We start from the raw sequence: 56,429 nt of genomic DNA, 5'->3' as shown, positions 1-56,429 counted from the left end.
ACTTCCGCTCGCCACAACTCACTTCAATGCAGCAAACCGGCAGCAGCTCTCAACCCCCCATGGTCGCCCGACGGGGCAGTGCCATGACGGCACGCCAGGTGCGCCGGTCAGCCCGGGATGTCCGCGATGCCCGCCACACGCAGGGCATGCACCAGATCCCACTGCCGCTCCGGTGACACCGCGCGGGCGGCGGCCAGCAGTTGCGGTACGAGCCGGTGCGGATCGCCCGCCGCGATCAGGGCGGCGTCCTGCGGGGTGTGTACGCGGACGAAGGCACCCATCAGCGCCTGGACCTCCGGCCCGAGGCCTGCGCGGTCGAGGGCGAGCACGGCGTCGGCGATCTCCGCCGCGGGCCGGGCCACCCCCTGGCGCAGCAGCTGCCCGCAGTCGTCGGCGCGGCCCGCCGCGGCCAGCGCACCGGCGGCTGCGGCCAGTTCGACGGGCGGCAGCGAGGACACCTCCCACAACAGGGTCGCCCAGTCGGCAGCCAGTCCCGAACCGTGCAGCTCCACAGCGAGCAGCGGGAGCCGGGCGGCAGGCCAGCCGGCCGCCTCGCACAGCACGACGTGGGCCTCGCCGCTGCGGCCTTCCGCACGGAGCCGGACGAGCGTCTCCACGGCCTCGGCGGCGGCACGCCGGGCGGCCGGGTCGGGGGCGGGCACAGCTGACGTACGGCCCCGGGGGCCGGCGTCCGCCTCGGTCGGCGCACCCCCGAAGCGGGCACCGCGCGGGACGGCGGCGTTCACCGGCGGGGCGGGGAGCACAGGGGCGGCCAGGGGGGCGGCGACGGCGTTGTCGTCGTCATCCACGTCGAGCCCGGCGAAGCGTGCGCCGCGCGGCTTCCTGCGCTTGGGACCGGGGGGCCGGGAGCGCTCGGGGGCGGAGGGGTGCTGCAGGGCCGCGGGGGCTTGCGGGGCGTCGGAGGCGGGCACTTCGCCGGGTGGGCCGCCGGCAGCGGAGCCGGATGCGCTGCGGGGGCCGGGCACCCGGGGCCTCGCGGGTTCGGCGCCGGGCGACTTCTCCGACCGGAACCACCCCTGCGGCACCGTCACGGCCGCCAGCCGCTTGCGCAGTTCCGTGCAGCGGGCCGCGGCGCGCGCGTGGTCGTCCTGGGCCCACGCCAGCGTCTCCGGGCCGGGCGACCGTGTTCCCTCGTCCACCCCGGCCGCGCGCACCCGCCGGGCGGCATACGTCTCCTCGCGCAGCATCAGCTCCAGCCGCTCGAGCAGTGCCTGGCGTCCGCCGGGCCGCCGGTCGTGGGCGGCGGCCGATGCGGCGTACAGCGCGGCGGCACGGACCGACTCGCGTTCGGCGAACTCCGTGCCGCGCTCGCCGGCCAGATCCTGCAACAGCGACTCCACCACGTCCCACGGCGGGATCTCCGCACCGTCGAGACAGGCCCGCATGCCCGCGGGATCCCGTTGGACGAACACCCCGTACCAGCCACGCCCCGGGTCGAGGAGGGCCGTGAGATTCCGCAGGTACTGCGCGAACTCGGCTACTTCATCAGCAAGTTGATGCACCGTCACCGTCGCCCTCACTCACCGTCGACTGGAACACCCCAGTCCGCAGGCATTCGACCGCAGGCGTGTTACGGGAGGGCTACGCGGAGTTTTCGGCTGGGATGCCGTCGGCGCGCCGCCAGGACCGCACGCCCCCCGGCGCCGGGCCTCAGAAGGTGATCGCGATCCCGGTGTGCGGGCGCTTGCCGAGCCGCACGACCATGGCCGGCCAGTCGACCAGCCAGAACTTCCAGGTGTACTTGCGGGAGAGGATCCGGCGCACCGCCCGCGTCCCCGCCTCGTCGAGCAGCCGGGCGGTCCCCTCGGCGCTCGGCGCCCCGTCGGCGACCCGCCCGCGTACATCGCAGACGGTGACCACGACGCGGCCGTGGTTGCGCAGCCGTTTCACCTTCCACGAGTCGGTACGGGTCCAGACGAACAGCTCGTCGCCGTCGGCCGCCGCCCAGACGGGCGTGGCAACGGGAGTGCCGTTCTTCCGGTACGTGGTCAGGCTGACGTACTCGCTGCGGTCGAAGTCCTGCGGAGTCCGGGAAGTCACGGGCGTGACCCTACGCGCCTCGTCAAGGGGGGCGCGCAGGGAGCGGTCAACGACCGGCGGCTCTACCCGGCGAGCCGGGCGGCCATGTCCGGTTCCGGGGCGCAGCGGATCAGCAGTTCGTCCATGGAGAGGCCGAGGGCCCCGGCCAGCGCCGCGACGGTGAAGAACGCCGGCGTCGGGGCGCGGCCCGTCTCGATCTTGCGCAGCGTCTCGGCCGAGATTCCGGCGCTCGCGGCGATCTCGACCATGCTGCGCGCGCCTCGCGCCTCGCGCAGCAGTCGGCCGAGCCGTTCGCCGCGCAGGCGTTCTTCCGGGGTCAGAGGCGTTCGCACCATGCGCACAGTCTAGTACTGCCGTTATTCTCATACCGCCGTTATTCATATACCGCTTCCACCGGTATAGTAATTGGCATGGTTCAACTCAAGACGGATAGAGACATCGAGGCGATGCGCGAGACGGGCCGGGTCGTGGCCCGGCTGCTGACGGCCGCACGGGAGAAGGCGGCGGCAGGCGTGTCGCTGCGGGAGCTCGACGAGGTCGCACGCGGTGTGCTGCGCGAGGCAGGGGCCGGGTCCCCGTTCCTGAACTACCGGCCTCATTTCGCGCCCACCCCGTTCCCCGCCGTGATCTGCGCGTCCGTGAACGACGCGATCGTGCACGGCATCCCGACCGACCAGCGGTTGCGCGACGGCGATCTGGTGAGCATCGACGCGGGCGCGACGCTCGGCGGCTGGGCCGGCGACTCGGCGATCAGCTTCACCGTCGGCCGCGCCCGGCCCGCCGACACGCGGCTGATCGACACGGCGTACGAGGCATTGGAGGCGGGGGTCGCGGCGGCGGTCGTCGGCAATCGGATCGGGGACATCGCCCATGCGATCGGCACCGTCTGCCGCAAGGCTGGATACGGCATCCCGGAGGGGTTCGGCGGCCATGGTGTGGGCCGGTCCATGCATGAGGATCCGGCCGTCCCCAACGAGGGACGGCCGGGTCGTGGCATGCCGCTGCGTCACGGGATGGTGCTGGCGATCGAGCCGATGCTGATCGCCGGCGGGCGGGACGCGTTCCACCCGGACCGGGACGGCTGGACCCTGCGTACGTCGGACGGCAGCCGGGCGGCGCACACCGAGCACACGGTGGCGATCACGGATGCGGGCCCCCGTATCCTCACCGCGCTGTGAACGGCGTCAGTTGTTCTGGAGGAACCGCCTCGCGAGCGCGTCGCCGGCGGTGACGGCGGCGCTGTGGCTCTCGATCGGCGACACCGTGGAGTTCTTGAACAGGATGTACGTCACGCCGGACTCGGCGCCGCCGGTCTCGGGGTCGGGGTCGATGCCGAGCGCCGCGGCCGTGGCGTACGACGCCTCTCCGATGATCTGGGTGGGGCCGGTGTCGCCGACGACGGCGTACTCGACCTGGTTGTCGTACAGGACGGCGACGACGCCACCGCCGTTGATCCCGGAACTGCTGTAGTTCCAGAGGGAACTGCTGCTCGGCATGACGACGTACGGCAGCGTCTCGGCGTTCAGCGGCTCGCCGCCGGAGGTGTGGAACGCGGTGTCGTCCTGGAACCACGGGTCGGTGTTCTCGTTGCAGGCCGTGGTGACCTCGCCGTCGCAGTCGATGTCCATGTCGGCCTTCCAGAACACGGCGCCGTTCTTGTCGCAGACCGGCACCGTGGCCGAAGCCTCCTCGTCCGTACGGTACGTGCCGTGGGAAATCTGCGAACAGGACGACAGCTTGGCCAGCAGTTCGGCCGCGGTGACGGAGCCCTCCTGCGCGCCGGCCTCCTCGGCGGCGGGCCGGGCGGCGGAGCCCGGGCCGGGCTGGGCGATCGCGGGAAGTGCGGCGGCCGCGAGCAGTACGGCGCCGGATGCCGCGGCGAGGGCGAGCGTTCGAGTACGCACGTGGGGGGTGCCCTTCTATTAGGAAACTTTCCTTACCGACGCGGTCAAGATGGACCCACGGCCATGAACCCGTCAAGCCCACGGGGCCGGTCCATGACCACATTCGCGCCATGAACCAGCCCCGTGGAGTCGTCTACTGACGCCTCGTCACGGCTGTCCGCTCGGCTTCACGACCATCGCCGAACCGCCGCCCCGCCGGACCCTCTCCGCCGCGGCCAGCCACCGGCCGTCCGGCAGCCGCTGGACCCCCGTGGCCGCCCCGATCTCCGGGTTCAGCTTGAAGACATGCCCCAGCGACTCCAGTTCGGCCCGTACCGGGCTGTTCCACAGCCCCGGTTCGAGCTCCGTCGTCGGCGAGTTGCGCTGGCTGGCGCGTGGGGCCGCTATCGCGTCGACCAGCGGAAGGCCCCGATCGACGGTGCCGATGAGCGACTGGAGCACGGTGGTGATGATCGTGGCGCCGCCCGGCGACCCGAGGGCCAGCACCGGCTGTCCATGCCTGAGCACGATGGTCGGTGAGATCGACGACCGCGGCCGCTTGCCCGGACCCGGCAGATTCGGATCGTGCACCGCCGCATTGGCGGGCGCGAAGGAGAAGTCCGTCAGCTCGTTGTTGAGCAGATAGCCACGCCCCGGCACCGTGAGCGCGCTGCCGCCGGTCTGCTCGATGGTCAGGGTGTACGCGACGACGTTGCCCCATTTGTCCGCGGTCGTCAGATGCGTCGTGTTCTCCCCCTCGTACGTCGTCGGGGCGGCCGCTCCACGGTTCGCGCAGCCGGCCGGATGGCGCGGGTCGCCGGGGGCGAGCGGGCTCGTCAGCACCGCGTCGTCCTTGATCAGGCACTCCCGCGCGTCGGCGAACCGCTGACTGAGCAAGTCGCGCGTCGGCACGTCCTCGTACGCAGGGTCGCCGACCCAGCGCCCGCGGTCCGCGAACGCGATCCGGCTCGCCTCGATGTAGCGGTGCAGGTACTGCGCCTCGGTCGCCCGCGAAAGGTCCGTGGACTCGAGGATGTTGAGGGCCTCGCCCACGCTCGTGCCGCCGGACGAGGACGGCGCCATGCCGTACACGTCGAGGCCTCGGTAGCCCACCTTGGTCGGTGCCTGCCGCAATGCCCGATAGGACCGCAGATCCTGGGCCGTGAGCCGGCCGGGACGCACCACCCGGGTCGATTCCGGATCGACGGGCGGATTGCGCACGGTCCGTACGACGTCGTCGGCCAGCCGGCCGCGGTACAGCGTGTCGACGCCCTCGCGGCCCACCTTCTCGTAGGTGCGCGCAAGATCGGGGTTCTTGAAGACGGAACCGACCACCGGCAGTTGCCCGCCGGGGAGGAAGAGCTCGGCGGTGTCCGGGAAGTCCGCGAACCGGGCCTGGTTGCCCTCCGTCTGCGAACGGAACGTGGAGTCGACGACGAAGCCGTCCCGGGCGAGGCGTTCGGCCGGCTTCAGGAGCCGTCCCAGCGACTTGCTGCCCCAGGCGTCGAGCGCGGTGGACCAGGTGGCCGGAGTGCCGGGCGTGCCGACCCCCAGACCGCTGGTGACGGCGTCCTCGAAGGCGAGCGGCTTGCCGTTCTCCAGGAAGAGCGAGGAGTCCGCGCTGCGCGGGGCGGTCTCCCGGCCGTCGACGGTCTCCACGGTGCGCTTCCTGGCGTCGTAGTAGACGAAGTAGCCGCCTCCGCCGAGGCCCGAGGAGTACGGCTCGGTCACACCGAGCGCGGCCGCGGTCGCCACGGCCGCGTCGACGGCGTTGCCGCCCTCGCGCAGCACCTCGATCCCGGCGGCCGACGCATCCGCATCGACGCTGGCGACCGCGCCGCCGTAGCCCACCGCGACAGGCGACTTGGGCGGGGGAGCGCCCGGTGGCGCCGGGGAGGCCGGTGCGGCCGCCCCCACCGTGACGACAGCGGCCAGCACACTCAGTAACGACATATTCCGCGCGACCGAACGTCGCATACGCACCTCCGGTGAAGGATCGTCCGCGCAGGCTAACTCCGTCTCGCCGGTCTCGTCAGGACCGCGGGTGAACATGGGTGCGAGGTACCGCTAACATGCGCGCCCATGACCGACGACGTACGCAACCTCGTACTGGGCGTGATAGCAGTGGGTGCCGGCGCCGCCCTCGGCTGGATCGCCCGCACCTATCTCTGGCGCCGCAGGCTCCGTCGAAAGCAGGCGTTCTTCGGGCTGCCCGGAAACTCCGAATGCCTGCTCGTCGTCAACCGCGACGCGGGCGGCGACGGCGCCGTCCACCGCCACGACGTCTTCGCCCTGCTCGAACTCTCCGCGCTGATCAAGGACTGCTCGGCGCACGCCCAGATCCTCTCCCACGACATTGCCCAGCAGGGTTTCGGTGACCGCACCGAGTTCTGTGTCGGCGGCCCGGTCTCCAACCGCCGGATGGCGGCCCATCTGCATTCGCTGCTGCCCGGAGTGAAGGTGAACACCGACCCCGAGCCGGGACCGGACCGTGCCGCCTTCCAGATCGGTTCGGAACGCTACCGGGCGGAGAAGGGCGTCGCCGAGCATGTGCTGCTGGCCCGACTGACGGTCGGTCAGGAGGCCCGCCCGGTCTTCCTGTTCTGCGGGCAGCAGGCGATCACCAACCAGGCAGCGGCCCGCTACCTGGCCCGCCATCACGAAAAGCTGTCCCGCAAGCACGGCAACAACTCGTTCTGCCTGCTGCTGAAAGTGGCCAACTCGCAGGCGTACGGCTCCGATGTGGTGGAGCTCGTCGCCGATGTGACGAAGGCGGCGCAGACACCCGTACCCGCGCAGCGCACCTCGCACCGCGCGTCGAGCTGATCCGCCCACGGGCCCGGGCCGCGCCCGTCCAGCCACCCCCGCTCCCCACCCCTGCGCAGGGGTGGCCCGGCGATCAGACGGAGCAGCGGGCCGGCCCGATGGTTCCATCGGTTCCGAGCACCGTCACCGTCGTGCCCTGCTGCGCGCCACGCTCGTATGCGACGGTGCAGATCAGCTGCTGCCGGGCGAGTTCGGAAAGCTGGTTGACGGCGGAAGCGAGCCGGACCCGTACCCCCTCCTTGCCCGTCGTCACGCTCACCCGGTCACTGATCATGGGGAGTTCGGTTCGCAGGCCGGCTCTCCTCTCCGCCGGCGAAGGACCGTTGAACAGCATGGAGAGCTGCTTGCCGCGGCTCGGCCCGTTATCCCCTGTTCCCGAGGACGCGTTGGCCGACGGCGTGTCGACCCGTCGTATGACGGGGAGCAGTCCGCCCGGGGACGACGGCGAGATGAAGTACAGCACCGTGCTCTGCCGGGCGGGCGGGGCGGCCACCTCCACGGTTGCCGCGTCGCCGACCTCGACCACGTCCGTGGACCTGATGCCGCACCCGGTTACCAGCAGCACAAACGGCAGCAGGGCGCCGAGGACCCGCCCTCGCCTCATGCCCCCTCCAGCGGAAGCTCGACCGTGAACACAGCACCGCCGCCTGGCCTGTTGGCGCCGTCGACGGTGCCGCCGTGCAACCTTACGTTCTCCTGCGTGATAGCCAGTCCGAGCCCGCTGCCCGCCGACCGGGTCCGCGCCTCGTCGGCCTTGAAGAACCGGTCGAAGATGTGCGGCAGAACGGCCGGGTCGATCCCCGGACCGCTGTCCTCGACCTCCGTCACCAGCCAGTCCTTCCCGTCCCGCCGCTCGGTCCGCAGCCGTACCCGGACGGGCTCTGCGCCGTGCCGCAGGGCGTTGCCGACCAGGTTGGCGACGATCACATCGAAGCGGGGTGGGTCGAGCACCCCCCTCACCCCGTCCGGGAGTTCGGTGGCGACCTGCCCCTCCCAGCGTCTGGCCTGCAGCGTCTTGCGGATCGTCTCGCCGACGTCGACCTCGTCGAGATGCAGGCCCGCCGCCTTCGCGTCGAAGCGGGAGATCTCCATCAGGTCCTCGACGAGCGTGGCCAGCTTCCCCGTCTCCGCACTGATCAGCCGGACGGCCGCCGCGGTGTCGGCGTTCAGATGGGCGGCGTCCTCGTCGAGGACTTCGGTGACGGCAAGCATCCCCGCGAGCGGGGTGCGCAGCTCGTGCGAGACGTCGGAGGCGAAGCGCCGGGCCCGTGCCTCCGCCCGTTGGAGATCCTCCACGGACTGCTGGAGCTTGGTGGACGACTCGTTGAACGTCCATGCCAGTTCGGCGAGTTCGTCGGAACCCTTCACCTCGATACGGGTGTCGAGCTCGCCCCGTCCGATCCCGGCGGCGGCCCGGCGCAGGTCACGGACCGGGCGCAGCACACTGCGGGCGGCCAGCAGGGCCGGCACCAGCGCGATGAGAAGGGCGGGCAGGGCCCCGTCGCGGGCCGCGGTGACCATGGCGTTGACATTGGCCTCCTCGGGGTGGAGCGGCATCACCGCGAAGAGGACGAGCCCGGTGCGCTGCGGGCCGTAGCCCCGGTCGAACATGGCGGGCATCCCGATCGTCAGCCAGGGCTCGCCGTTCTTGACGACCCGCTGGAACGAGGCGTGCTCATCGGTGCGCGCAGCGGCACGGAGTTCGGGTGTGATCACGTTCGAGGTGGACCGGTCCGACGACGAGACCCGCAGGTCCGCATATTCGGCGAAGACGAACCAGGTGTGCGGCTTGCCTTCCCGGGCGAGGGTCTGGCACACCTGCTGCAGCTGGGCCGCGTCCAGCGGGAGGGTCACCGGCTGCGCGGTGACCCGGTCGCGGAACTGGGCGACCGCGGTGTCCTGTGTCTGCTGAAGGATCGCCGACCGGGCCTCGCGGTAGGTCAGTGTCGCAGTGGTGATCGCGCTGATCGCCGCGACCAGAAGAAACGCCGATATGAGACGGGTCCGCAGACCGAACCGGGCGCCGAGAAGCTTCATACGAGCGGTCCGAACCGGTAGCCGAAACCGCGGACGGTCTGGATGTACCGGGGGCTGCCCGCCACATCCTCGATCTTCTGCCGCAATCGCCGTACACATGCGTCGACCAGGCGCGCGTCGCCGTGGTAGCTGTGCTCCCAGACGTACTCGAGCAGCTGCTGCCTGCTGAAGACCTGCTCGGGAGAGGCCGAAAGATGCAGCAGCAGCTTCAGTTCGGACGGGGCGAGCAGGATCCGCTCCCCTGCCTTGGCGACGGACAGCCCGGCACGGTCCACGGCCAGTTCGCCGTGGAACTCGATACCGCTGCGCCCGGCGGGTTCGGCGAGCCGTCGCAGCACCGCCCGGATCCTGGCCTCGATCACTTCGGTTCGGGCCGGCTTGACGATGTAGTCGTCCGCGCCGGCCTCCAGCCCGACGACCACATCGAAGTCGTCTCCGCGGGCGGTCAGCATGATGATCGGCAGCTGGCTGGACTCCCGTATCCGACGGCAGACCTGGACGCCGTTCATGCCGGGCAGCATCAGGTCGAGGAGGACGAGATCGGGCCGGAAATCCGCCAGCGCGCCGAGTCCCGCCTCCCCTGTCTCCACGGCCCGGAGCTCATGCCCGCGCCTTCGCAGCCCGAGCTCGACCCCTTCGCGTACGGAGGGGTCGTCTTCGATCAAGAGCACACGCGGCATGGCACCAGTATCCCAACAATCACTTTCGAGCCGACCGGCGCAGCCGAGCCGTCCGGCACCATCAAGGGCAGAACGGCCACCGGCCGGCCCAGGCTCCCGCTAACGCCACAGCCGGCCCCGTCCCGCAGCCAGCACGGCACTGACCTCGGCGAGCCGCAGCGGCCGGGCCAGCGCCCCGACCACCCCCAGAAGCACCATCACCCCCGCCGCCGCTGCCACCACGTCCCCAAACCCGTCGCATGCGCGGGCCACCCCGTAGCCGAGCACCCCCGCGGGCGCGCACCCCACCACCAGCCGCACGTGCGCCCACAGCCCGGAGGACCGCCACAGCGCAGGCCGCGGCTCGCCGGATCCGCCCGACACCCTGCGATGCAGCACATACGCGGTCACCGCGAACCCCGCGAACAGCGCCACCGAGTATGCCGCGGCCATCCCCGTCACCGCCCACCGCGCGGGCAACATCAGATACGCGACACCGGACAGCCCCGCGTTGAACCCCGCGATCACCAGGTTCAGCAGGAACGGCGTACGGGTGTCGCCCATCGCGTAGAACCCCCGGGACAGCACGTACTGCCCGGAGAACGCGATCAGCCCCGGCGCGAACGCCATCATCAGCCCCGCCATCACCGTGATGTCCGCGGCGCCGGTACGTCCGTAGCCGAACACAGCTCCCATCACCCACGGCGCGAGCGCGAACAGCGCACCCGCTGCGGGCACCACCACCGCGGCCGTCGTCCGCAGCGCGTACGAGACATCGCGACGTACCCCGGCGAGATCGCCCTCGGCCGCCGCCCGGCTCATCCGCGGCATCAGTGCGGTGACCAGCGAGACGGTCATGATGCCCTGCGGCACCACCCACAGTTGGTAGGCGTAGCTGTACGCGGTGTAACCCACGCCGCCTGCCACACCCTGCTCCACGGCATGCTGCCCGGTGAGGGTGGAGAGCCGGGTCACCACCCAGTAGGCGACCTGGTTCGTCAGTACCAGCATCACGAGCCAGCCGGCCGATCGCAGCGGCCGGGTGAGTCCGCTCCCCCGCCAGTCGAACCGGGGCCTCCAGCGGAACTTCGCGGCCCGCAGCGCGGGCACCAGGGCCAGCGTCTGCACGGCGATCCCGGCCGTCGTCCCCCACCCCAGCAACTGGGCATGCGCGGAGGTCAGCGTGGTGTCGGAGCCTGCCGCGACGCCCAGATACAGACCGAAAACGGCAATGATCACGAGGTTGTTGAGGACCGGGGTCCACATCATCGCGCCGAACCGGTTACGGGAATTCAGCACTTGCCCGAGGAGCGTGAACAGCCCGTAGAAGAGGATCTGCGGCAGGCAGTAGCGGGCCAGCGCGATCGTGAGCTGCGCCCGCTCACCCGAGTAGGGGGTGTAGACAGCGACGATCAGCGGCGCGCCGGCGACAGCGAGCCCGGTGAGGGCGACGAGGCCGACCGCACAGGCGGTGAGCAGCCGGTCGGTGTAGGCGGCGCCGCCGTCGGCTTGTTCTCTGGCGGCCCGGATCAGCTCGGGGACGAACACCGCGTTGAGGGCGCCGCCGATGAGGAGCATGTAGAGGATGTTGGGGACGGTGTTGGCGACCGCGTACCCGTCGGCCTGGAGTCCGGTGCCGAGCGCGGCGACGACGACCGCCGAGCGTATGAAGCCGGTGACCCGTGAGACGACGGAGCCGGCCGCCATGACGGCGCCACTGCGCAACACCGAGCCCGGCCTCTCGGACGCCTTGTCGTGCGCGTCGTGTGCGGCCCCGCCGGCCGCCTCGGTGGCGGTCACCGGCGCGCCAGATAGACCTGGAACGCGCGGTGCAGCGCGTTGTTGGCGGCTCCGCCCACCGATGTCTCCCACTCTCCGAGGGTCTCGACGACCTCCCCGCCGGTGCCGAGCTTCCAGCGCAGCAGTCCGAAGGGGCGGTCGTCGGGGTCGAGGGTGGAGGGTACCCCCCGCATGTCGTGCACCGCGGCGCCGAGCTCCAGCGCATCGCGCATCATCCGCCACTGGAGGGCGTTGCTGGGGCGGACCTCGCGGCGGTGGTCGGCGGACGCCCCGGTCTGGTACCAGACCCGGTGTCCGGTGGAGATCATGGTGTGCGCGGCGAGGATCTCGCCCTCGTGAACGGCGAGATAGAGCTGCATCCGGCCGGGGTCCTCGGCGTTGAGTACCGCGTACTGCTTCTGGTAGTACGCGAGGGAGCGGCCGAGCCGGAATCCGTCGCGCTCCTCGGTGATCCGCAGCAGCCGGTGGAAGGCCGGCAGTTCGGCCGCCCCGCCGACGACGATCCGGACGCCGCACTTGTCCGCCTTGCGGATGTTGCGGCGCCACTCCTGGTTGAGCCCCGCCCACAGGTCGTCGGGGGTGCGTCCGGCGAGCGGCACCTGGAAGACATAGCGCGGCTGGGCGTCCGCGTCATCGCCCGCGTCGCCGTCCCCGCCGCAACGCTGCCAGCCACGCGCCCGGAGCCGTTCGGCGACGGCCGTGCCGAGCGGGTCCACCTCGGTGGCCAGCACATCGCGAACCCTTCGGCTGGGCCCGGTGGCGGCCTTGAGCCGGGCGGTGTCCCAGCGGCGGTACGCCGGCGAGGGGCCGATCCGTACGGCGAAGGCGCCCGCCCTGCGCAGATGAGCCATCAAGGGTTGCAGCCAGCGGTCGATCTCGGGATCGGCCCAGTCGGCCACCGGGCCTTCCGGCAGATAGGCAAAGTATTTGCGGGTGCCGGGGAATTGCCGGTAGAGCACCAGAGCACTGCCGCGCAATTCACCGCTGTCGCCGTGCCATCCGACCATTTCCGACGTCCATTGGTCCTTCACTCCGGCCCAGGACGGGTACTGCAGAAAGCTCGCCCCGGCACACCCGGTCACACGGGCCCGGTGCTCCGCAGCGGTGAGACTGCGTATCCGTAGGCCCCGTTCGCCTCTTCGGTCACCGGTCGCGAGCAGCGCTGACATGTCCGTGGCCCTCCCCTGTTTCCGCACGGCCGATCGGCTCGGCGGGCTTTACAGGATGCTCACAGCGGACCATGACGGATCCGCGCGGCGTATGTGACCGGACGATGACCGTTGCGCTGCGGTCCTTGTCATAGAAGGGAATTCACGGTTTTCCGGGGAATTACCGAACCTAAGGTCTGATGCATGCCTCTCCGCCGATGAGAAGCGCGTACCTGGAGGTTTTTCCGTTGATCTCTGCACACCGGCACGTACACCGCACCACGCCACTCGCCCGCCCGGCCCGGCTGACCCTGATCGCCGGCACGGCGGTGCTCGGTGTCGCCCTGACCGCCTGCTCCGGAGGCGCCGCCGCATCGGATCCGAAGCCCGGCCGGGGAGCCGGGAGCGCCAAGGCCCCGGACACCAGGATCACGGTGAACCTCCAGGGCACGAAGGCCGCCGCGGGCAAGCCCGTGACGGTGGCGCTGGCCGACGGGAAGCTGAAGACGGTGAAGGTGACCGCCGCCGAGGGTGACGGGCTCACCGGCCGGATATCCGGCGACGGCCGGACCTGGACGTCGGACCGGGTCGCCGCTCCCGGTACCGAGTACAGCGTCGAGGCCACGGACACCGGGGGTGGCACCGACCGCGCGGGGTTCTCGACCGCCGCGGCCGACAAGGTGAACAAGCTGACGCTCGCCCCCGGCAAGAACACCACGGTCGGCATCGCCCAGCCGCTGTCGATCGTCTTCGACAACCCGGTGAAGGACAAGGCCGCGGTCGAGAGGGGGCTGAAGGTCACCACCTCGAACAACACCGAGGGCTCCTGGGGCTGGCTGCAGGACTACTCCGGCAAGGACAGGATCGACTGGCGGCCCAAGGAGTACTGGAAGTCCGGGACGCGTGTCACGCTCGACGCGGATCTCAACGGCATCGACTCGGGGCCGTCCGGCGGCTGGTTCGTACGCGACTACGCGACGACGTTCACGATCGGCCGCAACCAGGTGGTCGAGGTCGATCTCGACCGGCACCGGCTGGCGCTGCGCCGGGACGGACAGACGATCATGGACGTGCCCATGTCGGCCGGCACCCCGGGAGGCGAGAAGGCGTCCTGGCGGGGCACGGCCGTCCTGATGGCGAAGGAGGGCACGATCAACATGCGCTCCGAGACGGTCGGTCTGGGCGACGCGTACGACAAGATGGTCGACTCGTCGATGCGGCTGACCTGGTCCGGGATGTACGCCCATGCCGCGCCGTGGAACGCCGCGTACTTCGGGGTCGCCAACCACAGTTCCGGCTGCGTGGGGATGAGCGATGCCAACGCCGCGGAGCTGTACCGGAAGGCACAGGTCGGCGACCCGTTCGAGATCAGTGGCGCGGACGCCAAGGGCACGGTCGCGGAGGGCAACGGTTACGGGGCGTGGAATGTGGCCTGGTCCGACTGGCAGGCGAAGAGCGCGCTCAGCTGATCCGCGCGGCCCGCTCCGGATCCCGGCCACTACTGACATCGCGTCCAACAATCGTTATCTTCACGCAACCCACCGAGGAGTTACCAACGGTAATCGGCCAGGGTTACCGTCGGGTCACTTTGCACCGCCACGCGTGAGGAGTGACCCGTGGGACGTCCCAACCCGGCTCTGCGCACCACCGCGGCCACCGCGGCTGCCGCCGCCCTGATCGCCGGAACCACCCTCGGCGCGGCCCCGGCGGCCGCCGCCAGGCCCGCGGCCTCCGCCGTGGCGGCGTCGGCCCCGAGCCTGACGTTCCACGACATCCCCGGCTCAGGTGGGATCACGCTCAAGGGCAATGTCTTCACACCCGCCGGTACGAAGCCGGGCGACAGGCACCCGCTGATCGTGCTGCCCACCAGCTGGGGGCTGCCTCAGATCGAATACCTCGCGCAGGCACAGCAACTGGCCGACTCCGGTTACGTGGTGGTGAGTTACACCTCCCGCGGCTTCTGGCTCTCCGGCGGGAAGATCGAGGTCGCCGGCCCGCCGGACATCGCCGATGTCTCCGCCGTGATCGACTGGGCCCTCGCCCACACCGCGGCCGACCCCGAGCACATCGGCATGGGCGGTGTGTCGTACGGCGCGGGCATCAGCCTGCTCGCGGCCGGCCACGACCCGCGGATCAAGGCCGTGGTCGCACTGAGCGGCTGGGCCGACCTCATCGACTCCATCTACAGCGGCCGTACCCAGCACCTCCAGGCCGCCGCACTGCTCGGTGGCGCCGGCCTGCTCACCGGCCGCCCGAGCGACGAACTGAACCGGACCCTCACCGACTTCCTCGGCTCCAACCTGGCGAGGGAACCGGAGATGATCGCCTGGGGGAAGAAGCGCTCCCCCGTCACCTATCTGGACGAGATCAACGCCAATGGCGCCGCCGTCATGATGGGCAACGCGTGGGGCGACACGATCTTCCCGCCCAACCAGTACGCCTCGTTCTACGAGAAGCTGCGCGGCCCCAAGCGCCTGGAGTTCCGCCCGGGCGACCACGCCACCGCCGAGGCCACCGGCCTGCTCGGCCTGCCCAACGACACCTGGACCGACGCCCGTCGCTGGTTCGACCGCTATCTCAAGGGCGAGCGCAACGGCATCGACCAGGAGCAGCCGGTGCAGCTCGCATCCCGTACCGGCAGCGGCTACGAGGGCTACCCGGACTGGGAGTCCGTCGGCGCCGTCAAGGAGCGGATCGCGCTCGGCGGTACGAAGAAGGTCTACGCGAACGTCGACTCGGGCGCCGATGGCGGCATCGTCATGCTGTCGAACGCCCTCGACCAGTTCGTGAAGCTGCCGCCGGTCGCCTCGATCCCGCTGCTGCCGCGCACCTTCGCAGCCGTCTGGCAGTCCGGGCGGTACACCTCCGCGCAGCACATCCGCGGTACCGCGACACTCCACACCACGGTCACAGCCGACAAGGAGAGCGGCACCCTCGTCGCGTATCTCTACGACGAGGGGCCGCTCGGCCTCGGCAAGCTGATCAGCAACGCCCCCTATACCTTCCACGGACGGACGCCGGGACGGCCGTTCGCCGTCGACCTGGAGCTGTTCTCCACGGCCTACGACCTTCCGGCCGGTCACCGGCTCGCCCTGGTGATCGACACCGTCGACCCGCTGTACATCGAGCACAACCCGGCCGGCTCACAGCTGACCTTCTCCTCGCCGGACACGGACCCCTCGTACCTCTCCGTCCCGTCGCGCGAGAAGTGATCACCGGCTGCTGCCGGGCGGGCACCGCTCCTCCGGACCGCTGTACGGCCGGTCCGGGCTACTGCACTCCCGGCAGCAGCGTTCCTGGTTCGGCCGGTGCGACCTCCACGGCCTCCGTCTTCGGGTTGCGCCGCTCCCGCTTGGCCACCCAGGTGGCGAACCAGGAGAGCAGCATGCACATCCCGATGTAGATCGGTGAGATCACCATCACCACGGGGATGAAGGGCAGATCGTAATCGAGGTTGGACGCGATCAGCTTCCCGGCGTGGAGGAATTCCTCGTACGTGATCAGGTAGCCGAGCGAGGTGTCCTTCAGCGCCACCACCAACTGGCTGATGATGGCCGGGAGCATGGCGCGCACCGCCTGCGGGGCCAGCACGAACGACATGACCTGCGCCTTGCGCATGCCGAGTGCGTAGGCGGCCTCGCGCTGGCCGCGCTCCACCGCGTTGACCCCGGTGCGGAACACCTCGGCGAGCACCGAGCCGTTGTAGAGGGTCAGTCCGGCGACCAGCGCGGGCAGCGGTTGCACCTTCAGCGCCACGAAGATGAAGAAGATCATCACCAGGACGGGCATGGCCCGGAAGAACTCGACGAGAAGCGTGGAGACCCAGCGCACGACCCGGTGTTCGGACAGCCGCCCGACGGCCAGGACCGCGCCGAGGAGCAGCGAGAGCACCGCGGCGTACGCGAACGCCTTGAGGGTGTTGCCGAGTCCTCGCAGCAGGAGTTCCTGGATGCCCTTGTACACGAAGGGGGTCCACTTGGTGCTGGTGAACTGCCCCGTGTGGAAGAGCAGATAGATGATCCAGCCGACCAGGGCGACGATCAGGACCATCGAGACGATCCCGTACACCCGGTGGCGTTTGCGGGTGACCGGGCCCGGGAGGTCGTAGAGCGCGGTGGCCCGGGGGGCGTGGGTGGTCATCGGGCGACTCCCCAGTGCTTCTCCATCAGATTGAAGAGCGCGCTGATGGACAGGGTGATGATCAGGTAGCCGACGGCGATCCAGACGAAGGTCCAGATGATGTTGTAGCCCAGCTCGTTGAGTGTCTTGTAGGTACCGAGCAGCTCGGTGACGCTGAACGCGCCGGCGATGGCCGAGTTCTTGGCGAGGGCGATGAGTGTCGAGCCGACCGGCGGGATCACCGTGCGGAACGCCTGCGGCAGCACGACGGATCCGAGTGTCTGGCTGAAGGTCATGCCGAGGCTGCGGGCGGCCTCGCCCTGGCCCTGCGGCACGGTGTTGATGCCGGAGCGCAGTGCCTCGCAGATGAACGCGGAGGTGTAGCAGCCGAGCGCGAGGACGGCGAAGACCTTGAACGGCAGGACCAGGCCGAAGCGCGGCAGGCCGAGCAGCACGGCGAAGAAGAGCAGGGTCAGCGGCGTGTTGCGCAGCACCGCCACCCAGACCGTGCCGAACACCCGGAGCGAGCCGACGGGCGCGACCCGGAACGAGGCCATGACGAAGCCGAGTACCAGTGCCAGGATCGAGGCGAAGACGGTGAGTTCGAGAGTGCCGAGGAAGCCTTCGCCGTAGGTCGAGAAGTTCTGTGTGAGTACGTCCATGGTGTGGCCCGTCCCCTCAGTTCGCCGGGTAGCGGTCGATGGGCGGCGGAGTCGGTGCGGGCACGCCGGACAGGCCGAGGGTGGCCTCGAACGCCTTCTTCCAGTTGCCGTTCTTCTCGTTCGCCTCGAGTGCGTCGTTGAGTGCGAACCGGAGCGCGTTGTCGCTGCGCGGTACGCCGATGCCGTACGGCTCCTCGGAGAAGGGCTTGCCGACCAGCTTCAGCTCCGTCGGTGCCTTGGCTGCGAAGCCCAGCAGGATGGCGTCGTCGGTGGTGACGGCGTCGACCTGGTAGGTCAGCAGGTTGTCGACGCAGATCGAGTACGTGTCGTAGGCGACCAGGATCGCCTTCGGATAGTCGGCCGCGATCCGCTGGTACGGGGTCGAGCCGGCTGCCGAGCAGACGGTCCGGCCGGCCAGGTCCTGCGGGCCGTTGATGTCGTGCTCGTCCGTGCGGACGAGCAGCGACTGCCCGGCCATGAAGTAGGGCCCGGCGAAGCCGACGAGCTTCTTGCGCATCGCGTTGATGGTGTAGGTGCCGACGTAGTAGTCGATCTGGCCGTTCTGCAGCGCGGTCTCGCGGTTGGCCGAGGCGATCGTCCTGAAGTGGATCGTCTTCGGGTCGAAGCCCAGCGAGGCGGACATCATTCTGGCGATCTCGATGTCGAAGCCGGAGTAGACACCGGTGGCCGGGTCCTTCTCGCCCAGGAACGGCTGGTCCTCCTTGGCCCCGACCCGGAAGTAGCCGCGCTTCTTCGCCTTCGTCCAGGTCGTCGACCCGGGCAACCGGAAGCCCGTGTCGACCTTGTACACGGGCAGCTGTCCGGCCCGCGGCCCCTTCACCGGAGGGCTGCCCTCCTTGCCGCAGCCGACGGCGAGGACGGCCAGCAGGAGCCCCGCACAGGCGGCCAGTACTTTTCTCGTACGCAACTGGAAGCCGCCCGTCAGTGCTTGAGGATCTTGGACAGGAAGTCCTTGGCGCGCTCGCTCTCCGGGGCGGTGAAGAACGCCTCGGGGGTGCGGTCCTCGACGATGCGTCCGTCGGCCATGAAGACCACGCGGTTGGCTGCGGACCTGGCGAATCCCATCTCGTGCGTGACGACGACCATGGTCATGCCGTCCCGGGCGAGCTGCTGCATGACTTCCAGCACCTCGTTGATCATCTCCGGGTCGAGCGCGGAGGTCGGCTCGTCGAAGAGGAGCGCCTTGGGATCCATCGCGAGAGCGCGGGCGATGGCCACCCGCTGCTGCTGGCCGCCGGAGAGCTGGGCGGGGAACTTGTCGGCCTGGGAGGCGAGGCCGACCCGCTCCAGGAGCTCCCGGGACCGTGCGTCGCACTCGTCCTTCTTGCGCTTGCGGACCTTGAGCGGGGCGAGCGAGACATTGGCCAGCACGGTCTTGTGCGCGAACAGATTGAACGACTGGAAGACCATGCCGACTTCGGCGCGCAGCTGCGCGAGTCCCTTCCCCTCCTCGGGGAGAGGTCTGCCGTCGATGATGATGTGGCCCGACTCGATCGTCTCGAGTCTGTTGATGGTCCGGCAGAGCGTTGATTTGCCGGAGCCGGAGGGGCCGATGACCACCACCACCTCCCCGCGGCCGACGGTGAGATTGATGTTCTGCAGTACGTGCAACTTTCCGTAGTACTTGTTGACGTCCCGCAGCTCGATCAACGGATCGACGGCCATACGCTGCCCTACCCACTTATCGCTGTGTCGAGTCAGCGCAAACTATCCATCCCGATAAGGGACTTCGTACCCGACACGCATAAAGGGGGCATAAGGCGTTTTATGTGGTTCTGGCGGTATTTCTATCCTTCTGCCGACTCCGCGTACACCTGCGAGAGTTCCGGGCTGCCGGTCATGGCCCAGTCGAGCCCGGCCGTGACGACATCGATCTCCCGCCCGGAGGCGAGCCGCACCACGGGCTGACCGCTCGGCCAGATGTGCCAGGCCGCCGCCGGGGTATTGCGCACCAGGACGGTGCCGAGGTACAGCCCGGCGTCGTTGCCCAGCCAGGGCAGCTCCTCGGGGTCGTCCCGCCAGAGGGGCGGCAGCTGGTCGAGCGCAGCCAACGAGGCCGGTGTGTCATCGAGTTCGAGTCCCCGCTGCCCCACTCGGACACGCAGCAGCGCGCACTCGGCGAGCAGCTCGGCAACGCCCTCCGGGTCGACCTCGACAGCCGCCGCGAGGCCCGCCCCGCGCGTACCGTCGTGACGCTTGCGCCAGTTGTCCAAGAAAGGGATGTTCATACCACTCAGGGTCGCATCCCGGCCGGGATACGCACCACAGGGCGCGCGGCCTGTCGTTCGAGGAATGAATCCGGTGCGCGCTCCTGCCCGCGCGCCGTCTCGCGCGCCTCCCACTACCGCCGAACGGGCGACCGGGTGCGCCTCGGGGCTCTTCATGACGCCCCGCCCGGCGCTGAACGGGCGGGGCGGTCCGAGTCATCGCAAGCAGCCAGCAAGCGGGACAATGACAGGAACCACGCTATCGGCGGCCACTGACAACGCCGCCCGGCCGGGCGGGTTAGGCTCTTCTCCACGCTTGCGCGAACGGGGGACCCCAATGGCCGAGAACCGCGACGGCATGGTCGTCTACTGGCGGCCCGGCTGCCCGTACTGCATGAAGCTGCGGCTGCGGTTGCGGTTCAGCCGTCTCACCTACACCGAGGTGAACATCTGGCGGGATCCCGAGGCGGCGGCGTTCGTCCGCTCGGTCGCCGACGGGAACGAGACCGTCCCCACGGTGTCCGTGGCCGGCCACTCGATGGTCAACCCGTCCAAGCGGCAGGTGCTGGACGCGGTCCGGACCCACGCGCCGCACCTGGAGACGCCGTAGGGCCCGTCCTCCGGTTCAGGCCGGACGGCGCGCTCAGGGGCGGTGCGAGGGCCGGTCGTACGTCACCGGCCGCCGGTCACAGCTTCAGGTCGACGACGACCGGCGCATGGTCGGACGCGCCCTTGCCCTTGCGCTCCTCGCGATCCACATAGCTGTCCTCGACCGCCGCGGTGAACAGGGCGTTGCCGTAGACCAGGTCGATCCGCATGCCCTTGTTCTTCGGGAAGCGCAGCTCGCGGTAGTCCCAGAAGGTGTACGGACGGTCGTACTTGAGCGGGCGCGGCATGACGTCCGACAGGCCCTCCTCGCGCAGCGCGGCGAGGGCGGCGCGCTCGGCGGGGGTGACATGGGTGGCGCCCTCGAACAGCGCCGGGTCCCAGACGTCCTCGTCGGTCGGGGCCACGTTGAAATCGCCCAGCACCGCGAACGGCTGCGAGCCCGCCGCGTCCGCAGCCACCGCCTTCTGCAAGGCCTCGAACCAGCGCAGCTTGTACGCGTAGTGCGGGTGCTCGATCTCGCGGCCGTTCGGCACGTAGACCGACCAGAGGCGGACCGGTCCGCAGGTCGCGGAGATGGCCCGGGGCTCCTGCACGCCCTCGTAGTCGGGGCCGTCGGGCAGCCCCATGACGACGTCGGCCAGGCCGACCCGGGAGAGCAGCGCCACGCCGTTCCACCGGCCTGTGGCGTTGACCGCGGACTCGTAGCCGAGCTCGCGCAGCTCGTCCGCCGGGAACTGCTCGGCCGTGCACTTGGTCTCCTGGATGCACAGCACGTCCGTGCCGGTGCTCTCCAGCCAGGCCAGCAGCCGCGGGAGGCGGGCGGTGATCGAATTGACGTTCCACGTGGCGATGCGCATGTACGTAAACCTAGCGGCTCCCACTGACAGTCGCCGGACCGGCGCCGGTCACAGACCGGTCGAGTCCCCGGGGGTCAGCCGGCCGTGGTCGGCACCGCCGAGGCTGCCGATCTGGTGGTCGTAGACCGGGCGCGCGAGATCGGTGAGCAGCGCGTCGTGGATGTCGATCGCGCGGCGCGGCTTGACCTCGCGCACGTAGTCGATGACCTCGGAGATCTTGTTCCAGGGGGCCATCACCGGAAGCATCAGCGTGTCGACGGGGTGGTCGGGCACCGTGAGCGCGTCCCCGGGGTGGAAGAGCGAACCGTCCACCAGAAAGCCGATGTTGGTGATCCGCGGGATGTCGGGGTGGATCACCGCGTGCAGCTCACCGTGCACCTGTACGTCGAAGCCGGCGGCGGTGAACGTGTCGCCGTGGCCGACCGTGTGGACCCGGCCGGGGAAGGCGGCGGAGAGCTGTTCGGCGACGCTGCGCAGGGTCCAGATCTCCGCCGCCGGGTTGGCCTCCAGGCCGGCCCGCAGCCGGCCTTCGTCGAAGTGGTCGGCGTGCTCGTGCGTCACGAGCATCGCGTCGGCGCCGAGGGCCGCGTCCTGCTCCGAGAAGCCGCCCGGGTCGATGACGAGCGTCCGCCCGTCCTTCTCCAGCCGGATGCAGGAGTGCGTCTTCTTGGTCAGGGTCAGGTGCACGGGGTTCGCAGCATTCATGGCGCCCATCCTGCTACGGCCGGGGCGTTGTTTCTTCCTGAATCACGGACTGGGCGATGGCGAAGGCGGCGCCCGCGGCCGGGATGCCGCAGTACACGGCGGTCTGCAGCAGCACTTCCTTGATCTCCGCGGGGGTCAGCCCGTTGCGCAGGGCGGCCCTGACGTGCGGGGCGAACCCCTCCAGGTGGCCGGAGGTGACCAGTGCGGTGAGCGTGACGCAGCTGCGGGCCCGGCGGTCGAGGCCCTCCCGGGTCCAGGTCTCACCCCAGGCGTAGCGCGTGACGAGCTCCTGGAACTCGCCGGTGAAATCGTCGGACCCGGCCATCACCTGGTCGACATGGGCGTCGCCGAGCACCTCGCGGCGGACCCTCATGCCCGGGTCGTACGGGTCGCGGCGGCCGGCTGCCGCGGCCTCGGGCGCGGCCGTGGCGGGGGCGATCTCCGCAAGGGGCAGTACGGGGGCCGAGAGCGCGGGGCCGGAGCCCGGGACGGGGATGGCGGCGAGAGTGTCCTGCCAGCTCGTGGAGAAGTGGGTGAGGAGCAGGTCGGTGACCGCGGCGGGCTGCTCGACGGGCGCGAGGTGCGAGGCGCCGGGGACGAGGGCGAGCCGGGCGTCCGGAATGCCCGCGACCAGGGTGCGGGCCTCGGCGGGCCCGGTGATCCGGTCCTCGGCACCGACGAGGACGAGGGTCGGGACGCCGATGCGGCCGAGTTCGCTGCGGATGTCGAACGCGGCGAGGGCCTCGCAGGCGGCGATGTAGCAGCCGGGGTCGGTGGTCCGCACCATCTGGACGGCCCACTCGACGATGGCGGCCTGGGCGGCGGCGAAGCCGGGGGTGAACCAGTGCTCCGGTGCGCTGCGCGCCATCGGCTCCAGGCCGTTGGTACGGACGATCACGCCGCGTTGGCGGAACTCGTCGGCGCTGCCGAACCGGGGCGAGGCCGCGACCAGGGCGAGCGCGGCGACCCGGTGCGGATGCCGCAGTGCGAGGTCGGCGCCGATGGCGCCGCCGATGGAGCAGCCCGCGTACCCGAAGCGCTGGACGCCGAGGCTGTCGAGGGTGGCCAGCAGCCGGTCGGACAGTTCGCCGACGGCGGTGGCGGGGTGGGCGGGGGCGCCGCCGTGCCCCGGCAGGTCGAAACGGAAGACCCGCCAGTGCTGCGAGAGCTCGGGTATCTGGCGGTCCCACATGTGCCAGGTGGTGCCCAGCGAGGGGCCGATGACGAGGACGGGGGCGTCCTGCGGCCCGTCGAACCGGTACTGCAGCGTCTGGGGTCCCGGCGGGGTATGCGCAGACGCTACGGGCTGCGCGGGCCCCATGGGCTGGGCGGGCTGGAGCGGCTGTGCGTACGACGGCTGCATCGGCACCCGCCCGGGCTGCGGGACCGGGAACAGCGGCACCGGCTGCAGGGCGGGGTGGACCGGCTGTGCGGCCTGCGCCCCCAGGAACGGCTCGACCGTCTGCGGGCCCTGGAACTGCTGCGCCACAGGTGCGGACTGCGCGCCCGGGAAGGGCTGCGGGGACTGCGGGGTGTTCGTCTCACTCACATCGCTCACTTGCTCCAGGTTAGTGAGCGGTAGGTCGGCCTCCGGTCAGGGGGTCGGCGCAGACACGATATAAGCGACAGAAGGGTGCGTATCGGTCATGTCGACGGTGATGTCCTGCGTGGAGCGCAGCCGCTCTGTCGGTGTGCGTGGTGCCCGTCCGGCCGACGCCGGAACCGACGTACCGGCCCGCGATCCCGGTACCACGCGCGCCGACGTGACCTTGCCGTCCCGCGGGGCCGCTCGGCCGGAGCCGAGACGCGACAAGCAAGCGGTCGAGCCCGGAGGACGACGTACGGAACCGCACGTCGGCTCGGCGGGCTACCCCCGGCGCTCGGCGCAGACGGAGGTGGCCACCTCTTTGAGCGTGGGATAGCTGAGCGTCCTGACCAGTTCGACCTGGTAGCAGGCAGTCGTCTCCTCGGGGGCGCCGGGGCGGCCGTAGGTCCCACGGGCGGAGAAGGTCACCACGGTGGTGTCGCCCCGCCGGGACAGAGCCGCCGTTGTGATCGTCACTCCGCTCGGCTTCGGAACGGCGGAGAGTCCCGCCTCGGTGAGCGGGCCGCTCCGGGTGACGGCGAAGAGCGCGTCGGCGTACTGCCCGGCTGCGTGTTCCAGGCCGTAACGCACCTGCTTCTCGTTCGTCGTGCCGGCCGGCGGCGGGCTGGGCCAGGTCGCCAGCACCCGGATCAAGCCGATGACGGCGATGGCCAGGACGATCCCGCCGAAGGTGGCGATGGCCCGGTACGCGGTGGACTGACGCGCCGGAAGGGAATCGGCGGTGCCGGGAGGTCCGGAATCCATGGGGCTCTCTCTCCGTGCCGAGGGGTGGTGATCTCCGCGCTGCGGAGATCACCACCCCGGGTCGGGTCGGGACGCTACGTCCCTCGGGTCAGTACTTGGCTATGGCCAGAGCGTTCTGGAAGGCCAGGGCGTAGCGCGAGGTGCCGGTATTCGTAGGGTGGTAGCTCTCCATGCTCGGGCAGATCAGGCTGCCGGGACAGGAGAAGTCACCCGGTATCCCGTCCGCGGGGCCGGCGACCAGGTCGTTGATGCCCGACGGGGAGTCGCACATCCGGTAGCCGTCGAACTCGGGGTCGGGCGAGTAGAAGGTCACCGGAACACCGCTGGACTTCGCAGTGGTCGCGGCGTTCTGCTCCTTGTTCGTCATGTCGTCGCCCCACCCGTTGAGCGTGACCTGCGCCCCCGTCGTCATCACGCTGGTGCAGGTGAGACTGTTCGGGTTGAACAGCTTCGGATACCCGAGCAGAATGATCTTCGCGTTGCGCGCCTTCTCGTGGATGTGCTGCAGCACGGTGGGAAGCCGGTCCGTGGCGTACGTGAGGTTCTGCTGCACGGTGGAGTCCGAAGGGCAGCCCACCGTGATGTCCCCGCAACCACCCACGGTTCCACCGAAGTTGGCGTCATTTCCGCCCAGCGTGAGCGCCACGAGGGTGGTGTCGCTGTTGAGGAAGCCCGAGTCCAGCTGGGTCACCTCGCCGTATCGTCCGAGCGAACCGGGCTGCCCTTCGCCGCTGCCGGCGTAGTACGGGTCCACGTCGTACGAATAGGCGCCGCTGCACGCCACCGAGTGGAAGTCCAGCGTCTTGTCCAGGGCGTCCGCGCGACCTCCGACGGAAGTCGACGAGCTCGGAAGATTCGCCTTGCGGACCCAGGAGTTGGAGCTGCGCAGGCAGGCGTTCCAGTTGTGCCCCGGGGAGGTCTGGCTGCTGATCGAGGCGTACGGGCCCGAGGTCGTGCCGTAGTCGTACGAGCCCGCACCGGTGCCCGAGGAGTAGGAGTCGCCGAGTTGCACGACGATGTCCTTGGGCTTGGCCGGCAGCGGCTGGAAGGCGACTGCGTCCCAGGCGACGTCCTCGTCCGCCGTACCGTCGGGCGCGTAGTTGCTGAGCGAGACGCTCTGGGTGCCCGACGCGGAGGAGAAGTTGAACACGCCCAGGCTGACCCAGGTGTTGTCCTTCACATGGACATTGAGGATGCGGTTCTGCGAAGCGCCGGCGCCCGGGTCGACGGTGTAGACCGCGTCCTGCGTCTGGGAGCCCGTGTCGGGCAGATGGACCATGACCCGGGTCCAGCCGTCGATCGGCTGGCTCAGCTTCCAGGTGCCCGTTATCGCCATGGTGCCGTGCACATCGGGGGTGGTGGAAAGGTCGTACTCGTTGATGTTGCCGGCGCCTGTGGCGTTGTTGCGCGTATGGGCGTACCAGAAGTGGTCGCCGAAGCCGCCGCCTATCTGGTGGAGGTCCCCCTTGGCCTCGTAGTGGTTCTGCGTATCGGCGTCGAACGCGCTGAAGCTGAAGGAACCCTTGTTGGACCAGGCCGCCTTGGAGCATCCGTCGGTCATCGTCGGGACGTCGTTGGCCACGTTGTCCACGACCAGGGCGCCGGATGGCACCGAGTTGTTGCACATGTGTCCGGAGCCGTTGTTGCCGTTGCCCAGTTCGGACCTGAGGGTCTTGTATGTCAGGTACTCGTGCCCGCAGCTGGTGGGGCAGTTGACCTTCCAGGTGGTCTGGGTCGCGTGGTACCAGTGCGGCGGGTCGCAGGTCGGGCCGAGGTGGTCGACCTCGCAGCGCGGCGGATCGGCCGGGTCGCAGTCATTGACCAGCGGGGCACAGAAGGTGTCGAGGTCCGGCTTGACGGTGGAGCGGTCGGCGTCGGTGCTCCACCAGGCGGGCGAGTAGCCCGCGGTGTTGCTGTTGTTCGAGGTGCCGTCGTCGGCGTAGGCGCGCCCGGTGTCCATCGGCCAGGCTCCCCAGCCGAGCACCTTCTCCTCGTACGGCCAGTCCTGCGGGTGCGCGGCGTCGGCGTAGGTGTTCTGGTCCAGGAAGGCGTGCCGGTCCGGCGGGTAGAGCGGGTTGGACGGGTTGTTCAGCCAGCCGAGGCCCCACGGTGCGGACGGGGTGGGCGGAACGTAGAAATTGAACCCCGAGTTGTAGTTCCACAGAGCGGCGAGCCAGTTCTCCGGCGCCGCGGGGTCATCGGTGTTCAGCTTGATGGTGGTGGAAGCATCGGTGGTGTGCAGCTCGTTCCACTTCTCCGAGAGCGTCTGCGCCGCCACCGCGATGTTGGAGGTGTAATCGAGGGCGATGGCCTTCTGCTGATCGGCCGGGAGCTCGTCGACGGCACCGGACTTCATGCCGTCGGTCTGCTGGCCGATGCCGTAGCCGCAGTCGGTCTTGGTCCAGTCGATCAGCCAGTGGTCCGCGGGGGTCGCCGGGCTGTTCGGGTGCCCGTAGAAACCGTTGGTGCTGGCAAGCGTGGAGCTGGTCTGTCCGGGCAGCGCGCCGCCTTCGGCCTGCCACATGTTGGATTCCTGGGCCACCACCCCCAGCAGGACCTGCGCGGGGATTCGGCCACCGCTCGTCCCGTTGAGTGCCGGCAGGGGGAACATGCCCTGCGGGTTGACCGTTCCGAGCCCGTCGGCGCTGCGCCACCCGCCCTGCCGGACATAGGCGCTGGTGAGGCTTCCGCGGATGGCCATGTCGACGGCCCACTCGACCTGATTGGGCGTCGGCTGGTACGCCTGCTGCTTGGGGTCGTTGCGGGGCTGCGAGCAGGTGCGGTCGTTGTCGACGGTGGAGTTGGGGTCGCCGGCTGCCGTCGCCGCCATGGTGGCGGCCTTCGTCGTCGCCCCGGCCGTCGTACCGGCGGCCGTACCCGTCAGGGCCGGCGAGGCAGCCTTGCCCGTGGCGGCCGGAGCGGCGCCCGAGCCGACGGTGAAGGCGACCGTCTTCCCGGTCGCCGGGACCTCGGTCTTGATCTGCAGAGGTGACGGCGCATTCCACGCGGTCGCCGCCAGCGGGCTGGAGACATGGCTGCGCAGGCTCGTGGCGACCGCCTGGTCGATGGCGAGTGCACCGGTGGAGGACACCTTCGCCTTCGCCGACACCTTCAACTGCCTCACCGGGGAGGGCATCGCCGAGGTGGAGGTGGGTGCACCCGTGAGGAAGACGCGTCCGGAGGTTCCGGCTTCCAGACCCAGTGATCCCGCGCGTCCCTGCGCGAGGGTGGTGGTCCTGCCGCCCGCGGTACGGCGAGCACGCGCCGTACCGCCCTTCTGGTCAAGGAAGTTGATGCCGCCTTCGCGGTCGACCCGCAGGTCGAAGGCGGGGCCGGTGGTGGTGGCGAGCTCGGTGGCGCGGCTCTTCCGGTCGAAGTGGATCAGCCGGCCCGCCGCCGCGCCGACGATGGCGTCGCCCGCCGGAACCGCGGAGGTGACTTGGACGTTCTCGGTCTGCTTCCGCGTGACGGTGCCGGTGACCGTGTCCACTGTCAGCAGTCGGGTCTGGTTCTTCCGGTCGTCGCCGATCTGAGTCAGTACGGCGGTCTCGCCGGTGCCGCAGCCTGGATTGAAATACGCCAGCGTGACCGTATCGGCGAGCTTGGTGACCTTGCCACTGGTCAGGTCGACGACTGCCGCGAAACCGCCTCGCTCCATCAACGCAGGCTCGTTGGTGAACTCCCGTGGCGCGTAGACCACTACAGCGCGCTTCCCGGACCCCGTCACGCACGAGTTCCCGATCCACACGTCAGTACCGAACCCCGGTTCCGAGAGGGTCGCCACTGTTCGCCACTGGTAGGCCTGCTTGCTCTCGGCGGCGAGCACATGGAGGCCGGATCCGTCGCCGGCAGTCGTCACGGCGCGGTCCGCGGACTTCTTCCACGTTTTCGGTAGGTCTTTGTCGGGCGACAGCACCTTGGACGACTGGTCCTGGCGCGGGGCCCGCGGATTGACGTCCCGGCTCGATTCCTTGCCTGCGACGGTGGTACGTCCCGGGGTGGGTTGTCCGGCCCAGGCCGGTCCCCCCTGGGTCAGGCCTGCGACTGCCACGACCGTGGTGACCACGGCGAGTGGGATGCGCGCTCTACTTCTCAGCCTCAAGGATTCTCCAAAGGTCCGAAGAATTGTGTTACGCGTTCTGTTGCAGTTCTTCTGATTTCTGCATGCGGGCACACAGAAATATCCCGACCCGTGAACACCGTTCCACGAATGGGATGCGATGACGTGATCAGGTAACGGTCTATCCATACACAGGAATCACTCGGGATTCGCCAGCCATTCAAACTAAATGTGGGCCTGGGCTGCAAGCGGAAAGTACCCTCGCCGACGCGATTTGGTCCATACCTGAGCCAGCAAAGATCACGCAAAAGTGGATGGCTCCGCATTCCGGGGGTTCCGGGCGGTCGAGTTCAATGCATTACATGCGATAGCATCTGCTATGCCCGTTTGGCGGGTTCGATATCCCTGCGTCGATATCATCAGGAATCAGCAACTCCCGGCAATAGAGGGCACCCGGACCCGCGTCATCGCTCAGGACGACAGCACGAACCGCAGGGCCTCCCGCCAGGGGATTTCCGATTCAACGACGCGTCCGAGGGCCGTGGTCGGCCGAAACCATCGACCTCGATCTGGCCGATATCACGCTCGACATCACATTCAACTGCATGAAAACCTGCTCGCGCGGGCGGCGGGATCCCTCTTCGACCCGGCTTCCAGGTTGCATTCACATCGTCGCCGCGATGTGTGAGCACTCCTGGAATAACCATCTCCCTGACAGGGGACATTGCAGGTACATACGCCGGACCCGATATCGCAGTGGAGCGATTTCGTCATCGAAAGCACCGAGGGCTGAAGAGCACGGTGCTCACCGGCCGACCCACCATGTCAACACCATGAAATATCCGGCCGCCGCGGCGCACGCGTGGCTCAGGCAGAACCCGATCACGCCGGATCGGAGAAGTGCAATGCGCCGGCAGCGCCGCCTCGGCGCCGAGAAAACCACAGCCCGACACCAGGAAGCGCCCGGCTTTCCACGCCTAAGGGCTGTCCCGTAATCCCTGGTGGATCAGCGCACGGCGTCGGATGTGGTGCATCGCAAGGCGGAGGAGCGTCCTCATTACCGGTCACATTCGGGCGTTCCGACAACGCGGCGAGGTGCCGCAGCTGTCGTCGTGCGCCCGCCAGGGATGACGGGACAGCCCTTAAGGGCTGTCGCATCGCGCAGGGAGCTGCGTCACGTCCGTTAACGGAACGCCGCTCGACTCCTCCCGATGCTCCTCGCCGAAGGCAAGGGAGCGCGGGGTGTTCGTCCCACTCACATCGCGCAGTCGCTTCAGGTCAGTGAGCGGTATGACGGCCTCCGGTCAGGGGGTCGACGCAGACACGACATAGACGACAGGGGAGGTCGGATCGGTCATGTCGACGGTGATGTCCTGCGTGGGGCGCGGCCGCTCGTTGGTGTGCGTGGTGCCCGCCCAGTCGACGCCGGAACCGAAGTGCCAGCCCGCGATCCCGCTGTCGCGCGCGCTGACGGTGACCTTGCCGTCCTGCAGGGCCGCGCGGCCGGAGCCGAGACGGGACAGGAAGCGGTCGAGCCCGAAGGACGACGTGCGGAACTGCACGTACATCCGGCTGGCCTTCCAGTTGTTCGTCTCGTAGTACTTGACGTCCACCGCGTCACCGGGGACCGGCACCTCGAAGATCCGGCGCTGCATCCGCGACGGCCAGTCCTCGCGGAGCCCCTGCGCCGCGGCCTCGGCCTCCTTGTCCTCCCCGGAACGCCTGCTCTGGCCCGCGGAGATCAGCAGATAGCCGGCCGGGACCCCGATCAGCAGGACGATGATGGTCGCCGTGATCAGGCGTCGGCGGATCGTCCGGCGCCGGTCCTGCGGAGGCCGACGTCCGCCGTCCTCGTCGGGCGGCGAGGACTGGCGCGGCAGGACGGGATGATCGACTGCGGTCATGATCGGCGATTCCTAAGAGGTACGGGTGTTGCGGGTGGACCTGATGGTGTTCGCCGCCTGGTCGTAGATCTGCGCGTACCGCTCGTACCGCTCGACGCGACGGCGGTTGGTACGGCGGAACCGGCGGGCGACCAGCCGGGCCAGGTCGGCGGCGCCGACCATACCTGCCTCCGGGCCGAGCTGTGCCTTCGCGATCCGGGCCTCCGGACGGTAGCCGCGACCGGTGAGGTGGCGCTTGAAGGCGTCCCTCGCAGGACCGATCAGCAGGTCGTCGGCGGCGCTGACGCCGCCTCCGATGACGAAGCACGACGGGTCGAGCGCGGCGGCCAGATTGGCGATGCCGACGCCGAGCCACTGGCCGATGTCCTGCAGGAGCTCGATGCACATCGCATCGCCCTCCCGGGCCAGTTCGGTGATGAGCGGCCCGGTGATGTCGGGGATGTTCCCCTTGACCCGCTCGATGATGCCGTGGGCGACCGGAGAGTCCGCGGCAGCCAGTTCCCGCGCCTCGCGGACGAGGGCGTTGCCGGAGCTGTACTGCTCCCAGCAGCCGCGGTTCCCGCACGGGCAGCGGTGCCCGCCGGGCACCACCTGCATGTGGCCGAACTCACCGGCGACCCCGTACTTGCCCCGCTTGACCTGACCGTCCTCCAGAATCGCGCCGCCGATGCCGGTGCCGAGCGTGATCATGACGAGATGGTCCTCGCCCCGGCCGGCACCGAACCGCCATTCCGCCCACGCGGCGGTGTTCGCGTCGTTGTCGACCATGACGGGGACGACGAGGCGGGAGGCAAGGGCGTCGCGCAGCGGTTCGTCGCGCCAGGCGAGGTGCGGGGCGAACAGCACCTTGGAGCGGTCGGCGTCGACCCAGCCGGCCGCACCGATGCCGACGGCGTGCACGTCGTGCCGGTCGGAGAGGTCGAGGACCAGCTCGACGATGGTGTCCTCGACGACCTTGGGGCTCTTGGACTTGTCCGGCGTCTCGGTGCGCAGCTGTTCCAGGATGTTGCCGTCGGCGTCGACGACGCCGGCCATCACCTTCGTACCCCCGATGTCGATGCCGACGGTGGGGACCCGCGGCGCTGTGAGGTGCGAGCGCCGCTCACGGGTGCCGACGGTCCGCAGGACGGTGGCGCGGGCGGAGCCGCGGTGTGCGAAGTCGCGGTACGTGCTCATCGTCCCTGCGGGGTCTGGACGGGCCGGGTGGTGACGTCTCCCGGCGGCGGGCGGCGCCCTCCGGGCTCGATTCTGCCACTGCCGGAGCGCCGGGGCGGGCGGACGGGGCGCACCCGACCCGCCCGCACTCCGTGCTACGGGGTGTCGCCGGTGACCGGATGGCCGCCCAGGTGGGTCGGCGAGGGCGCCCGCCGGAGCTCGTGGCTGAGCTCCTCCAGCTCGCTGCCGCCCGCCATCTGGCGGGTCAGCTCGTCCAGGGTGATGGAGTCCTTGGTGTGGCTGCCGGACATGGCGCCGCGCTTGAGCAGCACGAACCGGTCGCCGACCAGATACGCGTGGTGCGGGTTGTGCGTGATGAGAACCACGCCGAGCCCGGCGTCCCGGGCAGCCGCCACGTACTTCAGCACGACCCCGGACTGCTTGACGCCGAGCGCCGCGGTCGGCTCGTCCAGGACGAGTACCTTGGCCCCGAAGTAGACGGCGCGCGCGATGGCGACGCACTGGCGCTCGCCGCCGGACAGGGTGCCGATCGGCTGGTCCACGTCGCGCAGGTCGATGCCCATGCGCAGCAGCTCGGAGCGGGTCGTCTCGCGCATCGTCCGCACGTCGAGCCGCTTGAACGGGCCGGCGCCGGTCGTCGGCTCGGAGCCGAGGAAGAAGTTCCGCCAGACGGGCATCAGCGGGACGACGGCGAGGTCCTGGTAGACCGTGGCGATGCCCCGGTCCAGGGCCTCGCGCGGGTTGGCGAGCGCGGCCTCCTCGCCCTCGATGAGGAACTGTCCGGCGTCGTGCCGGTGCAGCCCGGAGATGATCTTGATGAGAGTGGACTTGCCGGCGCCGTTGTCGCCGAGTACGCAGGAGATCTCGCCCGCGTGGACCTCCAGCGAGACGTCCTCCAGGGCCTTGATGTTCCCGTAGAACTTGCTGACGTGGTCCAGCCGGATCAGCGCCCGGGGGGCCGGGGTCGTCATTTCGTCGCCTCCGCGCGCTTGCGTACCCATGCGTTGAGCAGGGTGGCCAGGAGCAGCATGGCTCCGAGGAAGAACTTGAACCAGTCCGGGTTCCACTCCGCGTACACGATGCCCTTGCTGGTCATGCCGAAGATGAAGGCGCCGACCGCCGAGCCGATCGCCGATCCGTAGCCGCCGGTGATCAGGCAGCCGCCGATGACGGCCGCGATGATGTACGTCAGCTCGTTGCCGACGCCCTCACCGGACTGCACCACGTCGAACGAGAACAGCAGATGCTGCCCGGAGACCCAGGCGGCGAAGGCGACCCCGAGGTAGAGCCCGACCTTGGTGCGGATCACCGGGACGCCGACCGCGCGGGCCGCGTCGGCCCCGCCGCCGACCGCGAAGATCCAGTTGCCGAAGCGGGTACGGAGCAGGATCCAGGTGGCGATCGCCACGAGCACCACCCACCACAGGATGGTGACCTTGAACTCGACGCCGCCGACGGTCCACTGCGAGGCGAAGACCCTGCGGGCCGAGTCGAAGCCCTCCATGTTCGCGATGGACTTCGTGGACACCGTGCCGCTGATCAGCTTGGTGAAGCCGAGATTGAGACCGGTCAGCATCAGGAACGTACCGAGCGTGATGATGAAGCTCGGCAGTTTGGTGCGGGTCAGCATGAACCCGTTGAACGCGCCGACGGCCAGCGTCACCAGCAGCGACACGAAGACGCCTACCCAGACATTGGCCGTCATCTGGTAGCTGAACATCGACGAGACCAGCGCGGAACTGGTCACCAGGACGCCTGCGGAGAGGTCGAACTCGCCGCCGATCATCAGCAGCGCCACCGGCGCCGCCATGATCCCGATGGTGGACGCCGCGTACAGCACCGTGCCGAAGCTGGAGGCGCGCAGGAAGCTGTCGGCGACGATCGAGAAGAAGATGAAGACGGCCGCGGCGCCGACGACCGAACCGAGCTCGGGGCGGCCGAGCAGCCTGCGCAGCGCCGAGGTGTGCAGCAGCCGCTCGTCCGCCCCGGCCGCCGGGGCGGGGGGTTGCTCGGTCGTGGTCATCGGGTCCCCCGCTCGGTGTACTCGGACAGCTGGGCGGCGTCCTTCGCCGTGATGATCTGCGGACCGGTGAGCACGGGACGCCCGCCGCCGAGCACATTGCGGTTGTAGCGGTAGAGCCAGAGCAGGTCGATGGCCTCGTAGCCCTGGAGGTACGGCTGCTGGTCGACGGCGAAGCCCAGGGTCTTGTCCTGCAGCGCGGTGGCGACCTTGGCATTCAGGTCGAACGTGTCGATCTCGGCATCGGAGCCGGCGGTGCGCTTCGCCTTCACGGCGGCGTCCGCGAACGGCGCGCCGAGGGTGACGACCGCGTCGATGCTCTTGTCGGCCTGGAGCTTCGCCTCGATGGACGCCTGGACGTCGGGCATGTTGGTGCCCTCGACGTACAGGTTCTGCATCTGCCCGCCGAACGTCTTCTTCGCCCCGGCGCAGCGCTGCTCGTGGCCGACGTTGCCCTGCTCGTGCAGGATGCACAGGGCCTTCTTGCGGCCGCGCGCGTTGAGCTCGTCACCGACGGCTTCACCGGCGATGGACTCGTCCTGGCCGATGTGGGTGAGCGCGCCGAACGCCTTGGACTCCGCTGAGCCCGAGTTCACCGTGATCACCGGGATCCCGGCCCGGGTGGCCTTGGCGACGACGTCCTTCATCGCGTCGGGCTTGGCGAGCGTGACGACCAGCCCGTCGACCTTCTGGTCGATGGCGGCCTGCACGAGCTGGGCCTGCTGCTGCGCCTCGTCGTTGTGCGAGTACAGGAACTTGATGTTGTCCTTGACGGCCGCCTGCTCGGCGCCGCGCTGGACGATGTCCCAGAAGGTGTCGCCGTCGCCCGAGTGCGTCACCATGGCGAAGGTCCAGCGGGGTGTGTCCACCGCGGACCGCCCTTCGGCGGCGGCCCGGGCCGCGCGCTCCTCCGCCCGCTTGCCGCCGGTGCTGCTGCATCCCACGAGGGATGCCCCCAGCACCGCCGCAAGCACGGCGCCCATCGCACGTACCCCTGTCCGAACCCTTGCCACGACGCCGTGCCCTTCTTGTGCTGCTCGCTGTGTTGCTTGGTGCCGCCCGGGGGCTTGGCCTCCCGGTCCGGCTGGCCAAGTATCCCCGAGCCCGACTCGGCGCCGCCCGGCAGGGGCGGGACGCGTGTGTCGGGGCAGGGCGCGGGCGCAGCGGTGCGTGGTGAGGTGCGCTGGGGTCATCGGGTGCCGCGCGCGGTGTATTTCTCCAGCTGCGGAACATCGTCGGCGGTGACGATCGCCGGGCCGGTGAGCACGGGCTTTCCGCCGCCGATGACATTGCCGTTGGTCTTGTTGAGCCACAGTTCGTCGACGGCGAGATACCCCTGGAGATACGGCTGCTGGTCGACGGCGAAGCCGACCTCCGAAGCCTTGAGGCGCTTGACGACCTCGGCGTTCAGATCGAAGGTGTCGATCTCCGCCTCGGAGCCTGCGTCCGCCTTGGCCTTGACGGAGGCGGCGGCGAACGGTGCGCCGAGGGTGACGATCGCGTCGATGCCGTGGTCGGCCTGGAGCTTCGCTTCGATGGAGGAGGTGGAGGCGGGCATGTTGGTGCCCTCGACGTTGAGGTTCTCGACCGTGCCCTTGAAGGTCTTCTTCACCCCGGCGCACCGCTCCTCGAGCGACACATTGCCCTGCTCGTGGATGACACAGACGGCCTTCTTGCGCCCGCGCTCGTTGAGTTCCTGGCCGACCGCCTCGCCCGCGACCTTCTCGTCCTGCCCGATGTGACCGAGTGCGCCGAGTTCTCCGGAGAACTGCGCCCCCGAGTTGATGGTGACGACGGGTATGCCGGCCTTCACCGCCTTGGCGACGACGTCCGCGACGGCCTCCGGTTTGGCGAGGGTGACGACGATGCCGTCGACCTTCTGGTCGATGGCGGCCTGGACGAGCTGGGCCTGCCCCTTGCCTTCCTTGTCGGCGGAGTACAGGAACTCGACGTTGTCCTTGGCCGCGGCCTGCTTCGCGCCGCTGCGGACGATGTCCCAGAAGGTGTCGCCCTCGCCCGCGTGCGTGACCATGGCGATCTTCATACGGGGTGTGGAGACGCCCTTGGCGCCCTGCCCGCTGCCGCTCCCGGACGAGTCCTCCGCACTCTTGCCCCCGGAGCTGCTGCATCCGGTGACGGCGGCGAGGCCGAGGGCGCATATGGCTAAGAGGGTCGCTGCCCTGCGAGGTGTACGCATGGTGGGTCCGCCTTCTCTCCTGGCCGCCCGAGTGCGGCTTGAGGAGTTCTAGCGGGGCGCGACGGCCTCGTCAACGGCGCCACCGGGGCTGGGGGCGCCTCTGGGGCAGGGGCCGTCGCGGTGGTCGTCAGCGCACCAGGAGCTGGAAGTCGAAGGCGTAACGCGAGGCCCGGTAGACGTGCGAGGCGAATTCGACCGTGCGCCCGGTGTCGTCGTACGTGGTGCGTTCCATCGTGAGCAGCGGTGCGCCTTCGGGCTCGTCGAGCAGGGCGGCCTCCTCGGCCGTGGCGAGACGGGCGCCGACGCTCTGGCGCGCGCTGTGCAGGGTGATGCCGGCGGCTCGCATGATCCGGTAGAGACCGGTCGCCTCCAGCCGTTCGGTTCCCAGGTCGACGAGGCCGGCGGGCAGGTGGTTGCGCAGCAGGGCCATCGGCTCGTCGTGCGCGGACCGCAGCCGCTCGACGAGGTGGACCTCGGTGCCTTCCGGGATACCGAGGGCCGCTGCGGTGCCGGCGGTGGCCGGCTCGACCGTGTTGCGCAGGACGCGGGTGGCGGGGCGCTGGCCGGCCGCCTCCAGATCGTCGTACAGGCTGCTCAGTTCGAGGGGCCGCTTGACCTGGCTGTGGACGACCTGGGTGCCCACTCCGCGGCGTCGGACCATCAGCCCCTTGTCGACGAGCGTCTGGATGGCCTGGCGGACGGTGGGGCGGGACAGACCTAGGCGGGCCGCGAGCTCGATCTCGTTGCCGAGGAGACTGCCCGGGGCGAGTCGGCCCTGCTCGACGGCCGCCTCCAGCTGCTGGGACAGCTGGTAGTAGAGGGGGACCGGGCTGTTGCGGTCCACGCCGAGTTCGAGGGCGGCGGGGTCGGCGATGGGTTTGGCCACGGCAGGAGCGTAGCCCTCGGGTCAGGACCCTCGGTAGTCAGGTCGTCCCGTTGTCCGGTTGCCCTGTTGTCCGGACAACTCCTGGCTGTGTCCGGACAGCTCATGGCCCCGCAGGTGCGGTGCGGCCGGGGCTGCCGGTCGCGGGCGGGTCGCCGGGCGCCCGTGGCGGGGTGATCGTAGTCTGCGGGTGGGGCGCTCGAGCGGCGCGCCACCCGGACCGTACGACGGGTCGATGCGAGGGAGAGCAGATGTCCAAGCCGCCATTGCCGGACGAAGCCGTGGCCATGCTGAAGAAGGCGAACCCGGCCGTCATCACCACGCTCCGACCGGACGGCCAGCCGGTGTCGACCCCGACCTGGTACCTCTGGGACGACGGCCGGATCCTGGTCAACATGGACGAGGGCCGCAAGCGGCTGGAGCACATCCGCCGCGACCCGCGCGTCACTCTCACCGTGCTGGACGAGGCCGGCTGGTACACGCACATCAGCATCATCGGTCGCGTCGCCGAGACACGCCCGGACGAGGGCCTCGCGGACATCGACCGGCTGGCGCGCCAGTACATGGGCAACGACTACCCCATGCGGGACCGCGACCGGGTGAGCGCCTGGATCGAGATCGACCGCTGGCACGGCTGGGGCACGCTGAAGGACAACAGCCAACCGGGCTGACCACCCGCCCGGGCACCGACGCCGCAACGTACGTCCGGGAAGCGAAGGCCCGCCAGGTGGCGGGCCTTCGCGCACGTGCCGGTCGGCCGCCGCGTACCGGTCAGGCCCGGAACGCCTGCCGCACCGAGCCGCCGACGACGGCGCACCACGTGCTCGTCCCGACCTTGCCGTTGGGGGTGAGGCCGTGGAGTCGCTGCACGTCCTGGACGGCCTTCATGGTCGCGTGGTCGTACGTGCCTGTCGGCGCGGCATCCGCGAATCCCTTGCGGACCAGCATCTCCTGGAGCGCCACGACGGGCAGCCCGCTCGCGTGCTTGTCGAGGGTGGGGACGAGCGCCTCCCAGGTGGCCAGGTCGAAGGTGCAGTCCGGGTCGACCGGCATGCCGTTGCTCGCCTGGAAGTCGTTCACGGCCGACATCGTGTCCGGGCCGAAGACGCCGTCGGCGGCCAGTTCGTATCCGAGGTCGGCGAGCAGGTACTGCGCCGACTTGACGACGGGGCCGCCGACGAACCGCCAGATGTCCGGCCAGCGGCGCTCCGGTATCGCGCCGGCCGGCGTGCCCAGCGCCTTCAGGACGCGTGTGCGGACCATCGGGAACTGTGCGTAGAACGCGATGCCCGGGCAGTCGGTCTCGCGGAAGTCCCAGTGGCCGAAGATGTCCCAGGCGTTCAGGCCGAACTTGCGGCACACGGCCGTGCACAGCTCGACCAGCGAGTCGAGGAGGGCCTCGGGAGGAGCCTCCGTGATGTAGGTGCCCTCGTTCTCGATGCCGATCGCGTTGCCGTTCTCGCCGGGGCAGTGGGCGGAGGTCACCTGGTGCTCCCCGGCTTCCAGGGTCTCCAGACTGCGGTGCCGGCCCTCCAGGACGTAGCCGCCGCGGCTCACCGTGAAGTGCTGGCCGGTGTCCGCCCAGCCGTTGGTGTCCATGTGCAGGTCCTGGCAGTCCTTGGCCAGTTGGACGGCGTGCTCGCGCGAGTAGTCCGTGACGTTCGGGAACGCCATGTGGTGCAGGATGATCTTGTTGGTGGTGTTGCCGGTGATCTGCACGGGGCTGGCCGGCGGCCTGGCTCCCCAGCTGTCGCAGTCGATGATCCAGGGGAATTCCGCCGAGGGCGCCGCCTGGGCCGTGGCGGGGAGCGCCAGTTCGGTGCCGACGACCGCGACGACCGCTCCCCCCAGGCCGAATTTGAACAACGTACGGCGATCGATTTCGTGCTCGCGCATGGCCATGCAGTCCCCCCCGGGGGTCATGGAATTCTCCGTCGGCCGCCGACGGCAACGGGAGATTATGTGGCTCGTGCACGCAGAACCAGCCCTTTTTGAAGATCGTTACGAGCATCGGTGGTCAGGGCGGGGCGAATGGGAGCAAGTTGCCGGTCGCCGCGCCCGCCCCCTCCCGAAGTCACCGTCGACCGCGACGAGGTGGCGGAACGAAACGCCTCACGCGGACACGCCCACATCACCGGAGGAGCCGGGCGCGGAACGACGAACCGAAGGGAGACCGCGGCGCGGGAGCCCCGCCCCTGGACGCACGGAACACACTCTCGTTTGTCAGGACATATAGTTGACAGCGCAGTTGGTGGGCGGCACGTTGGGTCCATGCGTATCGGACTCATCGGCACCGGCCGGATCGGTTCCTTCCATGCGGGTGTGCTGGCGCGCCACCCCGCGGTGGGCTCGCTGGTGGTGACGGACACCGACGGGGCGAGGGCAGCCGAGGTGGCAGCCCGGACGGGCGCCACGACCGCCGGGTCCGTGGCCGACGTGCTCGCGGGGGCGGACGCCGTGGTGATCGCCTCGGCCACGTCGGCACACGCGGAGCTGATCGCGATGGCCGCGCGCGCAGGGCTGCCCGCGTTCTGCGAGAAACCGATCGCGCTGGACATCGCGGGAACACTGAGTGCGCTCCGCGAGGTCGAGCGGGCCGGCAGCGTGCTCCAGTTGGGCTTCATGCGCCGGTTCGACGCCGGGTACGGTGCGGCGCGCACCGCCGTGCGCGCCGGGGCGCTGGGCAGGCTGCACACCGTGCGGGCCGTGACCTCCGATCCGGCACCGCCGCCCGCCGCCTATCTTCCGCACTCCGGCGGCCTCTTCCGGGACTGCCTGGTCCATGACTTCGACATTCTGAGGTGGGTGACGGGCCGTGAGGTGGTGGAGGTGTACGCCACCGGATCGGATGCCGGTCCCGCGATGTTCCGCGCGGCGGGCGACGTCGACACGGCGGCGGCCCTGCTGACGTTCGACGACGCCACGCTGGCCACGGCGACGGCGACCCGGTGCAACGGCGCCGGGTACGACGTACGGATGGAGCTGGCCGGCGAGCTCGGGCAGATCGCGGTCGGTCTCGACGAGCGCACGCCGTTGACGTCGGTGGAACCGCAGGGCCCCGCCGCGCCGGCCAAGCCGTGGCCGGGGTTCCTGGAACGGTTCGCTCCGGCGTACGAAGCGGAACTGGACGCGTTCGTGCGGGTGGTGCGGGGCGAGGCGGCCAATCCGTGCGACGGCCGGGAAGCGCTGCACGCACTGCGGATCGCGGAGGCGTGCGAGCTGTCCCGGCGCGAGCACCGGCCGGTGGCGGTGGCGGAGATCCCGGCCGGCTGAGGTGGACTCGCCCCGTCAGGTCCGGGCGGAGAGAACGGTCCCCTGGGCGACCGCGCACAGGATGTCCTCCCCGTCGTCCATCGCGGCGAACAGCTCGCAGCGGACGACGGCCTGACGGCGGCCGGTGTGGACGACGGTGGCCCGGGCGACCAGGATGCGGCCGGTGGCCGGTCGGATGTACTGGATCGAGAAGCCGCCGGTCAGTACGGCCGGACCGAGCGTCGTCCCGGCGGCGAACGTGATCGAGTTGTCGGCCGCGTACGCCAGCACCCCGCCGTGCACAAAGCCGTTCTGCTGCTGAAGCTGTGGGCGGATGTCCACCTCGAGTGTGGCCGCACCGTCCCCGAACTCGGTGATCCGCGCCCCGACGAGCCCGCTGAACGGCTGGCTGTCGAGGATCTTCTGAGCCATCTGCACATCACGTCCGGTCATGACGCGTCCTCTCGCCTCACCCAGCGCACCGGCAGCCGCCGCACCCCTCGGATCAGCATCCCCGGCAGCCATTCCGGCTCCCCTCCGTCCGGGTCGAGTTCGAGATCCGGGCACCGCTCCAGCAGTGCGCGGACGGCGATCCGGCCCTCCATCCGGGCCAGCGGCGCCCCCATGCAGAAGTGGATGCCGTGTCCGAACGCCAGGTGCCCCTGGGTGTCGCGGCGGATGTCGAAGCGGTCCGGTTCGGGATAGCGGGCAGGGTCGCGGTCAGCGCCGGCCAGGGCGACCAGGACCGCTTCGCCCGCCGGAATGACCCGGGAGCCGATCTCGACCGGCTCGCGGGTGAAGCGGAAGGTGGCGGTCTCCACCGGCCCGTCGTACCGGAGCATCTCCTCGACCGCTCCGTCGATCAGCCCGAAATCCGCCCGCAGAGCGGCCAGTTGATCGGGGTGGGTGAGCAGCGCACGCACGCCGTTGGAGATCAGGTTGACTGTGGTCTCATGGCCGGCGACGAGCAGCAGGAAGGCCATCCCCACGAGTTCGTCGGGTGAGAGGCCGTCGCCTTCCTCGTAGCGTGCCCGGATCAGGGCGCTCAGCAGATCGTCGCCCGGCGAGCACCGTTTGTCCTCGATGAGCTCGACCAGATAGGCGCCCATCGCGCGGACGGCCTCGCCCTCCTCCTCCGCCGTCCGGGGGGCGACGATGCCGTTCGACATCCGGCGGAACTCGGTCCGGTCCAGGTCCGGCACACCGATCAGCTCGCAGATGACCGTCATGGGCAGCGGAAAGGCGAGCGCGTCGACGAGGTCGCCGTGTCCGGCGGGCACCATGGCGTCGAGAAGTTCGTCCGTGATCCGCTGGACGCGTGGCCGCAGCGACTCGATCCTGCGTGCGGTGAACTCGCGGGCGACGAGCTTGCGCAGCCGGGTGTGGTGCGGCGGGTCCATCTCCAGCATGTTGGCGTTGATCGGATCGCCCGCGCCCGTCGCGTACGGTGTCGTCCGCCAGTCCTTGCCGAGCCGCTGGTCGGCGAGGGCCGCCCGGCCCTCCTCATGGCCGACGATCAGCCAGACCCGCTCGAAGTCGTCGGTGCGGATGGTGTGCACCGGTCCGTCGGCGCGCATCTTCGCGTAGTACGGATACGGATTCGCGGTGAAGTCCTGCACCCCGCGAAGATCGACGTCCACTGTGGACACGGTCCGCCCCTCCCGGCCGATTCGGTTCGATCTGCTCGGATCGAACCGTGTCAGCGTACGTCGGCGCGGCGACGCGGGGGCGGACGCGCACGGAGGCAGCCGGCTCAGGCAGCGGCGGGGGCTACCGCGCGGCGCCCCCAGCCGGTGCCGGCGAGGACGAGCACCGCGCCCAGCACGCCGAGGGCGGAGAGCCGTTCGCCGCCGATCGCGATGCCCGCGGCGGCCGCCCACAGCGGTTCCGTACCGAGCAGCAGGCTGACCCGCGACGGCGAGGTGCGGCGCACCGACCACATCTGCACGAAGAAGGCGAACAGCGTGCAGAAGACGGAGAGGAACAGCAGGCCGCCCCACTCCCGGACGCCGAACCCCGCGGCCACCGTCCAGGGCGACGTCCCGGTGCCGGGAACGGCGGCGAGCACGGCGAAGACGGCGACCGCGCTGCCGAGCTGCACGGTGGTCAGCGACAGCGAGTCCGCCGCCTGGACGGACGTGATGCGGGCCATCAGCAGCACATGCAGCGTACGGGCGAGAGCGGCCACCAGCATCAGCAGATCGCCCAGTGACGGGCTGGTGAAACCGCCGCCCTGGGTCAGCAGCACCACGCCGGCGACGGACAGCGCCGCGGCGGAGAGAAACGCCCTGGGCGGCCGGACCCGCGTCACCGCGGCCTCGGCCAGCGGCGTGAAGATCATCGTCAGACTGATGATGAGTCCGGCGTTGGTCGCCGAGGTGTGCACGACGCCGTAGGTCTCCACCAGGAAGATCCCGCTGAGGACCAGTCCCAGCAGACCCGCGCCGCGCCACTGCGCCGCGCTGAGCGCCCGCAGCCTGGGCCACCCGGCGGCGGCCAGCACGGGCAGCACGATGACGAAGCGCAGCACGAGGACCGCGACGACGGTGGACGTCGTGGTGATGCCCTTGGCGGCGAGATAGCTGGCGCCCCAGACGACCGCGACGAGCAGTACCGGCAGATCGGTGAGCCAGGCCCGGCGCGGCGGTGCGAGGGCGGGCAGGGCGACAGCGGACACCTTTGGTTCTCCTGATTCTCCACAGCGGGAACGATGTGGAGACCTCACCGGCTCACACGCGGAGCGATCACGGTACCCGGCGGCTCCCACTGCGGGAACACCCGTCCCATCGGCCGGGCGGCACCGCCCTTCCGCACGGACCGGCTCACATGCCGGGGGCGGCGAACCCGGAACCGGGCACAGCCGGTGGAACCCCGAATGCCAAGGGCGGCCCGTCGGCCGTCCTAACCTGGTCGGGATGTTTCCGACCGTAAAGGGAGATCATGACCGAGACCCCGGCTCACCCCCTCAACGACGGCCACGCCCTTCCCGCCGTCGGGCTCGGCACCTGGCCGATGGACGACGACGCGGCCGAGCAGGCCGTCGCCGGGGCGCTGGGCCTCGGGTACCGGCTCGTCGACACCGCCCTCAACTACCGCAACGAGACCGGCACCGGCCGCGGAATCGCCCGCAGCGGTGTGCCGCGCGAGGATGTCTTCGTCACCACCAAGGTGCCGGGCCGGCACCACGGATACGAGCAGACCCTGGCGTCGTTCGAGGAGTCCCGGCGCAATCTCGGGCTCGACCACGTGGACCTGTATCTCATTCACTGGCCGCTGCCCCGGGTCGATCTGTACGTCGACACCTGGAAGGCCATGATCCAGCTCCGCAAGGACGGTCTGGTGCGGTCGATCGGCGTCTCCAACTTCACCGCGGCCCACGTCGACCGGCTGGAGCAGGAGACCGGGGTGCTGCCCGCCGTCAACCAGATCGAGATGCATCCGCGCTTCCCGCAGGAGGAGTTGCGGGCCGTGCACGCGGCGAAGGGCATCGTCACCGAGAGCTGGAGCCCGCTGGGCCGTGGACACCGGCTCCTGGAGGACCCGGAGATCGTCGCCGTCGCCGAGGCGCACGGTGTGACTCCCGGTCAGGCCGTGCTGCGCTGGCACATCCAGCTCGGCGCGGTACCGATTCCGAAGTCCGCCGATCCGGGCCGGCAGCGCGAGAACCTGGATCTGTTCGGCTTCGAGCTGACGGCGGAGGAACTGGCCCGGATCTCCGCGGGCCCGCGGCGGCGGTTCGGCGGAGACCCGGAGTCCCACGAGGAGTTCTGACGGAGAGCGGCACGCCGCTTTGAGTCCGCCCCTCTCAGCCCATCGGTCGGGGCGTGCCGTGCCCCGGTTCACTCACCGCGGGGCGTGAGCTCCACCATCCGGGACCAACCGTCGCCCGGGACCTCGACGTTGATGATCTCCGGGGTCCGGGCGACGAGGCCCGCAATCTGGTCCATGGCCGCCGCGAAGTGCTCGGACTTCACGTGCGCCTCGCCCGCTTCGGGGGACGCGAAGGCCTCCAGCAGCACGAACTGGTCAGGATTCTCGACGCTGTACGACCACTCGAAGAAGAGGTTGCCCGGTTCCTGACGGGTGGCGAGAGTGAAGGGCTCGACGGCCGGAAGCCAGTTGTCGCGCTCGGCGCTGCGGACGGTGAACTTGACGGCGATGAAGATCATGGCGACTCGACTCCTGCTCGGGGCATACGACGCCCCAGGGTCCCATAAGCCCTGGATGCGGACGCATCGGACCGCCCCGGCGGGATCCGGGATCACCCGTTCCCGTCAACCGCCCAGCTCGCGGTCGCGGGCGGCCAGTCGCGCGGCGCCCTCCGCCGTCAGCGAGCCGAACAGCCGCAGCCGCGAGATGCCGCCGTCCGGGAAGATGTCGATACGGACGTGGGTGGCCCGTACGGCCTCCGGCAGGACGAAGCGGTGGTTCGTGTCGGGCTGCAGCCGGGTCCGCGGCAGGATCCCGGTCCACTCGCCGCCGTCCCCGTCGCCGCTCCCCCCGTCCCGTACCGAGAGGCTCGCCCAGCCCGCCGAGTTGCCCTTCAGGTACGCGGTGTCGATCTCGACGGCCCGGATCTCCGACTGCCCGGGAAGCCGGTAGCGGATCCAGTCGTTGCCCTTGTCGCGCCGGCGGCGGGTCTCCCAGCCGTCGTCCATCTGGCGCGAACGGCCGGGCAGGATCGTGTTCGAGGCCGGGGAGTAGAAGCGGTCGGAGGCGTCCTCGACCTGACCGCCGTTCTCCAGCGCGGCGAGGTCGAAGGTGGACAGGGCTGCCAGCCAGGCAGGGTCGGGGGCGACCTCGCCGTGGACCCGGAGGCGGGCGATCCCGCCGTCGGGGTGCTGGTTGACCCGCAGGTGGGTGAACCGCTGCTCGACGTCGATCTCGAATCCGTTGGCCGCGTGGCCGCCAACGGCCGTACGGGGTACGAGTGTCGTCCACTTCACGTCCGGCGCGAGGAGTTCCTCCGGCGACGGCGATCCGGGGACGGAGACCGCCTCGACGGAGACGGCCTGCGGGTGGTTGCCGCGGAAGTGGGCGGTGTCGACGACGATGCCGCGTACGAGGCCGGGGGCGCCGAGCCGTACCAGCGCCCAGTCGTGGTCCTCGTCCGTGGGATGCGGCTGCGCGGCACCGACGCCGCGGCGGCGGCGGGTCTCCCAGCCGTCCATGATCTTGCCCTTGTGCCCGAAGTGCTCCGGGTCGAACTCTGCGGGCCCGGGCTTCAGCAGGTTCTCGCGTTCTGCGAAGAATTCGTCGTTGGCGGCGATCACTCCCGCGCCGAGCCGCCGGTCGGCGAGGTCGACGAGGTGGGTGAAGGGGAAGTCGGCGGTGCGGTAGTCGGCGTACGGGTCTCCGCCTGCGTACGGGTGGGCGTCGCCGGTGAAGCGCGCTGTTGCCGTCATGGTCAGTGGTCCCTTTCGAGGAGGCGGCCGGTGGGCTCGGTGAAGACGCCGTCCGCCGCGATGCGCCGGCCGCGCAGCCAGGTCGACTTCACGACGCCGTGCAGGGTCTTCCCGGCGTAGGCGGTGACCTGGTTGCGGTGGAACAGCTCGGCCGGGTCGACGGTGAAGGTCTCGTCGGGGGCGAGGACGGCGAAGTCGGCGTCGCGGCCGGCCTCGATGGCGCCCTTGCGGGCCAGCCCGGCCAGCGCGGCGGGGGCGGCGGACATCCAGCGGACCACGTCGTCGAGCGCGTGGCCGCGCCGGCGTGCCTCGGTCCAGACGGCGGGCAGACCGAGCTGGAGGGAGGAGATGCCGCCCCAGGCGGAGGCGAAGTCCGGCGTCTTCAGGTCGGTGGTGCAGGGCGAGTGGTCGGAGACGATGCAGTCGATCGTGCCGTCGGCGAGCCCGCCCCAGAGCGCGTCCTGGTTGGCGGCCTCGCGGATCGGCGGGCAGCACTTGAACTCCGTCGCTCCGTCCGGGACTTCCTCGGCGGTGAGGGTGAGGAAGTGCGGGCACGACTCGACGGTGACGCGCACGCCGTCGCGCTTGGCGGCGGCGATCAGCGGCAGGGCGTCGCTGGACGACAGATGCAGGACGTGGATGCGCGCGTTCAGTCGCGCGGCGTGGGCGATGAGGCCTTCGATGGCGGTGTTCTCGGCGTCGCGCGGCCGGGAGGCGAGGAAGTCGGCGTACGCGGGGCCGCTGCGCTGCGGCGCCGCTGCCAGGTGGTGCGGGTCTTCGGCGTGCACGATGAGCAGCCCGCCGAACCCGGCGATCTCGGCCATGGAGCGGGCCAGTTGCTCCTGGTCGAGCTCGGGGAACTCTTCGACGCCGGAGGGCGAAAGGAAGCACTTGAAGCCGAAGACCCCGGCCTCGTACAGCGGTCGCAGGTCCTTGACGTTGGCCGGGATCGCGCCGCCCCAGAAGCCGGTGTCGATGTGCGCCCTGGTGGCCGCCACCTGTTGCTTGGTACGCAGATGACCGACGGTGGTGGTCGGCGGGAGGGAGTTGAGCGGCATGTCGAGCAGGGTGGTGATCCCGCCTGCCGCCGCGGCGCGGGTGGCGGTCCAGAAGCCCTCCCACTCGGTGCGGCCGGGGTCGTTCACATGGACATGGGTGTCGACGAGACCGGGCAGCAGGACGTCGTCGCCGAAGTCCTCCATCCGGACGCCGGCCGGCACCTCGGTCTCGTACGGCAGGACGGCGTCGATCGTGCCGCCTGCGACGGCCACCGCCGCAGGACGCGTTCCCTCGGGGGTGACGACGCGCGTCGAGCGCAGTAGCAGGTTCACGTCCGCACCGGACACCCGTGCTCCTCACTTCCGGACTCTTCGGCGGACCACGGCCGCCGAAGAAATTCAACGAACTGTTGAAGGAGTCTTCACGCGGGATTCCCGCCCGTCAAGACCCCACCTTCCCCACCGGAGGTCGAGCGGACCACTCACGCGCACCCTTTGAAGATTTCCACGAAGCAAAAGGACAATTTCGCACTACGGAACGTAACATGGGTCGGGTACGGCGTCTCGGCACCGCTCCGGAGGCCGAGGACGCCCGGACAAACAGGTCCTGACCGGCCAGGACGCCGTACCGCAGCAGTGGGCCGATCGGGAACCGCCCGGTAGGCTGCTGCCTTGCCCTTCCGCGTCGAAAGGACCGTTGACGTGCCGCCGTCCCACGCCAGCACATCCGACTCCAAGCCCGCCGGCTCCAGCGGCGGCGTGCAGTCCCTCGAGCGCGCCTTCGATCTGCTGGAACGGATGGCAGACGCCGGCGGCGAGGTCGGGCTGAGCGAACTCTCCGCGAGCAGTGGGCTTCCGCTGCCCACCATTCACCGGCTGATGCGCACGCTGGTCGTCTGCGGCTACGTGCGCCAGCAGCCCAACCGGCGCTACGCGCTCGGACCGCGCCTGATCCGGCTCGGCGAGTCCGCGTCACGACTGCTCGGGACCTGGGCCCGCCCGTATCTGGCACGGCTGGTCGAGGAGACCGGCGAAACGGCGAACATGGCACTGCTCGACGGCGACGAGATCGTCTACGTCGCGCAGGTGCCGTCGAAGCACTCGATGCGGATGTTCACCGAGGTGGGCCGGCGGGTGCTCCCCCACTCCACGGGGGTGGGCAAGGCGCTTCTCGCGCACACCCCGCCAGAGGAGGTACGGGCGCTGCTGGCCCGCACCGGAATGCCGGCCGCCACCGAGAAGACGATCACCACGCCGGACGGGTTCCTGGAGGCACTCGACCAGGTCCGCCGGGTGGGCTACGCGGTGGACGACAACGAGCAGGAGATAGGGGTCCGCTGCCTGGCGGTCTCCGTACCGAACTCCCCCACCTCGGCGGCGATCTCCATCTCGGGCCCTGCGGGACGCGTCACGGAGTCGGCGACGGAGCGGATCGCGCCGATCCTGCAGCAGGTCGCGAAGGAACTGTCGGACGCGCTGGCCAGCAGCGGACCGACCGGCTGAGACCCTACGGACGCAGCGGTGCCCGCCGGACAGGGACCCGGCGGGCACCGTCATGTTCGGGTCAGCTGAGCACCGCTTCCGTCAGCCGCCCGTCCCGCATCACCACCGTCCGGTCCGTCCGTTCCAGATGCGTCCGGTCGTGGGTGACCAGCACGGTCGCCGTCGACCGTTCCCGGGTCAGCGCGATCAGCAGGTCCAGCACCGCCGCGCCGCGCTCATGGTCGAGAGCGCTCGTCGGCTCGTCGACCAGGAGTACCGCCGGATCGTTCATCAGCGCCCGCGCGATATTGATCCGCTGGCGCTGACCGCCCGACAACTGGTGCGGCCTGCGGCCCGCCCGGTCGGCCAGACCGACCGCGTCGAGGAGCTCCAGCGCCCGCCCGCGGGCGCCGCGTGTGGTGCCGCCCGACAGATGGGTCATCACCTGAAGCTGTTCGACGGCGGTCAGCGACGGCAGCAGGTTCGGCTGCTGGAAGACGATGCCGATGCGTTCGCGGCGCAGCGCCGCCTTCTGGGCGCGTCCGAGTCCCGCCGTCTCCCGGCCTGCGACCACGACCCGCCCCTCGTCCGGCGTGACCAGCGTCGCGGCCACCGCGAGGAGGCTGGACTTGCCGGAGCCGGACGGTCCGACGACCGCGGTGAGCGAGCCCTCGGGAACGTCGAGCGAGACCCGGTCGAGTGCGGTGAGCCGGCCGTCGCCGTCGGGGTAGGTGAGGGTGACATCGGCGAGGGTGAGGGTCATCGGGCACTCCCGAGTGCGGTGAGCGGGTCGACGGCGGTGATCCGTCGGATGGACAGCGCCGCCCCGAGGGCACCGAGGGCGATCATGACGGCCGACGGAACGAGGACGGTCGCCGCGTCGAGGACGAACGGCACGGCCCCGCCGCTGACCACCGCGCCGATGCCCGAGGCGAGCGCGGTGCCCAGTCCCGTACCGATCGCCAGCAGCACGACCGCCTGCCCGAGCGCGTCGCGCAGGAGGTACGGGGTGGAGGCGCCGAGCGCCTTGAGGACGGCGACGTCGCCGCTGCGCTGGATGGTCCAGACGGTGAAGAAGGCCCCGATCACCAGGGCCGAGATGGCGAAGAGGAAGCCGCGCATCAGCTGGAGCGAGCCGTTCTCGGCCTGGTAGGAGCCGATGGCGGTGAGCGAGTCGTCGAGGGAGAGCGTGCTGGTGCCGGCCGCCGTGTCACCGGCGGCCAGGTCGGCGCCGCCGGTGGTGGTCAGGGCGATCACCGTGGCGTGCGGCGCGCCGCCCGTCCCGCTGTCCGCGAAGCGCCGCCAGTCGTCGAGGGAGGTCCACACGACCGGCGTATGGCTGTACGAGGCATCTCCCGCGACCGCCGCCACACGCACCTCGACGCGGCCGAGTCGCACCCGGTCACCGGATTCCACGCCGAGCTCGTCGGCCGCCCGCTCCGAGAGCACGACGCTCCCCGGGGCGACGCGCGCTGCGCCGGCCGCCGGGGCCAGGCCCGAGTCCTGCTCGACACCGAACGCCGACACGGCAGCCGTCCGCTTCCCCCGCACGGCGGCGGCGTCGAGCGTACGGATGCCGAGGGGCTGCGCGGCGCCGACACCGGGCTGCTCGGCCCAGCTCCGCCACGCGCTCTCCCCGACGGTCGAGTTGGTGAAGGACACCGACTGGCCATCGGGCGGGGCGGCGAACGCGAGGTGATCGGCGTTCAGCCCCGTGACGGCCGAGGTGTTCTCCCTGGCCAGACCTGCCGTAAGACCGGACAACAAGCCCACGAGCAGCGTGATCAGCACCACGACCGTGCCCATGAGCGCGAACCGGCCCCTGGCGAACCGGAGATCTCTCCATGCGACGAACATGGCTCCAGCCTCGGTCGGCCGGTCCGCGAAAACATCGCACGCCGGTGGGGCCTGACATCAACCTTTCGATTGACCGGCCGCGGACGCCGCGCATCTACGCTGGAACGCATCATGGATTCGCGTTCGCACACCCCGGTCGCCGCCGCGCTGCGGCTGTGTCTGCACGCTCTGCTGCTGGGACTGCTGGCGCTCGCCGCGGTGCCGGCCGTGAGCGACGGCGTATCGAGCGCGCCCGCCGTGGTCGCACTCGCCTGCATCATGGCCGCTGTCTACGCGGCGGGCGCGCTCGCCCCCGCCGTGCAGCCGCAGAACAGGGCGGCCGCCCTGTGGCTGTCGCTGCTGGGGACGCTCTGGCTCGCTCTTCTCGTCCTCTCGCCGGACGCCCTGTGGCTGGCCTTCCCGCTGTATTTCCTGCAGCTGCATCTGCTGCCGATGCGCTGGGGTCTGCCCGCCGTCGTCGTCACCGCGGCGGCTGCCATCACCGGCTTTGTGCTGCACGGCGGGCAGATCACGCCCGGCGCGTTCATCGGGCCGCTGCTCGGTGCGGCGGTCGCGATCGCCACGGTCCTCGGGTACGACGCGTTGTTCCGGGAGAGCGAGCGGCGCCGCGAGCTGATCGAGGAGCTGGTCTCGACCCGGGCGGAGCTGGCCGTCGCCGAGCGCACGGCGGGAACGCTCGCCGAACGCGAGCGGCTGGCCCGCGAGATCCACGACACGCTCGCGCAGGGCCTGTCCAGCATTCAGCTGCTGCTGCGCGCCGCCGAACGCACCCTTCCGCCGGACGCCCCCGCCACCGCGCATGTGCGCCGGGCCCGCGAAGCCGCGCAGGACAATCTCGCCGAGGCCCGCCGCTTCGTACGCGCCCTCTCCCCGCCCGATCTGGAGAACGGCTCGCTCGCGGGCGCCCTCGAACGCCTCTGCGCTCGCACCTCCGGACCGGATCTGGCGGTGCAGTTCGCGGTCAGCGGGACGCCGGTGGAGCTGCCGACGCCGTACGAGGTGGCGCTGCTCCGTACCGCCCAGTCGGCGCTGGCCAACACGGTGCAGCACGCCGAAGCCCGGCGTGCGGAGATCACGCTCAGCTTCATGGACACCTCGGTGTCGCTGGACGTCGTGGACGACGGCCGGGGCTTCTCGCCCGGCGCACCCACGGTCACGGGGGACACGGAGACCGGCGGTTTCGGTCTCCCCGCCATGCGGTCCCGGGCCGGTTCGCTCGGCGGCACGCTCAGTGTCGAATCGTCCCCCGGCCAGGGCACCGCCCTGGCGCTCACCCTCCCCCTCCCGCTGCCCGGGCACGAAGAGAGGTCCGCCGCATGAGCGCCACCCCCATCCGGCTGCTGCTCGCCGACGACCATCCGGTGGTGCGTGCGGGGCTGCGGGCCGTCCTCGACACCGAACCGGACTTCCGCGTGGTCGCCGAGGCCGACACCGCCGAGCGAGCCGTGGCGCTCGCGGCGACGGGCGAGTTCGACGTCGTGCTGATGGATCTCCAGTTCGGGGCGGGCCTGCACGGCTCGGAGGCCACCGCGGCGATCACCGCGGTGCCCGACGCACCCCGGGTCCTGATCCTCACCACCTACGACACGGACGCCGACATCCTGGCGGCCGTGGAGGCGGGCGCGAGCGGCTACCTCCTCAAGGACGCCCCGCCCGAGGAGCTGGCCGCAGCGGTACGCACGGCGGCGGCCGGCCGCTCGGCGCTCGCCCCGGCCGTCGCGCACCGGCTGATGGACCGCATGCGGACGCCCGCGGAGGCCCTGACCAAGCGCGAGCTGGAGGTGCTGCAACTGGTCGGTGAGGGACTGTCGAACCTGCAGATCAGCAAGGCGCTGTTCCTCAGCCAGGCGACGGTGAAGTCCCACCTGGTACACATCTACGCCAAATTGGGCGTCGACTCCCGCACGTCGGCGGTGGCTGCGGCAACGGCGCGCCGCCTCATCCGCCGCTGACCCCCTGCCCGCGCTCCCCCTCCCGTACGTCAGCGGCTCGGCGGCTCGCCGAAGAGATCCACGGCGATGCGTACGTCCCTGAGCGCGGAAGCCAGCGCGCTGACCGAGCCGACCGCCCCCGCGATCAGCAGCAGCGAGCGGCGCAGCCGCGGAATCTCGGGCGCACCGGTGACCGCCATGGCGTCCAGCGCGGCCAGCTCGTCCTCGGCGATCACGCGGTCCGGGAACTCCGCGCGATGCCCTGCCAGCTCACGGCGGAGCCGGGAGACGGCCGTCCGCAGCTCCGTCACCCTCGGGTCCTCGCCGCTGCTGGTCACCCGCGTCTGCCCCACGCTTCGCAACAAAGCACTCCCCCTCGCACATCCTTGTGCCGGTGTTTCGACCACATCCCGAGCCGTGGTCAAGTGCCCAGGGGTGCGCGCAAGTTAACGCCATCAAAGGTGCCGTGCGCCACTCCACGGACTGAAATCAGGGTGACCACCGGTGGGACGCAGCGTACTGGCCGGTCCGGCGGGAAATCACCGGGGTGGTGAGGTATTCAGGACCTCATGGCTTATTCACCTCACACCCTGTCCACTTCCGGCACTCCGCAACCGTCCGGTCCCTCCGACGGGGGACGGCGTCCGGTGATCGCCGGTCTGCTGCTCGCCGCGGGCGGCGGGCGGCGACTGGGTGGCCGGCCGAAAGCCCTGCTGGAGCACCGTGGCCGGCCGCTCGTCGAGCACGCCTTGCGCATGCTGCGCAACGGCGGCTGCGACCCGCTCCATGTGGTACTCGGCGCCGCGGCGGAGGAGGTACGGGCGCGGGCCGACCTCTCCGGCTGCGTGGTGACCGTCAATGCACAGTGGCCGGAAGGCATGGGTTCGTCGCTGCGCTCGGGACTCCGCTCGCTCGCCGGCACGGGGGCGGATGCGGCGCTCGTCCTGCTCGTCGACCAGCCGGGCATCGGTGCACAGGCGGTGGCACGGGTGCGGGCGGCGTACCTGTCCCGTACGAGCCTGGCGGCAGCCTCGTACGACGGGGAGCGCGGCCATCCCGTGCTGTTCGGAGCCGATCGGTGGACGGACGTCTCTGCGGGCGCGGTGGGCGACCAGGGGGCGCGGGCATACCTGCGGACGCACCGCGATGCGATCACGCTCGTCGAGTGTTCCGATGTGGCGCAGGCGTACGACATCGACACGGCCGAGGATCTGACACGCCTCGAATGAGTGCGCCGCACGGCTCATGGGGCACACGCTGTACAGGCCCCTGACACTCCGCGCCAACCGGCTCCCCTTTCTGTCGGCACGGAGAGTCTCGACATCAACAGACCATTGAACTTCCACCATAAGGAAACTACTATCCACTGGTCAGAAGCGCTCTGCAGCTCAGACGGCTCCCGCAGCCGTGTCCCGGAGCCCTGGCACGCCGTGCCGTTTCGCGCGGCCCGGGCGGCCGCGGAGCCGCCGCCCGCACTGCCGCACTGCCGCACCGCCCGCTGAAGGAGTGACCGCTCATGCCCGCACCAGCGCCGTCCACGCTGGCCATCGTCGATGCCGAACCCCTGCCCCGGCAGGACGAGGTCCTGACCGACGCGGCCCTCGCGTTCGTGGCCGAGCTGCACCGGCAGTTCACGCCCCGTCGCGACGAGCTGCTCGCCCGCCGCGGCGAGCGCCGCGCCGAGATCGCCCGCACCTCCACGCTGGACTTCCTGCCCGAGACGGCGGCGATCCGCGCGGACGACTCCTGGAAGGTCGCCCCGGCCCCGGCCGCGCTGAACGACCGACGGGTGGAGATCACCGGTCCGACCGACCGCAAGATGACCATCAACGCCCTGAACTCGGGCGCCAAGGTCTGGCTCGCCGACTTCGAGGACGCGTCCGCCCCCACGTGGGAGAACGTCATCCTCGGCCAGCTCAATCTGATCGACGCCTACGAGCGCAGGATCGACTTCACCGACCCCGCGTCGGGCAAGTCCTACGCCCTCAAGCCCGCCGCCGAGCTCGCCACCGTCGTCACCCGCCCGCGCGGCTGGCATCTGAATGAGCGTCACATCCAGCTCGGCGGCACCCCGGTGCCCGGTGCACTGGTCGACTTCGGCCTCTACTTCTTCCACAACGCCCAGCGCCTCATCGACCTCGGCAAAGGCCCGTACTTCTACCTCCCGAAGACGGAGTCGCACCTGGAGGCCCGCCTCTGGAACGACATCTTCGTCTTCGCCCAGGACTACGTCGGCATCCCGCAGGGCACCGTCCGCGCGACCGTTCTGATCGAGACGATCACCGCCGCGTACGAGATGGAGGAGATCCTGTACGAGCTCCGCGACCATGCCTCCGGGCTGAACGCGGGACGCTGGGACTACCTCTTCTCCATCGTCAAGAACTTCCGCGACGGCGGCTCCAAGTTCGTCCTGCCGGACCGCAACGCCGTGACGATGACCGCCCCGTTCATGCGCGCGTACACCGAACTCCTCGTCCGCACCTGCCACAAGCGGGGCGCGCACGCGATCGGCGGCATGGCGGCCTTCATCCCGTCACGCCGCGACGCCGAGGTCAACAAGGTCGCCTTCGAGAAGGTCAAGGCCGACAAGGACCGGGAGGCGAACGACGGCTTCGACGGCTCCTGGGTCGCCCACCCCGACCTCGTCCCGATCGCGATGGCCTCGTTCGACGCGGTACTCGGCGAGAAGCCGAACCAGAAGGAACGCCTGCGCGAGGACGTCTCCGTGGCGGCGGGCGACCTGATCGCCATCGACACCCTGGACGCCAAGCCCACGTACGACGGCCTGCGCAACGCCGTGGCGGTCGGCATCCGCTACATCGAGGCATGGCTGCGCGGCATGGGCGCGGTCGCCATCTTCAACCTGATGGAGGACGCCGCCACCGCGGAGATCTCCCGCTCGCAGATCTGGCAGTGGATCAACGCGGACGTGGTCTTCGAGAACGGCGCACACGCCACGGCGGACCTGGCCCGCGAGGTCGCCGCCGAGGAACTCGCCGCGATCCGCGAGGAGATCGGCGAGGAGGCGTTCGCCTCCGGCAAGTGGCAGCAGGCCCACGACCTGCTTCTCCAGGTGTCGCTGGACCAGGACTACGCGGACTTCCTGACGCTGCCGGCGTACGAACAGCTGGCCTGACCCCGCCGATTCCGCAGACCGTCCGCCCCCGGTACCGCATGGCACCGGGGGCGGACGCGTCCCGGAGACGACCCGCGGCGGCCGGGCTCAGGACCCGCCCCGGCACAGTGCGGCGACCCGCGCGCCATTTCTCCCGGCACGAACCCCTGTCAGTCGCCGAGGACGACCGTGCGCCGGGCGGAGAAGTCGCCCCACTTCCCGTCGGGCAGCTTGGCCCGGATCTTCATCGAGTAGCGCGTCCCGCGGGGGTCGCCGACGGTCAGGCGGTAGCTCGCCCGGCCCGCCGGCGGCCTGCCGCCCCACACGATCGTGGTGGTGAGGCGTCCGTCGAGGAAGAGCTGGTAGGCGGGTATCTCACCGCCGGTGTCGGGCTGCTTCCAGTCCAGATCGATCGCGTACTCCTTGCCCAGGGCCGTGGCCTTGATCCGCAGATCGGTGGGGGCGGTGCCGGCGGGGGCGCCCGGGGCGGAGGGCGTGGTGAGGTCGAGGACGTTGCTGTCCGGTGAGGAGGTGTCTGCGGCGTCGCGGGCCCGGACGGTGAAGGTGTAGACCGTGCCGGGGCGCAGTCCGGTCAGGCGGGCCGTGGTCCGCGTGCCGGGCACGCTGTGGATACGGGAGTCGTCCTGGTAGATGTCGTACGAGGTCACACCCACGTCGTCCGTCGAGCCGCCCCACGACAGGGTCGCCGACCGGCTGCCGTCCGCCTTCCCGCGCAGCCGTACGGGCCGGGTCGGCGGCTCGTGGTCCGCGGGGGCCGGCGCGGGCGTGGTCACGGCGACGGCCTCGCTCGCCGCGGAGAGGTTTCCGGCCGCGTCGCGGGCCCGGACGGTGAAGGTGTAGGCGGTGGAGGGGGACAGACCGTCGACGTCGATCATCTGCCGGGCCGCCACGACGGACTTGACCTTCTTGCCCGTGCGGTACACCTCGTAGCCGGTGATCGCCTTGTTGTCGGAGGCCTGGTCCCACATGACGTGTACGGAGGTGGCGCTGCTCGCCTGGGCCGTCACCCCGTGGGGCGCGGTCGGCCGCTGGGTGTCGGCGGCGTCGGCGGTCCCGCCGCATGCGGTGAGCAGGGCGAGGAGCAGGGCGGCAGAGGTGGCCGACGCGGCGTGAGCGTGGGGGCGTTGCACGGTCGTGCCTTCCGTCCGGCGGCAATGGTCTGGACCTGTATGACACGGCTGACGGGTCCCCGACAAGAGGTGTGCCGCACGTCCGGCGACAGGCCGGGCTGCGGTGCTCGGATTCCGCGCGCAGCCTTCTGGCGTGCCGGGCGATGATTTCCGGCCGCCGCGCCGGTCTGAACTGTATGGACACAGAGAACATGACGATGCCCACGCCCGATCTGGAACCTGCGGCACGGCAGGTGGCCGAGCTGCTCCACGGCATCGAGGACCATCGTCTGACCGACCCGACGCCCTGCCCCGACTATGCGGTACGGGATCTGCTCGCCCACCTCGTCGGGCTGACCACTGCGTTCCGGGACGCGGCCCGCAAGGCCTTCGGGCCCACGACCGACACCTCACCGGACGCCGCGCTTCCGGTCCTGCCGGACGGCTGGCGCGACACGCTCCCGCCCCTGCTCGACGAACTGGTGGCCGCGTGGCGGGACCCCGCCGCGCGGCAGGGGATGACCAGGGCCGGCGGCGTGGACCTGCCGGGCGAGGTGGCCCACATGGTGGCGCTGAACGAGCTGGTGATCCACGGATGGGACCTGGCCCGGTCGACCGGTCAGAAGTACGAGGCCGACGAGGCGAACCTGCGGGTCTCGCTGGCCATGACGACGCCGAGCGACGACAACCCCCTGCCGGAGAGCCCCTTCGGGCCGCCGGTACCGGTGCCGGCCGACGCGCCGCTCGCCGACCGGGCGGTCGCGATGAGCGGGCGGCGTCCGGACTGGCGACCGGGAAGCTGAGCCGGGGCAGGGCGGCGCCGCAGGCAGGTTCCGGTGGTCGGCGCGCCGTCCTCGAACACCGGAGGGCTCCGTGTGCGTCGGCGCCGCAGCGCACGCAGAAACCAGGTGGTCAGGGGCCCGTCCCGGGGCCGGGCCCCTGCGGTCAGCTGGTGAAGAACTCGGTGATCTGCTGGGCGACCTGGTCCGCGTGGGTCCGGTGCACGTGGTGTCCGCCGCCCAGGGTGATCAGGCGGCAGTCCGGGATCAGGGAGGCCATGTCGGCCAGCCGGCCC

General features: G+C 70.4%; 53 protein-coding genes (1 of these 53 cut by a window edge). 14 read left to right on the top strand and 39 right to left on the bottom strand.

What is annotated here, in order from left to right; genetic code table 11:
- Positions 1 to 107: 107 nt before the first annotated feature.
- The 3 genes from LRD69_RS27535 to LRD69_RS27525 form a co-directional block, all read right to left on the bottom strand.
- Positions 108 to 1,529, bottom strand: a complete 1,422-nt coding sequence (locus LRD69_RS27535) for a hypothetical protein (protein ID WP_277329232.1) — start codon at positions 1,527 to 1,529, stop codon at positions 108 to 110.
- Positions 1,530 to 1,671: 142 nt separating this feature from the next.
- Complete coding sequence (locus LRD69_RS27530) at positions 1,672 to 2,061, bottom strand: PPOX class F420-dependent oxidoreductase (RefSeq protein ID WP_277329231.1); 390 nt, start codon at positions 2,059 to 2,061, stop codon at positions 1,672 to 1,674.
- A gap of 62 nt (positions 2,062 to 2,123) precedes the next feature.
- Positions 2,124 to 2,396: a helix-turn-helix transcriptional regulator gene (locus LRD69_RS27525; protein WP_277329230.1), complete on the bottom strand. Its 273-nt coding sequence runs from the start codon at positions 2,394 to 2,396 to the stop codon at positions 2,124 to 2,126.
- A gap of 75 nt (positions 2,397 to 2,471) precedes the next feature.
- On the opposite strand from LRD69_RS27525, the gene map reads away from it, so the two are divergent.
- A complete protein-coding gene (gene map / locus LRD69_RS27520) occupies positions 2,472 to 3,239 on the top strand; it encodes a type I methionyl aminopeptidase (protein ID WP_277329229.1) in 768 nt (255 codons plus the stop codon).
- Positions 3,240 to 3,245: 6 nt separating this feature from the next.
- On the opposite strand, the gene LRD69_RS27515 is transcribed toward map, so the two are convergent.
- Together LRD69_RS27515 and ggt are read right to left on the bottom strand one after the other, a co-directional pair.
- The gene (locus LRD69_RS27515) at positions 3,246 to 3,965 is read right to left on the bottom strand and encodes a glycoside hydrolase family 75 protein (RefSeq protein WP_277329228.1); all 720 of its coding nucleotides are present in this window, start codon (positions 3,963 to 3,965) and stop codon (positions 3,246 to 3,248) included.
- Positions 3,966 to 4,112: 147 nt separating this feature from the next.
- Positions 4,113 to 5,921 carry a gamma-glutamyltransferase gene (ggt, locus tag LRD69_RS27510; RefSeq protein ID WP_277329227.1) on the bottom strand — a complete coding sequence of 603 codons (1,809 nt, stop codon included), beginning with the start codon at positions 5,919 to 5,921 and terminating at the stop codon, positions 4,113 to 4,115.
- A 105-nt stretch (positions 5,922 to 6,026) separates the two neighbouring features.
- On the opposite strand from ggt, the gene LRD69_RS27505 reads away from it, so the two are divergent.
- Positions 6,027 to 6,770, top strand: a complete 744-nt coding sequence (locus LRD69_RS27505; RefSeq protein WP_277329226.1) for a hypothetical protein — start codon at positions 6,027 to 6,029, stop codon at positions 6,768 to 6,770.
- A 73-nt stretch (positions 6,771 to 6,843) separates the two neighbouring features.
- Here the strand turns inward: LRD69_RS27505 and LRD69_RS27500 are convergent, their stop codons facing one another.
- The 5 genes from LRD69_RS27500 to LRD69_RS27480 form a co-directional block, all read right to left on the bottom strand.
- Positions 6,844 to 7,374 (bottom strand): hypothetical protein, encoded by a 531-nt coding sequence (locus tag LRD69_RS27500; protein ID WP_277329225.1) that lies wholly within the window; start codon positions 7,372 to 7,374, stop codon positions 6,844 to 6,846.
- Positions 7,371 to 8,807, bottom strand: a complete 1,437-nt coding sequence (locus LRD69_RS27495; protein WP_277329224.1) for a HAMP domain-containing sensor histidine kinase — start codon at positions 8,805 to 8,807, stop codon at positions 7,371 to 7,373. The genes LRD69_RS27500 and LRD69_RS27495 overlap by 4 nt, the downstream gene beginning before the upstream one ends.
- Positions 8,804 to 9,487, bottom strand: coding sequence for a response regulator transcription factor (locus LRD69_RS27490; protein ID WP_030916745.1), 684 nt, complete (start codon positions 9,485 to 9,487; stop codon positions 8,804 to 8,806). The genes LRD69_RS27495 and LRD69_RS27490 overlap by 4 nt, the downstream gene beginning before the upstream one ends.
- Before the next feature lie 99 nt (positions 9,488 to 9,586).
- Positions 9,587 to 11,194, bottom strand: coding sequence for a murein biosynthesis integral membrane protein MurJ (gene murJ, locus LRD69_RS27485; protein WP_277329898.1), 1,608 nt, complete (start codon positions 11,192 to 11,194; stop codon positions 9,587 to 9,589).
- Positions 11,195 to 11,262: 68 nt separating this feature from the next.
- Positions 11,263 to 12,435 (bottom strand): peptidoglycan bridge formation glycyltransferase FemA/FemB family protein, encoded by a 1,173-nt coding sequence (locus LRD69_RS27480; RefSeq protein ID WP_277329223.1) that lies wholly within the window; start codon positions 12,433 to 12,435, stop codon positions 11,263 to 11,265.
- 284 nt (positions 12,436 to 12,719) lie between these two features.
- Between LRD69_RS27480 and LRD69_RS27475 the strand changes: the two genes are divergently transcribed.
- Both LRD69_RS27475 and LRD69_RS27470 read left to right on the top strand, forming a co-directional pair.
- Positions 12,720 to 13,883: an Ig-like domain-containing protein gene (locus LRD69_RS27475; protein ID WP_277329897.1), complete on the top strand. Its 1,164-nt coding sequence runs from the start codon at positions 12,720 to 12,722 to the stop codon at positions 13,881 to 13,883.
- Positions 13,884 to 14,030: 147 nt separating this feature from the next.
- Positions 14,031 to 15,626, top strand: a complete 1,596-nt coding sequence (locus LRD69_RS27470) for a CocE/NonD family hydrolase (protein ID WP_277329222.1) — start codon at positions 14,031 to 14,033, stop codon at positions 15,624 to 15,626.
- Positions 15,627 to 15,684: 58 nt separating this feature from the next.
- On the opposite strand, the gene LRD69_RS27465 is transcribed toward LRD69_RS27470, so the two are convergent.
- The 5 genes from LRD69_RS27465 to LRD69_RS27445 all read right to left on the bottom strand — a co-directional run bounded on the left by LRD69_RS27465 (position 15,685) and on the right by LRD69_RS27445 (position 19,444).
- Positions 15,685 to 16,554 carry an amino acid ABC transporter permease gene (locus LRD69_RS27465; RefSeq protein WP_277329221.1) on the bottom strand — a complete coding sequence of 290 codons (870 nt, stop codon included), beginning with the start codon at positions 16,552 to 16,554 and terminating at the stop codon, positions 15,685 to 15,687.
- Entirely contained in the window at positions 16,551 to 17,195 is a 645-nt protein-coding gene (locus LRD69_RS27460; protein ID WP_277329220.1) for an amino acid ABC transporter permease, read from the bottom strand. The genes LRD69_RS27465 and LRD69_RS27460 overlap by 4 nt, the downstream gene beginning before the upstream one ends.
- Before the next feature lie 16 nt (positions 17,196 to 17,211).
- Positions 17,212 to 18,123, bottom strand: coding sequence for a glutamate ABC transporter substrate-binding protein (locus LRD69_RS27455; protein WP_277329219.1), 912 nt, complete (start codon positions 18,121 to 18,123; stop codon positions 17,212 to 17,214).
- Positions 18,124 to 18,137: 14 nt separating this feature from the next.
- Positions 18,138 to 18,881 carry an amino acid ABC transporter ATP-binding protein gene (locus LRD69_RS27450; RefSeq protein WP_277329218.1) on the bottom strand — a complete coding sequence of 248 codons (744 nt, stop codon included), beginning with the start codon at positions 18,879 to 18,881 and terminating at the stop codon, positions 18,138 to 18,140.
- A 122-nt stretch (positions 18,882 to 19,003) separates the two neighbouring features.
- Entirely contained in the window at positions 19,004 to 19,444 is a 441-nt protein-coding gene (locus LRD69_RS27445) for a DUF6278 family protein (protein ID WP_277329217.1), read from the bottom strand.
- Positions 19,445 to 19,760: 316 nt separating this feature from the next.
- On the opposite strand from LRD69_RS27445, the gene LRD69_RS27440 reads away from it, so the two are divergent.
- Complete coding sequence (locus LRD69_RS27440; RefSeq protein ID WP_277329216.1) at positions 19,761 to 20,033, top strand: mycoredoxin; 273 nt, start codon at positions 19,761 to 19,763, stop codon at positions 20,031 to 20,033.
- 76 nt (positions 20,034 to 20,109) lie between these two features.
- Here LRD69_RS27440 and LRD69_RS27435 read toward each other — a convergent pair whose 3' ends face one another.
- From LRD69_RS27435 to LRD69_RS27380, 12 genes are all read right to left on the bottom strand, one after another.
- Positions 20,110 to 20,889 (bottom strand): exodeoxyribonuclease III, encoded by a 780-nt coding sequence (locus tag LRD69_RS27435; protein WP_277329215.1) that lies wholly within the window; start codon positions 20,887 to 20,889, stop codon positions 20,110 to 20,112.
- Between the two features lie 48 nt (positions 20,890 to 20,937).
- A complete protein-coding gene (locus LRD69_RS27430) occupies positions 20,938 to 21,594 on the bottom strand; it encodes an MBL fold metallo-hydrolase (protein WP_277329214.1) in 657 nt (218 codons plus the stop codon).
- A gap of 13 nt (positions 21,595 to 21,607) precedes the next feature.
- Positions 21,608 to 22,915, bottom strand: a complete 1,308-nt coding sequence (locus tag LRD69_RS27425; protein WP_277329895.1) for an alpha/beta fold hydrolase — start codon at positions 22,913 to 22,915, stop codon at positions 21,608 to 21,610.
- A gap of 546 nt (positions 22,916 to 23,461) precedes the next feature.
- Positions 23,462 to 23,944, bottom strand: coding sequence for a hypothetical protein (locus LRD69_RS27420; RefSeq protein ID WP_277329213.1), 483 nt, complete (start codon positions 23,942 to 23,944; stop codon positions 23,462 to 23,464).
- Between the two features lie 88 nt (positions 23,945 to 24,032).
- A complete protein-coding gene (locus tag LRD69_RS27415) occupies positions 24,033 to 28,010 on the bottom strand; it encodes an SGNH/GDSL hydrolase family protein (RefSeq protein WP_277329212.1) in 3,978 nt (1,325 codons plus the stop codon).
- 1,298 nt (positions 28,011 to 29,308) lie between these two features.
- Positions 29,309 to 29,908, bottom strand: coding sequence for a hypothetical protein (locus tag LRD69_RS27410; protein WP_277329211.1), 600 nt, complete (start codon positions 29,906 to 29,908; stop codon positions 29,309 to 29,311).
- Positions 29,909 to 29,920: 12 nt separating this feature from the next.
- On the bottom strand, positions 29,921 to 31,084 hold the full coding sequence (locus LRD69_RS27405; protein ID WP_277329210.1) for an ROK family glucokinase: 1,164 nt from the start codon (positions 31,082 to 31,084) through the stop codon (positions 29,921 to 29,923).
- A 134-nt stretch (positions 31,085 to 31,218) separates the two neighbouring features.
- Positions 31,219 to 32,055 carry an ATP-binding cassette domain-containing protein gene (locus LRD69_RS27400; RefSeq protein ID WP_277329209.1) on the bottom strand — a complete coding sequence of 279 codons (837 nt, stop codon included), beginning with the start codon at positions 32,053 to 32,055 and terminating at the stop codon, positions 31,219 to 31,221.
- Positions 32,052 to 33,107: an ABC transporter permease gene (locus LRD69_RS27395; protein WP_277329208.1), complete on the bottom strand. Its 1,056-nt coding sequence runs from the start codon at positions 33,105 to 33,107 to the stop codon at positions 32,052 to 32,054. Before LRD69_RS27395 ends, LRD69_RS27400 begins: the two co-directional genes overlap by 4 nt.
- Positions 33,104 to 34,087: a sugar ABC transporter substrate-binding protein gene (locus tag LRD69_RS27390; RefSeq protein ID WP_277329207.1), complete on the bottom strand. Its 984-nt coding sequence runs from the start codon at positions 34,085 to 34,087 to the stop codon at positions 33,104 to 33,106. Before LRD69_RS27390 ends, LRD69_RS27395 begins: the two co-directional genes overlap by 4 nt.
- A 206-nt stretch (positions 34,088 to 34,293) precedes the next feature.
- Positions 34,294 to 35,301, bottom strand: a complete 1,008-nt coding sequence (locus LRD69_RS27385) for a sugar ABC transporter substrate-binding protein (RefSeq protein WP_277329206.1) — start codon at positions 35,299 to 35,301, stop codon at positions 34,294 to 34,296.
- Between the two features lie 127 nt (positions 35,302 to 35,428).
- Positions 35,429 to 36,187: a GntR family transcriptional regulator gene (locus LRD69_RS27380; RefSeq protein ID WP_277329205.1), complete on the bottom strand. Its 759-nt coding sequence runs from the start codon at positions 36,185 to 36,187 to the stop codon at positions 35,429 to 35,431.
- A gap of 248 nt (positions 36,188 to 36,435) precedes the next feature.
- Between LRD69_RS27380 and LRD69_RS27375 the strand changes: the two genes are divergently transcribed.
- Complete coding sequence (locus LRD69_RS27375; RefSeq protein ID WP_277329204.1) at positions 36,436 to 36,855, top strand: PPOX class F420-dependent oxidoreductase; 420 nt, start codon at positions 36,436 to 36,438, stop codon at positions 36,853 to 36,855.
- Between the two features lie 100 nt (positions 36,856 to 36,955).
- Here LRD69_RS27375 and LRD69_RS27370 read toward each other — a convergent pair whose 3' ends face one another.
- Positions 36,956 to 38,107, bottom strand: coding sequence for an N-acetylmuramoyl-L-alanine amidase (locus tag LRD69_RS27370; protein WP_277329203.1), 1,152 nt, complete (start codon positions 38,105 to 38,107; stop codon positions 36,956 to 36,958).
- A 348-nt stretch (positions 38,108 to 38,455) separates the two neighbouring features.
- Between LRD69_RS27370 and LRD69_RS27365 the strand changes: the two genes are divergently transcribed.
- Positions 38,456 to 39,457, top strand: coding sequence for a Gfo/Idh/MocA family oxidoreductase (locus LRD69_RS27365; protein ID WP_277329202.1), 1,002 nt, complete (start codon positions 38,456 to 38,458; stop codon positions 39,455 to 39,457).
- A gap of 15 nt (positions 39,458 to 39,472) precedes the next feature.
- Here LRD69_RS27365 and LRD69_RS27360 read toward each other — a convergent pair whose 3' ends face one another.
- The 3 genes from LRD69_RS27360 to LRD69_RS27350 all read right to left on the bottom strand — a co-directional run bounded on the left by LRD69_RS27360 (position 39,473) and on the right by LRD69_RS27350 (position 42,113).
- Positions 39,473 to 39,889: a PaaI family thioesterase gene (locus LRD69_RS27360; RefSeq protein ID WP_277329201.1), complete on the bottom strand. Its 417-nt coding sequence runs from the start codon at positions 39,887 to 39,889 to the stop codon at positions 39,473 to 39,475.
- Positions 39,886 to 41,013: a cytochrome P450 gene (locus LRD69_RS27355; RefSeq protein ID WP_277329894.1), complete on the bottom strand. Its 1,128-nt coding sequence runs from the start codon at positions 41,011 to 41,013 to the stop codon at positions 39,886 to 39,888. Before LRD69_RS27355 ends, LRD69_RS27360 begins: the two co-directional genes overlap by 4 nt.
- Positions 41,014 to 41,189: 176 nt before the next feature.
- The gene (locus tag LRD69_RS27350) at positions 41,190 to 42,113 is read right to left on the bottom strand and encodes a DMT family transporter (protein ID WP_277329200.1); all 924 of its coding nucleotides are present in this window, start codon (positions 42,111 to 42,113) and stop codon (positions 41,190 to 41,192) included.
- A gap of 263 nt (positions 42,114 to 42,376) precedes the next feature.
- On the opposite strand from LRD69_RS27350, the gene LRD69_RS27345 reads away from it, so the two are divergent.
- On the top strand, positions 42,377 to 43,207 hold the full coding sequence (locus tag LRD69_RS27345) for an aldo/keto reductase (RefSeq protein ID WP_277329199.1): 831 nt from the start codon (positions 42,377 to 42,379) through the stop codon (positions 43,205 to 43,207).
- A gap of 68 nt (positions 43,208 to 43,275) precedes the next feature.
- Here LRD69_RS27345 and LRD69_RS27340 read toward each other — a convergent pair whose 3' ends face one another.
- The 3 genes from LRD69_RS27340 to allB all read right to left on the bottom strand — a co-directional run bounded on the left by LRD69_RS27340 (position 43,276) and on the right by allB (position 46,187).
- On the bottom strand, positions 43,276 to 43,605 hold the full coding sequence (locus LRD69_RS27340; protein WP_277329198.1) for a putative quinol monooxygenase: 330 nt from the start codon (positions 43,603 to 43,605) through the stop codon (positions 43,276 to 43,278).
- A gap of 105 nt (positions 43,606 to 43,710) precedes the next feature.
- The gene (gene alc, locus LRD69_RS27335) at positions 43,711 to 44,841 is read right to left on the bottom strand and encodes an allantoicase (protein WP_277329197.1); all 1,131 of its coding nucleotides are present in this window, start codon (positions 44,839 to 44,841) and stop codon (positions 43,711 to 43,713) included.
- 2 nt (positions 44,842 to 44,843) lie between these two features.
- Entirely contained in the window at positions 44,844 to 46,187 is a 1,344-nt protein-coding gene (allB, locus tag LRD69_RS27330; protein WP_277329196.1) for an allantoinase AllB, read from the bottom strand.
- Between the two features lie 354 nt (positions 46,188 to 46,541).
- Between allB and LRD69_RS27325 the strand changes: the two genes are divergently transcribed.
- Positions 46,542 to 47,342 (top strand): IclR family transcriptional regulator, encoded by an 801-nt coding sequence (locus tag LRD69_RS27325; RefSeq protein ID WP_277329195.1) that lies wholly within the window; start codon positions 46,542 to 46,544, stop codon positions 47,340 to 47,342.
- Between the two features lie 61 nt (positions 47,343 to 47,403).
- Here LRD69_RS27325 and LRD69_RS27320 read toward each other — a convergent pair whose 3' ends face one another.
- On the bottom strand, positions 47,404 to 48,084 hold the full coding sequence (locus tag LRD69_RS27320; protein WP_277329194.1) for an ABC transporter ATP-binding protein: 681 nt from the start codon (positions 48,082 to 48,084) through the stop codon (positions 47,404 to 47,406).
- A complete protein-coding gene (locus LRD69_RS27315) occupies positions 48,081 to 49,178 on the bottom strand; it encodes an ABC transporter permease (RefSeq protein WP_277329193.1) in 1,098 nt (365 codons plus the stop codon). The genes LRD69_RS27320 and LRD69_RS27315 overlap by 4 nt, the downstream gene beginning before the upstream one ends.
- A 111-nt stretch (positions 49,179 to 49,289) precedes the next feature.
- Here LRD69_RS27315 and LRD69_RS27310 point away from each other — a divergent pair, with 111 nt between their 5' ends.
- Both LRD69_RS27310 and LRD69_RS27305 read left to right on the top strand, forming a co-directional pair.
- Positions 49,290 to 50,498 (top strand): sensor histidine kinase, encoded by a 1,209-nt coding sequence (locus tag LRD69_RS27310; protein WP_277329192.1) that lies wholly within the window; start codon positions 49,290 to 49,292, stop codon positions 50,496 to 50,498.
- Positions 50,495 to 51,130 (top strand): response regulator transcription factor, encoded by a 636-nt coding sequence (locus LRD69_RS27305; RefSeq protein ID WP_277329191.1) that lies wholly within the window; start codon positions 50,495 to 50,497, stop codon positions 51,128 to 51,130. The genes LRD69_RS27310 and LRD69_RS27305 overlap by 4 nt, the downstream gene beginning before the upstream one ends.
- A 29-nt stretch (positions 51,131 to 51,159) precedes the next feature.
- Here the strand turns inward: LRD69_RS27305 and LRD69_RS27300 are convergent, their stop codons facing one another.
- Positions 51,160 to 51,462, bottom strand: coding sequence for a DUF5955 family protein (locus LRD69_RS27300; RefSeq protein ID WP_277329190.1), 303 nt, complete (start codon positions 51,460 to 51,462; stop codon positions 51,160 to 51,162).
- Between the two features lie 306 nt (positions 51,463 to 51,768).
- Between LRD69_RS27300 and LRD69_RS27295 the strand changes: the two genes are divergently transcribed.
- On the top strand, positions 51,769 to 52,338 hold the full coding sequence (locus tag LRD69_RS27295; RefSeq protein ID WP_277329893.1) for a nucleotidyltransferase family protein: 570 nt from the start codon (positions 51,769 to 51,771) through the stop codon (positions 52,336 to 52,338).
- A 287-nt stretch (positions 52,339 to 52,625) separates the two neighbouring features.
- Positions 52,626 to 54,245, top strand: coding sequence for a malate synthase A (gene aceB, locus LRD69_RS27290; RefSeq protein WP_277329189.1), 1,620 nt, complete (start codon positions 52,626 to 52,628; stop codon positions 54,243 to 54,245).
- Between the two features lie 149 nt (positions 54,246 to 54,394).
- On the opposite strand, the gene LRD69_RS27285 is transcribed toward aceB, so the two are convergent.
- A complete protein-coding gene (locus LRD69_RS27285) occupies positions 54,395 to 55,375 on the bottom strand; it encodes a fibronectin type III domain-containing protein (protein WP_277329188.1) in 981 nt (326 codons plus the stop codon).
- A gap of 176 nt (positions 55,376 to 55,551) precedes the next feature.
- Here LRD69_RS27285 and LRD69_RS27280 point away from each other — a divergent pair, with 176 nt between their 5' ends.
- Positions 55,552 to 56,157: a TIGR03086 family metal-binding protein gene (locus LRD69_RS27280; RefSeq protein WP_277329187.1), complete on the top strand. Its 606-nt coding sequence runs from the start codon at positions 55,552 to 55,554 to the stop codon at positions 56,155 to 56,157.
- Positions 56,158 to 56,299: 142 nt separating this feature from the next.
- On the opposite strand, the gene LRD69_RS27275 is transcribed toward LRD69_RS27280, so the two are convergent.
- Positions 56,300 to 56,429, bottom strand: partial view of an alpha/beta hydrolase gene (locus tag LRD69_RS27275; RefSeq protein ID WP_277329186.1) — the 3' portion only. Its footprint extends 554 nt past the window's final position; the window shows 130 of its 684 coding nt (coding positions 555-684); its start codon lies beyond the right edge, outside the window; it ends in the stop codon at positions 56,300 to 56,302.

The organism is Streptomyces sp. JH14 (assembly GCF_029428675.1).
In the GTDB taxonomy this organism is placed as follows: Bacteria; Actinomycetota; Actinomycetes; order Streptomycetales; family Streptomycetaceae; genus Streptomyces.
This window is presented reverse-complemented; position numbering and strand designations above follow the sequence as displayed.

Coding starts and splice junctions, on each gene's coding strand:
- LRD69_RS27315 (WP_277329193.1), bottom strand. CDS start 49,178: ATGTTCGTCGCATGGAGAGATCTCCGGTTCGCCAGGGGCCGGTTCGCG.
- LRD69_RS27365 (WP_277329202.1), top strand. CDS start 38,456: ATGCGTATCGGACTCATCGGCACCGGCCGGATCGGTTCCTTCCATGCG.
- LRD69_RS27340 (WP_277329198.1), bottom strand. CDS start 43,605: ATGATCTTCATCGCCGTCAAGTTCACCGTCCGCAGCGCCGAGCGCGAC.
- LRD69_RS27490 (WP_030916745.1), bottom strand. CDS start 9,487: ATGCCGCGTGTGCTCTTGATCGAAGACGACCCCTCCGTACGCGAAGGG.
- map (WP_277329229.1), top strand. CDS start 2,472: ATGGTTCAACTCAAGACGGATAGAGACATCGAGGCGATGCGCGAGACG.
- LRD69_RS27425 (WP_277329895.1), bottom strand. CDS start 22,915: ATGGGGCCCGCGCAGCCCGTAGCGTCTGCGCATACCCCGCCGGGACCC.
- LRD69_RS27465 (WP_277329221.1), bottom strand. CDS start 16,554: ATGACCACCCACGCCCCCCGGGCCACCGCGCTCTACGACCTCCCGGGC.
- LRD69_RS27525 (WP_277329230.1), bottom strand. CDS start 2,396: ATGGTGCGAACGCCTCTGACCCCGGAAGAACGCCTGCGCGGCGAACGG.
- LRD69_RS27500 (WP_277329225.1), bottom strand. CDS start 7,374: ATGAGGCGAGGGCGGGTCCTCGGCGCCCTGCTGCCGTTTGTGCTGCTG.
- LRD69_RS27395 (WP_277329208.1), bottom strand. CDS start 33,107: ATGACCACGACCGAGCAACCCCCCGCCCCGGCGGCCGGGGCGGACGAG.
- LRD69_RS27405 (WP_277329210.1), bottom strand. CDS start 31,084: ATGAGCACGTACCGCGACTTCGCACACCGCGGCTCCGCCCGCGCCACC.
- LRD69_RS27420 (WP_277329213.1), bottom strand. CDS start 23,944: ATGGATTCCGGACCTCCCGGCACCGCCGATTCCCTTCCGGCGCGTCAG.
- LRD69_RS27390 (WP_277329207.1), bottom strand. CDS start 34,087: ATGGGCGCCGTGCTTGCGGCGGTGCTGGGGGCATCCCTCGTGGGATGC.
- LRD69_RS27400 (WP_277329209.1), bottom strand. CDS start 32,055: ATGACGACCCCGGCCCCCCGGGCGCTGATCCGGCTGGACCACGTCAGC.
- LRD69_RS27280 (WP_277329187.1), top strand. CDS start 55,552: ATGGACACAGAGAACATGACGATGCCCACGCCCGATCTGGAACCTGCG.
- LRD69_RS27375 (WP_277329204.1), top strand. CDS start 36,436: ATGTCCAAGCCGCCATTGCCGGACGAAGCCGTGGCCATGCTGAAGAAG.
- LRD69_RS27460 (WP_277329220.1), bottom strand. CDS start 17,195: ATGGACGTACTCACACAGAACTTCTCGACCTACGGCGAAGGCTTCCTC.
- LRD69_RS27440 (WP_277329216.1), top strand. CDS start 19,761: ATGGCCGAGAACCGCGACGGCATGGTCGTCTACTGGCGGCCCGGCTGC.
- LRD69_RS27410 (WP_277329211.1), bottom strand. CDS start 29,908: ATGACCGCAGTCGATCATCCCGTCCTGCCGCGCCAGTCCTCGCCGCCC.
- LRD69_RS27370 (WP_277329203.1), bottom strand. CDS start 38,107: ATGACCCCCGGGGGGGACTGCATGGCCATGCGCGAGCACGAAATCGAT.
- LRD69_RS27310 (WP_277329192.1), top strand. CDS start 49,290: ATGGATTCGCGTTCGCACACCCCGGTCGCCGCCGCGCTGCGGCTGTGT.
- aceB (WP_277329189.1), top strand. CDS start 52,626: ATGCCCGCACCAGCGCCGTCCACGCTGGCCATCGTCGATGCCGAACCC.
- LRD69_RS27345 (WP_277329199.1), top strand. CDS start 42,377: ATGACCGAGACCCCGGCTCACCCCCTCAACGACGGCCACGCCCTTCCC.
- LRD69_RS27305 (WP_277329191.1), top strand. CDS start 50,495: ATGAGCGCCACCCCCATCCGGCTGCTGCTCGCCGACGACCATCCGGTG.
- LRD69_RS27480 (WP_277329223.1), bottom strand. CDS start 12,435: ATGTCAGCGCTGCTCGCGACCGGTGACCGAAGAGGCGAACGGGGCCTA.
- LRD69_RS27435 (WP_277329215.1), bottom strand. CDS start 20,889: ATGCGCATCGCCACGTGGAACGTCAATTCGATCACCGCCCGCCTCCCG.
- LRD69_RS27495 (WP_277329224.1), bottom strand. CDS start 8,807: ATGAAGCTTCTCGGCGCCCGGTTCGGTCTGCGGACCCGTCTCATATCG.
- LRD69_RS27385 (WP_277329206.1), bottom strand. CDS start 35,301: ATGCGTACACCTCGCAGGGCAGCGACCCTCTTAGCCATATGCGCCCTC.
- alc (WP_277329197.1), bottom strand. CDS start 44,841: ATGACGGCAACAGCGCGCTTCACCGGCGACGCCCACCCGTACGCAGGC.
- LRD69_RS27445 (WP_277329217.1), bottom strand. CDS start 19,444: ATGAACATCCCTTTCTTGGACAACTGGCGCAAGCGTCACGACGGTACG.
- LRD69_RS27505 (WP_277329226.1), top strand. CDS start 6,027: ATGACCGACGACGTACGCAACCTCGTACTGGGCGTGATAGCAGTGGGT.
- LRD69_RS27355 (WP_277329894.1), bottom strand. CDS start 41,013: ATGCGCGCCGACGGACCGGTGCACACCATCCGCACCGACGACTTCGAG.
- LRD69_RS27430 (WP_277329214.1), bottom strand. CDS start 21,594: ATGAATGCTGCGAACCCCGTGCACCTGACCCTGACCAAGAAGACGCAC.
- LRD69_RS27450 (WP_277329218.1), bottom strand. CDS start 18,881: ATGGCCGTCGATCCGTTGATCGAGCTGCGGGACGTCAACAAGTACTAC.
- ggt (WP_277329227.1), bottom strand. CDS start 5,921: ATGCGACGTTCGGTCGCGCGGAATATGTCGTTACTGAGTGTGCTGGCC.
- LRD69_RS27320 (WP_277329194.1), bottom strand. CDS start 48,084: ATGACCCTCACCCTCGCCGATGTCACCCTCACCTACCCCGACGGCGAC.
- LRD69_RS27360 (WP_277329201.1), bottom strand. CDS start 39,889: ATGACCGGACGTGATGTGCAGATGGCTCAGAAGATCCTCGACAGCCAG.